The organism is Nocardia sp. NPDC052566, from assembly GCF_044547285.1.
GTDB lineage: Bacteria > Actinomycetota > Actinomycetes > Mycobacteriales > Mycobacteriaceae > Nocardia.
Map to the genome: position 1 here is coordinate 248,448 of NZ_JBIUAF010000005.1, position 57,671 is coordinate 306,118.

52 protein-coding genes (2 of these 52 cut by a window edge) are annotated in these 57,671 nt (G+C 67.5%); 38 read left to right on the forward strand and 14 right to left on the reverse strand.

Annotation, left to right across the window (positions count from 1 at the left end; genetic code table 11):
- The 8 genes from ACIG5A_RS26075 to ACIG5A_RS26110 all read left to right on the forward strand — a co-directional run.
- A protein-coding gene (locus ACIG5A_RS26075; RefSeq protein WP_397244443.1) for an ATP-binding protein crosses the window boundary here: on the forward strand, nt 1-539 show its 3' portion. It extends 904 nt beyond the left edge of the window; 539 of the gene's 1,443 nt are visible here — the last part of the coding sequence; the start codon falls outside the window, past its left edge; the stop codon is at nt 537-539.
- Nucleotides 539-949: a roadblock/LC7 domain-containing protein gene (locus tag ACIG5A_RS26080; RefSeq protein ID WP_397244446.1), complete on the forward strand. Its 411-nt coding sequence runs from the start codon at nt 539-541 to the stop codon at nt 947-949. Before ACIG5A_RS26075 ends, ACIG5A_RS26080 begins: the two co-directional genes overlap by 1 nt.
- Before the next feature lie 2 nt (nt 950-951).
- A complete protein-coding gene (locus tag ACIG5A_RS26085; protein WP_397244448.1) occupies nt 952-1,299 on the forward strand; it encodes a DUF742 domain-containing protein in 348 nt (115 codons plus the stop codon).
- Nucleotides 1,274-1,879 (forward strand): GTP-binding protein, encoded by a 606-nt coding sequence (locus ACIG5A_RS26090; protein WP_397244450.1) that lies wholly within the window; start codon nt 1,274-1,276, stop codon nt 1,877-1,879. Before ACIG5A_RS26085 ends, ACIG5A_RS26090 begins: the two co-directional genes overlap by 26 nt.
- The gene (locus ACIG5A_RS26095) at nt 1,876-3,120 is read left to right on the forward strand and encodes a cytochrome P450 (protein WP_397244453.1); all 1,245 of its coding nucleotides are present in this window, start codon (nt 1,876-1,878) and stop codon (nt 3,118-3,120) included. Before ACIG5A_RS26090 ends, ACIG5A_RS26095 begins: the two co-directional genes overlap by 4 nt.
- 10 nt (nt 3,121-3,130) lie before the next feature.
- Complete coding sequence (locus ACIG5A_RS26100) at nt 3,131-4,351, forward strand: cytochrome P450 (protein WP_397244455.1); 1,221 nt, start codon at nt 3,131-3,133, stop codon at nt 4,349-4,351.
- Between the two features lie 187 nt (nt 4,352-4,538).
- On the forward strand, nt 4,539-5,285 hold the full coding sequence (locus tag ACIG5A_RS26105; protein ID WP_397244457.1) for a serine/threonine-protein kinase: 747 nt from the start codon (nt 4,539-4,541) through the stop codon (nt 5,283-5,285).
- 11 nt (nt 5,286-5,296) lie between these two features.
- Nucleotides 5,297-5,965, forward strand: coding sequence for a hypothetical protein (locus ACIG5A_RS26110; protein ID WP_397244459.1), 669 nt, complete (start codon nt 5,297-5,299; stop codon nt 5,963-5,965).
- A 127-nt stretch (nt 5,966-6,092) separates the two neighbouring features.
- Here ACIG5A_RS26110 and ACIG5A_RS26115 read toward each other — a convergent pair whose 3' ends face one another.
- Nucleotides 6,093-7,268, reverse strand: coding sequence for a lipase family protein (locus ACIG5A_RS26115; protein WP_397244461.1), 1,176 nt, complete (start codon nt 7,266-7,268; stop codon nt 6,093-6,095).
- Between the two features lie 507 nt (nt 7,269-7,775).
- On the opposite strand from ACIG5A_RS26115, the gene ACIG5A_RS26120 reads away from it, so the two are divergent.
- Both ACIG5A_RS26120 and car read left to right on the forward strand, forming a co-directional pair.
- Nucleotides 7,776-8,276 carry an AAA family ATPase gene (locus ACIG5A_RS26120; RefSeq protein ID WP_397244464.1) on the forward strand — a complete coding sequence of 167 codons (501 nt, stop codon included), beginning with the start codon at nt 7,776-7,778 and terminating at the stop codon, nt 8,274-8,276.
- Nucleotides 8,277-8,383: 107 nt separating this feature from the next.
- Nucleotides 8,384-11,887 carry a carboxylic acid reductase gene (gene car / locus ACIG5A_RS26125; RefSeq protein ID WP_397245902.1) on the forward strand — a complete coding sequence of 1,168 codons (3,504 nt, stop codon included), beginning with the start codon at nt 8,384-8,386 and terminating at the stop codon, nt 11,885-11,887.
- A 16-nt stretch (nt 11,888-11,903) separates the two neighbouring features.
- Here the strand turns inward: car and ACIG5A_RS26130 are convergent, their stop codons facing one another.
- Both ACIG5A_RS26130 and ACIG5A_RS26135 read right to left on the reverse strand, forming a co-directional pair.
- On the reverse strand, nt 11,904-13,265 hold the full coding sequence (locus tag ACIG5A_RS26130; RefSeq protein ID WP_397244466.1) for a S41 family peptidase: 1,362 nt from the start codon (nt 13,263-13,265) through the stop codon (nt 11,904-11,906).
- Nucleotides 13,266-13,389: 124 nt separating this feature from the next.
- The gene (locus ACIG5A_RS26135) at nt 13,390-14,007 is read right to left on the reverse strand and encodes a VOC family protein (protein ID WP_397244468.1); all 618 of its coding nucleotides are present in this window, start codon (nt 14,005-14,007) and stop codon (nt 13,390-13,392) included.
- A gap of 134 nt (nt 14,008-14,141) precedes the next feature.
- Here ACIG5A_RS26135 and ACIG5A_RS26140 point away from each other — a divergent pair, with 134 nt between their 5' ends.
- The 6 genes from ACIG5A_RS26140 to ACIG5A_RS26165 all read left to right on the forward strand — a co-directional run bounded on the left by ACIG5A_RS26140 (nt 14,142) and on the right by ACIG5A_RS26165 (nt 20,366).
- Nucleotides 14,142-15,434, forward strand: coding sequence for a cytochrome P450 (locus ACIG5A_RS26140; protein WP_397244470.1), 1,293 nt, complete (start codon nt 14,142-14,144; stop codon nt 15,432-15,434).
- A 97-nt stretch (nt 15,435-15,531) separates the two neighbouring features.
- Nucleotides 15,532-17,067 carry a DHA2 family efflux MFS transporter permease subunit gene (locus tag ACIG5A_RS26145; protein WP_397244472.1) on the forward strand — a complete coding sequence of 512 codons (1,536 nt, stop codon included), beginning with the start codon at nt 15,532-15,534 and terminating at the stop codon, nt 17,065-17,067.
- A gap of 162 nt (nt 17,068-17,229) precedes the next feature.
- Nucleotides 17,230-17,958 (forward strand): DUF3592 domain-containing protein, encoded by a 729-nt coding sequence (locus ACIG5A_RS26150; RefSeq protein WP_397244474.1) that lies wholly within the window; start codon nt 17,230-17,232, stop codon nt 17,956-17,958.
- Nucleotides 17,959-18,040: 82 nt separating this feature from the next.
- A complete protein-coding gene (locus tag ACIG5A_RS26155; RefSeq protein WP_397244476.1) occupies nt 18,041-19,129 on the forward strand; it encodes an LLM class flavin-dependent oxidoreductase in 1,089 nt (362 codons plus the stop codon).
- Nucleotides 19,126-19,743, forward strand: coding sequence for an FMN reductase (locus tag ACIG5A_RS26160; protein WP_397244478.1), 618 nt, complete (start codon nt 19,126-19,128; stop codon nt 19,741-19,743). Before ACIG5A_RS26155 ends, ACIG5A_RS26160 begins: the two co-directional genes overlap by 4 nt.
- 74 nt (nt 19,744-19,817) lie before the next feature.
- Entirely contained in the window at nt 19,818-20,366 is a 549-nt protein-coding gene (locus ACIG5A_RS26165) for a YceI family protein (protein WP_397244480.1), read from the forward strand.
- Between the two features lie 153 nt (nt 20,367-20,519).
- Here ACIG5A_RS26165 and ACIG5A_RS26170 read toward each other — a convergent pair whose 3' ends face one another.
- A complete protein-coding gene (locus ACIG5A_RS26170; RefSeq protein WP_397244482.1) occupies nt 20,520-22,076 on the reverse strand; it encodes an MFS transporter in 1,557 nt (518 codons plus the stop codon).
- A gap of 86 nt (nt 22,077-22,162) precedes the next feature.
- Here ACIG5A_RS26170 and ACIG5A_RS26175 point away from each other — a divergent pair, with 86 nt between their 5' ends.
- On the forward strand, nt 22,163-22,594 hold the full coding sequence (locus ACIG5A_RS26175) for a MarR family winged helix-turn-helix transcriptional regulator (RefSeq protein WP_397244485.1): 432 nt from the start codon (nt 22,163-22,165) through the stop codon (nt 22,592-22,594).
- Between the two features lie 12 nt (nt 22,595-22,606).
- Here the strand turns inward: ACIG5A_RS26175 and ACIG5A_RS26180 are convergent, their stop codons facing one another.
- A complete protein-coding gene (locus tag ACIG5A_RS26180; protein ID WP_397244487.1) occupies nt 22,607-23,038 on the reverse strand; it encodes an SRPBCC family protein in 432 nt (143 codons plus the stop codon).
- Between the two features lie 153 nt (nt 23,039-23,191).
- Between ACIG5A_RS26180 and ACIG5A_RS26185 the strand changes: the two genes are divergently transcribed.
- Complete coding sequence (locus ACIG5A_RS26185) at nt 23,192-24,040, forward strand: alpha/beta fold hydrolase (protein WP_397244489.1); 849 nt, start codon at nt 23,192-23,194, stop codon at nt 24,038-24,040.
- Nucleotides 24,041-24,138: 98 nt separating this feature from the next.
- Here the strand turns inward: ACIG5A_RS26185 and ACIG5A_RS26190 are convergent, their stop codons facing one another.
- From ACIG5A_RS26190 to ACIG5A_RS26220, 7 genes are all read right to left on the reverse strand, one after another.
- Nucleotides 24,139-25,359, reverse strand: coding sequence for an MFS transporter (locus ACIG5A_RS26190; protein ID WP_397244491.1), 1,221 nt, complete (start codon nt 25,357-25,359; stop codon nt 24,139-24,141).
- Nucleotides 25,360-25,466: 107 nt separating this feature from the next.
- Entirely contained in the window at nt 25,467-26,975 is a 1,509-nt protein-coding gene (locus ACIG5A_RS26195; RefSeq protein ID WP_397244493.1) for a PucR family transcriptional regulator, read from the reverse strand.
- 134 nt (nt 26,976-27,109) lie between these two features.
- Nucleotides 27,110-27,928, reverse strand: coding sequence for a xanthine dehydrogenase accessory protein XdhC (xdhC, locus tag ACIG5A_RS26200; protein ID WP_397244495.1), 819 nt, complete (start codon nt 27,926-27,928; stop codon nt 27,110-27,112).
- Entirely contained in the window at nt 27,921-30,350 is a 2,430-nt protein-coding gene (gene xdhB, locus ACIG5A_RS26205; RefSeq protein WP_397244497.1) for a xanthine dehydrogenase molybdopterin binding subunit, read from the reverse strand. Before xdhB ends, xdhC begins: the two co-directional genes overlap by 8 nt.
- Nucleotides 30,347-31,822, reverse strand: coding sequence for a xanthine dehydrogenase small subunit (locus ACIG5A_RS26210; RefSeq protein ID WP_397244499.1), 1,476 nt, complete (start codon nt 31,820-31,822; stop codon nt 30,347-30,349). Before ACIG5A_RS26210 ends, xdhB begins: the two co-directional genes overlap by 4 nt.
- 442 nt (nt 31,823-32,264) lie before the next feature.
- Nucleotides 32,265-33,626, reverse strand: a complete 1,362-nt coding sequence (locus ACIG5A_RS26215; protein WP_397244501.1) for an aldehyde dehydrogenase family protein — start codon at nt 33,624-33,626, stop codon at nt 32,265-32,267.
- On the reverse strand, nt 33,626-34,714 hold the full coding sequence (locus ACIG5A_RS26220) for an AMP-binding protein (RefSeq protein ID WP_397244503.1): 1,089 nt from the start codon (nt 34,712-34,714) through the stop codon (nt 33,626-33,628). The genes ACIG5A_RS26215 and ACIG5A_RS26220 overlap by 1 nt, the downstream gene beginning before the upstream one ends.
- Before the next feature lie 265 nt (nt 34,715-34,979).
- Between ACIG5A_RS26220 and ACIG5A_RS26225 the strand changes: the two genes are divergently transcribed.
- The 18 genes from ACIG5A_RS26225 (at nt 34,980) to alc (ending at nt 53,119) form a co-directional block, all read left to right on the forward strand.
- Complete coding sequence (locus tag ACIG5A_RS26225; RefSeq protein ID WP_397244505.1) at nt 34,980-35,459, forward strand: SRPBCC family protein; 480 nt, start codon at nt 34,980-34,982, stop codon at nt 35,457-35,459.
- On the forward strand, nt 35,452-36,420 hold the full coding sequence (locus ACIG5A_RS26230; protein WP_397244507.1) for a hypothetical protein: 969 nt from the start codon (nt 35,452-35,454) through the stop codon (nt 36,418-36,420). The genes ACIG5A_RS26225 and ACIG5A_RS26230 overlap by 8 nt, the downstream gene beginning before the upstream one ends.
- Entirely contained in the window at nt 36,417-37,502 is a 1,086-nt protein-coding gene (locus tag ACIG5A_RS26235) for an NAD(P)/FAD-dependent oxidoreductase (RefSeq protein ID WP_397244509.1), read from the forward strand. Before ACIG5A_RS26230 ends, ACIG5A_RS26235 begins: the two co-directional genes overlap by 4 nt.
- Nucleotides 37,499-39,298, forward strand: coding sequence for a carbamoyltransferase (locus tag ACIG5A_RS26240; RefSeq protein ID WP_397244511.1), 1,800 nt, complete (start codon nt 37,499-37,501; stop codon nt 39,296-39,298). The genes ACIG5A_RS26235 and ACIG5A_RS26240 overlap by 4 nt, the downstream gene beginning before the upstream one ends.
- Nucleotides 39,295-39,942, forward strand: a complete 648-nt coding sequence (locus tag ACIG5A_RS26245) for a histidine phosphatase family protein (RefSeq protein WP_397244513.1) — start codon at nt 39,295-39,297, stop codon at nt 39,940-39,942. Before ACIG5A_RS26240 ends, ACIG5A_RS26245 begins: the two co-directional genes overlap by 4 nt.
- 179 nt (nt 39,943-40,121) lie before the next feature.
- The gene (locus ACIG5A_RS26250; protein ID WP_397244515.1) at nt 40,122-40,625 is read left to right on the forward strand and encodes a nucleoside deaminase; all 504 of its coding nucleotides are present in this window, start codon (nt 40,122-40,124) and stop codon (nt 40,623-40,625) included.
- Between the two features lie 142 nt (nt 40,626-40,767).
- Nucleotides 40,768-41,280 (forward strand): 2-oxo-4-hydroxy-4-carboxy-5-ureidoimidazoline decarboxylase, encoded by a 513-nt coding sequence (gene uraD, locus ACIG5A_RS26255; protein ID WP_397244518.1) that lies wholly within the window; start codon nt 40,768-40,770, stop codon nt 41,278-41,280.
- Entirely contained in the window at nt 41,277-41,576 is a 300-nt protein-coding gene (uraH, locus tag ACIG5A_RS26260) for a hydroxyisourate hydrolase (RefSeq protein WP_397244522.1), read from the forward strand. The genes uraD and uraH overlap by 4 nt, the downstream gene beginning before the upstream one ends.
- A 3-nt stretch (nt 41,577-41,579) precedes the next feature.
- The gene (gene pucL, locus ACIG5A_RS26265; protein WP_397244525.1) at nt 41,580-42,452 is read left to right on the forward strand and encodes a factor-independent urate hydroxylase; all 873 of its coding nucleotides are present in this window, start codon (nt 41,580-41,582) and stop codon (nt 42,450-42,452) included.
- 4 nt (nt 42,453-42,456) lie between these two features.
- Complete coding sequence (locus ACIG5A_RS26270) at nt 42,457-43,803, forward strand: 8-oxoguanine deaminase (RefSeq protein ID WP_397244527.1); 1,347 nt, start codon at nt 42,457-42,459, stop codon at nt 43,801-43,803.
- 288 nt (nt 43,804-44,091) lie between these two features.
- A complete protein-coding gene (locus tag ACIG5A_RS26275) occupies nt 44,092-45,534 on the forward strand; it encodes an NCS2 family permease (protein WP_397244529.1) in 1,443 nt (480 codons plus the stop codon).
- 237 nt (nt 45,535-45,771) lie between these two features.
- Nucleotides 45,772-46,152 (forward strand): gamma-glutamylcyclotransferase, encoded by a 381-nt coding sequence (locus ACIG5A_RS26280; RefSeq protein ID WP_397244531.1) that lies wholly within the window; start codon nt 45,772-45,774, stop codon nt 46,150-46,152.
- Entirely contained in the window at nt 46,149-46,925 is a 777-nt protein-coding gene (locus tag ACIG5A_RS26285; RefSeq protein WP_397244533.1) for a hydroxypyruvate isomerase family protein, read from the forward strand. Before ACIG5A_RS26280 ends, ACIG5A_RS26285 begins: the two co-directional genes overlap by 4 nt.
- Nucleotides 46,922-47,797, forward strand: coding sequence for an NAD(P)-dependent oxidoreductase (locus tag ACIG5A_RS26290; RefSeq protein WP_397244535.1), 876 nt, complete (start codon nt 46,922-46,924; stop codon nt 47,795-47,797). Before ACIG5A_RS26285 ends, ACIG5A_RS26290 begins: the two co-directional genes overlap by 4 nt.
- Nucleotides 47,794-49,584, forward strand: coding sequence for a glyoxylate carboligase (gene gcl / locus ACIG5A_RS26295; RefSeq protein ID WP_397244537.1), 1,791 nt, complete (start codon nt 47,794-47,796; stop codon nt 49,582-49,584). Before ACIG5A_RS26290 ends, gcl begins: the two co-directional genes overlap by 4 nt.
- On the forward strand, nt 49,581-50,777 hold the full coding sequence (locus tag ACIG5A_RS26300; protein ID WP_397244539.1) for a glycerate kinase: 1,197 nt from the start codon (nt 49,581-49,583) through the stop codon (nt 50,775-50,777). The genes gcl and ACIG5A_RS26300 overlap by 4 nt, the downstream gene beginning before the upstream one ends.
- Entirely contained in the window at nt 50,770-52,077 is a 1,308-nt protein-coding gene (allB, locus tag ACIG5A_RS26305; RefSeq protein ID WP_397244541.1) for an allantoinase AllB, read from the forward strand. The genes ACIG5A_RS26300 and allB overlap by 8 nt, the downstream gene beginning before the upstream one ends.
- A 10-nt stretch (nt 52,078-52,087) precedes the next feature.
- The gene (gene alc / locus ACIG5A_RS26310; protein ID WP_397244543.1) at nt 52,088-53,119 is read left to right on the forward strand and encodes an allantoicase; all 1,032 of its coding nucleotides are present in this window, start codon (nt 52,088-52,090) and stop codon (nt 53,117-53,119) included.
- 64 nt (nt 53,120-53,183) lie between these two features.
- On the opposite strand, the gene ACIG5A_RS26315 is transcribed toward alc, so the two are convergent.
- Nucleotides 53,184-55,097, reverse strand: a complete 1,914-nt coding sequence (locus ACIG5A_RS26315; protein ID WP_397244546.1) for a Xaa-Pro dipeptidyl-peptidase — start codon at nt 55,095-55,097, stop codon at nt 53,184-53,186.
- 197 nt (nt 55,098-55,294) lie between these two features.
- On the opposite strand from ACIG5A_RS26315, the gene ACIG5A_RS26320 reads away from it, so the two are divergent.
- The gene (locus ACIG5A_RS26320) at nt 55,295-56,845 is read left to right on the forward strand and encodes a M1 family metallopeptidase (protein ID WP_397244549.1); all 1,551 of its coding nucleotides are present in this window, start codon (nt 55,295-55,297) and stop codon (nt 56,843-56,845) included.
- Nucleotides 56,846-56,923: 78 nt separating this feature from the next.
- Nucleotides 56,924-57,055 carry a hypothetical protein gene (locus ACIG5A_RS26325; protein WP_397244552.1) on the forward strand — a complete coding sequence of 44 codons (132 nt, stop codon included), beginning with the start codon at nt 56,924-56,926 and terminating at the stop codon, nt 57,053-57,055.
- A 13-nt stretch (nt 57,056-57,068) separates the two neighbouring features.
- On the opposite strand, the gene ACIG5A_RS26330 is transcribed toward ACIG5A_RS26325, so the two are convergent.
- Nucleotides 57,069-57,671 carry the 3' portion of an alpha/beta fold hydrolase gene (locus ACIG5A_RS26330; RefSeq protein ID WP_397244554.1) on the reverse strand. The gene runs 234 nt beyond the window's last position, so 603 of the gene's 837 nt are visible here — the last part of the coding sequence; its start codon lies off the right edge, out of view; its stop codon occupies nt 57,069-57,071.

Consider the following 57,671-nt stretch of genomic DNA (forward strand, 5'->3'; position numbering starts at 1 on the left):
TGGAGGAGGCGCGGCAGGTGCTCGCCAACGAGCGCCCGGTCGACATCCACCAGCTCGGCCCGTCGCCCAAGGTCGGTTTTCCCGGCGTGGCCGCGCTGGCCCGCCGCTACGGGTTCACCGTCTACATCGATGGACCCAACGCCTACGGGGGTATGCGCGCGATGGTGTACATCCCGGAGGCACTGCTCGTCACGCCGCAGCCGAGCGCCGAGGTCGCCGCGCCCGCGGCACCCGCGGAACAGCCCGCGCCTGCCGCGCCGCCACCGGCGCCGGAACTGGTGCCGGTGCGCGCCGCGCGCGAAAACGTGGTCGAGGAAAAGGAATTCGCCCTCCACGAGATCACCGACGGCGGCCTGCCCAAGCGCCGCCGCAGGCCGGTGGCTCCGGTACCGGCCGCGAGGGCGCACGGCCCGGCGACCGAGCCGGGGCTGGCCCGCCCCGATATCGCGGCCGCCTGGCACACCGGCTCCAAGAGCGGCCGCGCTGCCGCCGACACAGCTACAACCGCATCCGACAATGGCGAAGGGATGAGCTCCTGATGGGCACACCGGTGACCGACAGCAGCAACAAGCTGGGCTGGCTACTAGAGGATCTCGAGATCCCCGGCGTCCGGTTCGCGGTGCTGCTGTCCGACGACGGCCTGCGGATCGCGCATTCGGCGGGCGTCGCCAAGGACGACGCCGAGCGCTTCGCCGCCGCCGCGTCCGGGCTGCGCTCGCTCGGCAAGGCACTCGGCGAATTCTGCGGCGGTGCGGGAAATACGGTGCGGCAGAACATGACCGAGTACGACGAGGGCATGATCCTGATCACCGCGGCCGGTGCGGGCGCGCTGCTCGGCGTCGCCACCCACAGCGATACCGATATCGGCCTGATCGCACATCGGATGAACGAGCTCGCGGCCCGGGTCGGGCACGAACTCGGCAGCCAGCCCCGCGTGCGAATCGACTAGCCGTGACCAGGCCCCGACGCGATCCGGATCTGGTCCGGGCGTATGTGCGCACCGGAGGACGTTCGCGTCCCACCCGCGAGCTCGACCTGGTCACCCTGGTCGTCGCCGCGAAAGACCCGGCACCGGGGGTGAGCCCGGACGCGCGCCGGGTCATCGAGGTGTGCCGCAAGGGCGCGCTGTCGATCGCGGAGATCGCGGCGTACCTCGACCTGCCGCCGTCGGTGGTGAAGATCGTCGTCGCCGACCTGCTCGACAGCGAAACCCTCACCACCCCAACGCCGGCCGAGACGCTGCCGGATATCGCCCTGCTGGAAGAGGTACTCAATGGGCTCCGTGCTCTCGCCGTCTGACCGCGCCGTCGAGTATGTGCCGGAGACCGTCACCCGCTCGGTGAAGCTGTTGGTGGCAGGCAATTTCGGAGTCGGCAAGACGACGTTCGTGCAGAGCATCTCCGAGATCAAGCCGCTGCGCACCGAGGAGACCATCACCGAGGCCAGCGTCGGCGTGGACGATATGGCCGGGCTGCCCGGCAAATCCACCACGACCGTCGCGATGGACTTCGGCCGCATCACGCTCAGCCCGAAACTCGCGCTGTACCTGTTCGGTACGCCGGGGCAGCGCCGGTTCGTGCCGCTGTGGGAGGAACTGGCCCGCGGCGCGCTCGGCGCGCTCGTGCTCGTCGACACCCGCCGCATCGAGAAGGCCGACGAGGTGCTGTCCGTGCTGGAGGAGCGCGGCGTGGCCTACTCGGTGGCGGTCAACCAGTTCGAAGGCGCCAAACAGTATCCGCTGGAAGAGGTTCGCGATGCGCTGGACCTCACCCAGGACACCCCGCTGACCGCATTGGATGCCCGCGATCGCGGCACCTGTCTGCGGTCGTTGATCACGCTCGTCGAATTCCTGTCCCACCGTCTGGAGGCTCGTCTTTGACCACGCCCGCGTCGTCCCGCTGCCCGGTCGCGCACGGTTCGCCGATCGACACCGATGGTCCACGCATCGCCCTGTATTCCGAGGAGTTCGCCGCCGATCCGCACCGGGCCTATCGCGAGATGCGTTCTCGCTACGGCGCATTGGTGCCGGTCGACCTCTCACCGGGAGTACCGGCCACCTTGGTGATCGGCTACCACGCCGCCGTCAAGATTCTCAACGATCCCGAGCACTTCCCGGCCGACCCGCGCACCTGGCAGAAGGGCGTCCCCGGTGAGTGCCCCATCCTGCCGATGCTGGAGTGGCGCCCGAACGCGTTGCGCAGCGCAGGCCTCGACCACACCCGCTACCGGCAGGCCAATACCGCGAGCATCGGTGAGATCGATCTGCACGCGCTGCACGCCACCGTCGAGCAGATCGCCATCCCGCTGATCAACGCCTTCTGCGCCGACGGTGCGGCGGATCTGATCAGCCAGTACGCCTTTCCCCTCACCTTCGCCGTGCTCAACGCCATGCTCGGCTGCCCGCCCGATATCGGCCAGCAGGTGGCCACCGGCATGGCGGCGATCTTCGAGGGGGTGAACGCGGACAAGGGCAACGCGATGCTCACCGACGCGCTGTTCGAGCTGGTCACGCTCAAGCGGGCGCAGCCCGGTGACGACATCACCTCACGACTGCTCGCACACTCCGCGCGGCTCGACGACGTGGAGATGATCCACCAGCTGGTCACCCTGTACGGCGCGGGCATCGAGCCGCAGCAGAACCTGATCGTCAACACACTGCTGCTGATGCTCACCGACGACCGGTTCGCCGGAAATGTGTTGGGCGGCAGCCTTTCCACTCGCGACGCGCTCGACGAGGTGCTGTTCACCGACCCGCCGATGGCGAACTACTGCGTCAGCTATCCCAAGCAGCCGATCCTGATCGACGATATCTGGCTGCCCGCCCATCAGCCGGTGGTCATCAGCATGGCCGGCTGCAACAACGATCCGGCGATCAATGCCGGGGAGTACACCGACAACCGCTCACACCTGGCCTGGAGTGTCGGGCCGCACGCCTGCCCCGCCAAGTCGGTGGCGTACCTGATCGTTCAGGACGCCATCGACCAATTGCTCGACGCGCTACCCGAACTCGCGCTCGGCGTCGTGCCCGACCAGCTGGACTGGCGGCCGGGTCCGTTCCACCGCGCATTGGTGGCCTTACCGGTCACATTTCCGAAATCACCACCGCTGAACGTGTATTAAGGAGAAACCGATGGACAGCCAGCCCCTGGTCCTCGACCTCACCGGTACCGACATTCAGGGCGAGTCCGCGCGTATTCGCGAGCGCGGACCGGTCACCCTGGTCGAACTGCCCGGTGGGGTGAAGGCCTGGTCCGTCACCGATGCCGAACTGCTGAAGAAGTTGCTCATCGATCCGCGGGTGTCCAAGTCCGCCAGTCAGCACTGGCCCGCGTTCATCAATGGTGAAGTGCCGCAGGATTGGCCGTTGTTCCTCTGGGTCGCGGTCAACAACATGTTCACCGCCTACGGCACCGAGCACCGGCGGCTGCGCAAACTGGTCGCCCCCGCGTTCACCCATCGCCGCACCGAGGCGATGCGGCCGATGATCGAGGCGATCACCGAGAACCTGCTCACCGAACTCGCCGCGGCGCCGGGCGACACCGTCGACCTGCGTGAGGGTTACGCGTATCCGCTGCCGATCCAGGTGATCTCCGAGCTGATGGGGGTGCCGGAATCGCTGAATCCCGGTCTGCGCCAATGCGTCGACGGGATCTTCGACACCTCGCTGAGCCCGGAGGAGTCGCAGGCCAACTACATGCGGATGTACGGCATCCTCGGTGAGCTCGTCGCGTTCCGGCGCGAGCAGCCGGGCGACGACATGACCAGCCTGCTGATCTCGCACCGCGACGAGGACGACGGCTCGCAGCTGACCGAGCAGGAACTCGTCGACACCCTGCTGCTGGTGATCAGCGCGGGCCACGAAACTACCGTGAACCTGTTGGATCAGGCCATCTTCGCGCTGCTGACCCGCCCCGAGCAGTTGGCCGCGATACTCGACGGCAAGGCGGGCTGGGCGGATCTGATCGAGGAGGCGCTGCGCTTCGAGGCGCCCGTCGCGCATCTGCCGCTGCGTTTCGCCGCCGACGATATCGAGCTGGACGGCATCCGGATCGCCAAGGGCGACCCGATTCTGGCGTCCTACGCCGCAGCCAACCGCGATCCGAAGCTGCACGGCGCGACCGCCGACGAATTCGACGTGACCCGAATCAGCAAGGAGCACTTGGCCTTCGGTCACGGCGTCCACCACTGCCTCGGCGCACCGCTTGCCCGCCTCGAGGCCGCGGTGGCACTGCCCGCCATCTTCAAGCGCTTCCCGAAGATGCGCCTGGCCGCCGACCCGTCGGAACTCGGCAGCGTGGTCAGCTTCATCTCCAACGGTCACGCGCGACTGCCCGTGCACCTGGGGGAGTAGACAGTTACGTGTGAACGCCCCGCTCATCGCGAGCGGGGCGTTCGGCGTTTTCGACCCGGCGATGCAGTTTGCTACCGGAAAGTGACCTCGGACCACCGCCGAGTCGGCCGCGGTAGTGGTAGCAATAGGGGGCTCGTGGCTTTACCGGCAGTGCTCGGTTCGCTGTGCCCGAAAGGCGGTGGCGGGGGTGCGCTTACAGCCAGGATCGGAATTCGAGGGCTACATCATCGAGCGACAGCTCGGTGCCGGTGGCATGGGGCGGGTATACCTGGCCCGCCATCCCAGACTGAAACGTTTGATCGCGCTGAAGGTTCTCGACGAGGCGTTGGCCGATGACCCGCGGGTGCGGTATCGATTCGAGCAGGAGGCCGAACTGGCGGCCCGGCTCGACCACCCGAACATCGTCACCGTCTACGACCGCAACGGTGCCGGCAGTCCAGGGTTGTGGCTGTCGATGAAGTACGTCGACGGCGGCGATATCGCGGCCCTGATCGCAAGCCGGGCAAACGGACTCGACGTCCATCACGCCGTCCAGATCATTACCGGTGCGGCTCGCGGCCTCGACCACGCTCATCGGCACGGCATCGTGCACCGCGACGTGAAACCGGCCAACCTGCTCATCGAACGAGATGTCGAGGGCGGCGAACACGTGCTGGTCACCGATTTCGGCATCGCCCGCGCGCTCGACGACAGCACGACCACGACGGGAGTGGTGGCGACGATCGCGTACACCGCCCCGAGCGCTTCCGTGGCGAGCCGCTCGACGCACGCGCCGACGTCTACTCTCTCGGCTGCACGTTCTACGAATTACTCACTGGCCGAAAACCTTTTCCGTACCGCGATCAAGCCGCGGTCATCGCGGCCCACCTCGGTGATCCCGCGCCGCGGCCATCCGCGATCCACCGCGAACTGCCCGGCCGGCTCGATGCCGTAGTCGCGACCGCCATGGCCAAGAAGCCCGCCGATCGCTACCCCAGCTGCACGGCCTTCGCCGAGGCCACCGCCGAGGTCCTCTTCGAGCATCAGCGAGCTACCCCTGTACCGGCGCCACCCGCTATTCAGGCCGCGCCGGTGCCCGAATCATCCGGCGCCGCCGAGGCCGAGGTCGTTGCGACCCGGGCGGTCCTGGGTACGGTCGTCCTCACCTTCGCGATAGCGGGGGGCATCGGCAGTGTGTTGTACAGCCTCAACAGAGTCGAGAACACCAACTCCAACGACCTTCGCGGACATGCGATCTGGACCTTCGTCGGCCTGATGCTGCTGGCATCGAGTGCGTTCGCGATCAGCTCTGCGCTCGCGCGCCGTCAGCTGGCGAAACAAGCTCTCGAGGCGTCCACGCGAGCGGCGCCGCTTCGACACTTACTGCTCTGGATGACCGCCATCGGCATGCTCGCCGCCCCGATCACCGGTCTGATCCTCGCCATCACCACGACACCCTATGCCGATATCTACCCCGAGAGTAATGTCCCGCTGCTACACGTAGCGAGTAACTATCTGCCGAAAGGGTTCTGGCCTCTGCTGGATCTCGCGATCGTCGCGATCGTCGCGGGCTGCGTCGCGACACCTCTGGTCATCACCACCCCGAATATTCGCCAAGACAGCACCCGGCCATGATCGGCATTGCTCTGGTCGTGGCCCCGTTCTCGAGACCAGCACCCGCGAGCGCAGTCGAATGGCCCTGCGACACGCCGTAGTTGAGGTCCATTCGACTGCGCTCGGCGGTATGGCGATCTCTTCGGCCCTAGCAAGTGTTCGGGGGTGGCTGGTTGTCGAGGCGGGCGGTGATGTAGGCCAGGGCGTCGGCGGCGAAGGGGGCGATGGCACCGGTGTGGTCGAGGCCGCTGTATTCGCGAAATTGGACGGTGAGGCCCCGGGCGCAGTAGTCGGCGGCGAGGGCGCGGACGTCGGCGGCGACCATGACGCCGTCGCCGATGCCGTCGCTGTTGCCGACGCCGAGCAGGAGCGGTCCGCGTGGAGTTCCGTTGGCGCCCATGCGTAGTCGCTCCAGAATTGTCATCAGTGGCGGGATGTCGCGGTAGCTCGGATTGGCGGGGCGGAGCATCTGCGCGACGGTGAGGCCCGGCTTCTCGACGTCGCCGAAGCAGGTGCCTGCCACCTCGCTGAGCACGGTGGCGCCGTAATCGGAGAGATACGGTGCGGGATCGAAATCGAAGCCGCGGCTCACGCCGACGAACGCGAACGGAATGACGCTGGCCCACTTCGCGCTTCCGTCGATATAGTCGAGGTTGTGCGGCAGGTACACCGGAGGTCCGCCCGCCGCCGCGCCGACGATATTCAGTTCCGGCGCGTAGCTCGGCGCGAGTTCGGCGGCGAATTCCGTGGCGATCGAGCCACCCGAGTAGCCGACCAGGCCGACCGGGGTCGTCGGTGGCGCCGCGAGTGAGTGGAGTGCGGCGCGGATACCGTCGATGGTCGCGTAGCCCGATTCCTGACCGGCCGCGAAAGCGAGCCCTTCGCCCTCGTAGTCGGGGAGTACGACGGTGAATCCGTTTGCGAGATAAGCCATGACGATGTTCGCCTCCAGCGCGGCGAGCGAGGTGGGCGAGCCACCGCCCTGGAGCGCGTACGACGGCTGGCACTGCGGGCCGAGAGCGTCGTAGGCCATCTGATACGAAACCATGCGCAGCGTCGGAGCGGGCGCCAGCGGCCGCGCGATAGTGGCGACGGTGGCGCTCGGCCTGCCCAATTCGTCGGTCGTCCGATACAGCACCTGTTCGGCCGCCGCAGGCACCGGCACGCCGTCCACGCGCAACGAGATCGCGCGCTGACGCAGTATCGTGCCGGGACCCGCGTCGGCGAGCTCGCCCGAATAGTCGTAGAACGGATCGGCGGTGGGAAATACCGGTTCTGCGGTGGCAGGTGATCCGCCGACCAGGGTGATCATCGATGCGATCACACCGACGAGAACTCCTCGGGACAATCCTCCGGTCGATCCGCCCGTCTTCCGGCGCACCCGTTCCACCCTTTCCGTCAGCACAGCACCGAATCCCCCGAACGACTCCGCGCCGAACCCTACCGACGCCACGCCACCGAGCCCCTCCGCGAACCCGGCGTGTCGACTGTCGTTCGCACAGCGTGCGTGCGCGGCTCCGCCTGCCGTTCCCTCAGTGGGCGGGACCGGCGGCGATCTCCCGCCGCACGGTCTCGGCGAGACGGGAGAGCGCGGTGCCGAGGTGGTGGCGTTGTGCGGCCGTGCGCGGGTCGACAACGAGGCGGCGCACCTGTGCGTTCGATCGACATCGGATCGCTACCGCCACTTGATCTTTGCTTGCCGACTTATTTTGTGACACACCGGAGTTCGCGCGGGTGGGAGTGTGCGGGAATTCGGTGCGGGGTGTGGGCGGATCGTGTACACAGTTGGCGTGTTGTGGAACCTGCTATCGGGGCGAGGGTGGGGCGCGCGGTGAGCACCGTGGTGGTGATCAGGGGGAATTCGGCGTCGGGGAAGTCGACGGTGGCCGCGGCGGTGCAGCGGCGCTTCCGGCGGGGGCGCTGCGTGGTGATTCCGCAGGATGTGGTGCGGCGGCAGATGATGCGGGAGTCGGACACGCCAGGGGGTTTCACCGTCGAGTTGATCGAACACATTGCTGCACTGTGTCTTTCGCGCGGGCTGGTGGTGATCGTCGAGGGCATCCTCGATGCCGACCGGTACGGCGCGATGCTGGAGCGGGTGGCCGCGGCGGCGCGCACGGCACTGTTCTACAGCTTCGATCTGACCTTCGAGGAGACGCTGCGGCGCCATGCCGGGCGGCCGCAGGCGGCGACCATCCCGGAGTCGCAGATGGCGCTGTGGTTCCACGGATGGCAGCCGCTGTCGTTCGCTGCGGAGACGCGCATCGATGAGAGCTGGGGTGCGGACGAGATCGTCGAGCGCATCCATCGCGATATCACCGCCGCTCGGTGACGTGACCATTGCCACGGCGCCACCGAGTGTGGAATATTTAGTCACGCTAACTTGTTACCTGTGACAGCGTGTCATCTGTACGGGTGTTCCCGATGTACCCACGGAGGCTGACCATGGCGATCGAAACGCGGAACGAGCGGCTCCAACGGCGTATCGCCGAGCTGTACGCCGACGATCGGCAGGTGCTCGACGCCAGACCACTGGACGCGGTGGTCGAGGCGGTGCGACAACCCGGTATGCGCCTGCCGCAGATCGTGCGGACCGTCATGGAGGGTTATGCCGGTCGGCCCGCGGTCGGCCAGCGGGCGTTCGAGCTGCGCACCGATGCGACGGGTCGGCGTGCGCGTCATCTGCTGCCGCATTTCGACACCATCACCTACGGCGAACTGTGGGAGCGCGTCCAGGCGGTCGCGGGCGCGTGGCATCACGATCGCGAGCGCCCGATCGACGCCGGGGACTTTATCGCTATCGTCGGGTTCACCAGCGCTGACTATCTCACCCTCGATCTGGCGTGTGTGCATCTCGGCGCGGTCATCGTCCCGCTGCAGGCGAGCGCGGGCGTGCCGCAGTGGCAGGCGATCATCGCGGAGACGGAACCGCGCGTCCTGGCCGCCAGCGCCGAAAACCTCGCCAGGGCCGTGGAAGCGATCCTGACCGGCCCGGCACCGGACAAGCTGCTTGTCTTCGACTACCACCCGGACGACGACGATCAGCGCGACGTGTTCGAGGCCGCGCGCCAACGCCTTTCGGACGCGGGCAGCCCGGTCGTCCTCGAAGCGCTCGACACCGTGATCGCTCGCGGGCGTGCGATGCCGCACGCTCCCCTGTTCGCCGCGGATCTGGATGACGATCCCCTCACGTTGCTCATGTACACCTCCGGCAGTACCGGAGCGCCCAAGGGCGCCATGTACACCGAGCGCCTCGTCCGCACGATCTGGCTCGCCGCGCCGCCGGTGGCCGGGATCAACCTGAACTACATGCCGCTCAGTCATGTCGCGGGCCGCATGTCGCTGACGGGTCTGCTCGCCCGCGGCGGCACCGCCTATTTCACGGCCGAGAGCGATATCTCCACGCTGTTCGACGATATGGGCCTGGTGCGCCCCACCGAGCTGTTCCTCGTACCGCGCGTGTGCGACATGGTATTCCAGCGCTATCAGACGGAGCTGGATCGACGGTCAGGGCCGGGCGTCGACCCGGTGGCGCTGGAAGCTGAGGTGAAAGCCGAACTGCGGCAGCACTTCTTCGGCGGCAGGCTGCTGACCGCCATCTGCGGCAGCGCGCCGATCGCGGCCGAGATGAAGGCCTTCGTCGAATCGGTCCTCGATCTCGACCTGCACGACGCCTACGGCTCGACCGAGGCGGGCGGCAGCGTGGTCATCGATACGCAGGTGCGGCGCCCGCCGGTGATCGATTACAAACTCGTCGACGTCCCTGAACTCGGCTACTTCCGCACCGATCAACCGCATCCGCGCGGCGAACTGCTGCTGAAGACCACCTCCATGATCCCCGGGTACTACAAACGGCCCGATATCACCGCCGAGATCCTCGATGCCGACGGCTTCTACAAGACCGGCGACATCGTGGCCGAGCTCGAGCCGGACCGGCTGGTGTACGTCGACCGGCGCAACAACGTCCTGAAGCTGTCCCAGGGCGAGTTCGTCGCCGTCGCGCACCTCGAGTCGGTCTTCGTCACCAGCCCGCTGATCCGGCAGATCTTCGTCTACGGCAGCAGCGAACGCGCCTATCTGCTCGCGGTGATCGTGCCCGCCGAGGAGGCACTCGCCGGTGATCCCGCCGCGCTGAAATCGGCGCTGAGCGAAGCGCTACAGCACATCGCGAAGGACGCGGGCCTGAACTCCTACGAGATTCCCCGCGACTTCCTGATCGAGACCGAGCCGTTCAGCATGGCCAACGGTCTGCTGTCCGGTATCGGAAAACACCTGCGGCCCAAGCTCACCGAGCGCTACGGCGAGCGGTTGCGGCAGCGCTACACCGAACTCGCCGAGGAACAGGCGAGCGAGCTGCTCGCGCTACGGCGCGAAGCCGCCGGGCTGCCGGTGCTCGAAACGGTGAGCAGGGCAGCGACCGCGCTGCTCGGCTGCGCGTCGACCGACGTCCGCGCCGACGCGCACTTCACCGATCTCGGCGGCGATTCCCTTTCGGCGCTGTCGTTTTCGACGCTGCTGCACGATCTGTTCGGCGTCGAGGTGCCGGTCTCGGTCGTCATCAGCCCGGCCAACGACCTCGCGCAGTTGGCGAATTATATTGAAGCGCAACGTGAATCCGGCGCCAAGCGCCCGACCGTCACCTCCGTGCACGGTAACGGCACGCACGTGCGCGCCGCCGATCTCACGCTGGACAAGTTCATCGACGCGCGCACCCTGGCCGGCGCGGCCGAGCTGCCCCGCGCGAGCGAGCCCGCCCGGACCGTCCTGCTGACCGGCGCGAACGGCTACCTCGGCCGGTTCCTCTGCCTGGCCTGGCTCGAGCGGCTCGACGCGATCGGCGGCACGCTGATCTGCCTGGTGCGCGGCAGCGACGCCGCCGGCGCGCGTGGCCGCCTCGCCGCGGCGTTCGACAGCGGCGATCCCGAACTCCTGCGGCGGTTCGAGGAGCTGTCCAGGAGCCTGGAGGTGCTGCCCGGTGATATCGGCGAGCCGAATCTCGGCCTCGACGACGCGACGTGGCATCGGCTGGCCGACACCGTCGATCAGATCGTGCATCCGGCCGCGCTGGTCAACCATGTGCTGCCGTACAGCCAGCTGTTCGGCCCGAATGTGGTCGGCACCGCCGAACTCGTCCAGCTGGCGCTCACCACGCGGCTCAAGCCGATCAACTATCTGTCCACCGTCGCGGTGGCCGCGCAGATCGAACCCTCGGTATTCGACGAGGACGGCGATATCCGCGACCTCAGCCCGGTGCGCGTCATCGACGAGAGCTACGCCAACGGCTACGGCACCAGCAAGTGGGCGGGCGAGGTACTGCTGCGCGAGGCGCACGACCTGTGCGGGCTGCCGGTCGCGGTGTTCCGCTCCGACATGATCCTGGCGCACAGTCGCTTCGCCGGGCAGTTCAACCTGCCGGATATGTTCACCCGCCTGCTGCTCAGCGTGGTCGCCACCGGGATCGCGCCGGGGTCGTTCTACGAGACCGACGCGGACGGCAACCGGCAGCGCGGCCACTATGACGGTCTCCCGGCCGATTTCACCGCCGAGGCGATCACCGTGCTCGGCGCGCGGGCCACCGCGGGATTCCAGACCTTCGACGTGCTCAATCCGCACGACGACGGGATCTCGCTCGACGTCTTCGTCGACTGGCTGATCGAGGCGGGGCATCCGGTGCGGCGCATCGACGACTATCGCGAATGGTTCGGCCGTTTCGAGACCGCCATTCGCGGGCTGCCGGAAAAGCAGCGCCAGCATTCCCTGCTGCCGCTGCTGCACGCCTATCGCGGGCCTGGCCCGGCGATTCCCGGATCCGCGCTGCCCGCCAAGCATTTTCAGGCAGCGGTACAGGCCGCGGGGATCGGTGACGACGGTGAGATCCCGCACCTGTCACCGGAACTCATCGAAAAGTACGTCACCGATCTGCGCTTGCGCGGCCTGCTCTGATCACCGCCGTAGCCGGTCATTGCTGGGCGAGCCAGCCCACCGCGCGGTCGAAGGCGGCATCGCGATCCTGCGCGAATTCCTCGTCGGTGAACACCGGTTCGGTCAGCTGCGGCGCGATGCCGGGCCCGTCGAAGCTGCGGCCATCCGAGGTCAGGAACACCTCGTTCGGCAGCCCGAACAGCCACTGCTCGCGCCCGGCGCCCGGCAATTTCCGCGACAGCACATCGGAGTACACGCCCTGAGTCGGCTGTCCGATCCGGATGGTCGGTGCGGGGCGCTCCATCATCGCCTGGGTGAACGTTTCCCCGGCGCTGATGGTCGAGCCGCTCGTCAGGATGGCGATCGGTCCCGCGTAGCCGGTGGCCGCGGGCCGGACGGTCTGCGGTTGCGGTTCGGTGCCGCGAGTTTTCTTGGCGTAGGCGAAGTACGGGCGGTCGGTGAGGCGTGCGGCCAGTTGCAGGCCGAGGCTGTCCCAGCCGCCACCGTTGACCCGCAGATCGAGGATCAGCCCGCGCAGCTTCCTGTCCGGCGTGAAGATGCTGTCGAGTGCGCGGTTCAGTTCGGCGCTGTTGGCGGCGAAGTCGCCGTCGGTGACGTAGCCGCTGAAGCCGGAGATCCGCAGATAGCCATAGTCGGAGCGATCGGGCAGTAGCGCGAAAGAGATACGGCCGTTGGCGTATTCGTCGAACGGCCGGTCTTTCAGGTCACGTCGTCGGATATGGCTCTTCGCCGGCTGGTCGAGCGCGCGGGGATCGGCGGTGCCCGGCCGCAGCGAGCCGGCGAATTCGTTTCCGTCGTAGAGCATTACGTGGGCGTCGTGCAGCGGGGTGACCATATCGCGCAGGGTGGCGAACAGCTCGGCGTTGTCTCCCTTCCGCTCGGCGGCGATGGCGCGTTCGCGGTAGCGATCCCGAACCTGGTTCCAGTCGATGCCTTTCGGACCGAAGAACGGGTAGTTCTCCTGGAACGTCTGCCAGAAGACATCGAAGGCGCTGGGCACGCTGCCGTCGGTGCAGATCGGCGGCAGTCCGGGGACGCGAATCAAGGTGCGGTCGTCGGGCGCGCCGTCGATGTGCATCCGGGCCCGGTCCGGGGCGCCGGTGGCCCGCACGGTGGCGACTTGCTTGTCCGGCAACGCATATCGGCCGGGCGCGCCCTCGCGTGTGCCGCTGTCCGCCCGCAGGCAACTGACCTCGGTGATCTCGTAGGTGTCGAGGCTGTCGCCGTGTATCGACACCACCGATCCGTAATCCTGTACCTGCCAGAACCCGGTCGGCTCGGTGTCGGCCCGTGGTCCGTCCGATCCGCAGGCCGAGGCGGTGAGGGCCGTCGCGAGTATCGCGATGCCGCTCCGGGTTATCGTGCGCCACAGGATCATTCATCACACATTTCGCGGCGGCAACCCGCTTGGCAACCATGCGTGCGCAATTCGCGACCAGGGTATGAGGCGGGGTGGGACCCCGGCACGATGCGAGCGCCGGGGGAGTAGTCCCCCGGAGGGATCAGAGCAGTAGCGCGGCGCCGGTCGGGCCTTCGATGGCGGCGATCAGGGCCGGACCGGTGCCCGGTTGGACGGGCTGGTCGACCAGAAGTGCTTGCAGGTCAGCGGAAGCCAGCGCGGGCTCCGGGTGCACGAGCGCCAGCGAGCGCAGTGTCACCCGCGGCAGGTTCGCGGACGGATGGGTGGTGTCGCCCCAGTCGATGAGGAAGGGCACGACCTCCGAGTGGCCGCCGCGGGGGAACGTCAGCCGCCACTGCAGGATCAGACCGTCCGGTGTCGCCCGGCTCATCTCCGCGACCTCGCCGGGGTCGTAGCCCGCGGCACGCGCCTCGCTCACCACCGCATCGATGTCGGTGACCCGCACGGCCCAGGTCACGAGCCGCGGCGCGGTCAGCTGGTCGATGCCGAACGGCCTGGGCCGCTCCGGTTCCGGCTGCTCCGGATCAGGGCCGATGATCTCCAGATAGCCACCGTCGCCGAGTCCGAGCAGGTAGTTCCGCGTGCCGAGCCCGACGTGCCTGCCGCCTGCCACCGGCGCAACACCGACCAGTCGCGTCACCGTATCCACCATGCCCGGTAGATCGGGAGTGGCCAGCACCAGATGATCCAACCTGCTCATCCCGCGACCATAGACGAGTTCGGCCCGCCCGCTTCCTGCCAGGGTAGGAGGTGGGTTGCGACCACGGCACGATGCGCGAATATGCCCTCCGGCTCTAGGGTTCGGTGAACTCGGCGTCGAAGGCGGGGAAACGGATGAAGACCTGGATTCGGTGGGCGATATTGCACGGCACGCCAGGGGCATTGCTGCGCAGGGGCGCCAGGCGCGGGGATCCGCTCGCGCGGTTCATCGCCGATCCGAGTGTCGGTGTGGATCCGTATCCGCTCGGCGATGAGCTCAGGGCGCGCGGGCGCCTGGTGTACACCTCACGGGTGTGGGCGACCGCGGACTATGAGATCTGCCGAACCATCCTGCGTGACAAGAGTTTCGGGATCACGCCGCCGGAGATCGTCAGCCTGCCCGCCCCGATCCGATACCTGATCAGAGCGACCGATCCGAAATTGGCGAGTCCGGTGGAGCCGCCCGCGATGCTGATGGTCGACCCGCCCGCGCACACCCGCTATCGCAAACTCGTCGCGCAGGCGTTCACCCCGCGCGCGGTGGCCAGGCTGCACGACCGCATTGCCGAGGTCACCGAGGAGCTGCTGACCGGTCTGCGCTCGCGCGAACACGCCGATCTCATCGACGATTTCGCGCTGCAACTGCCGGTCGCGATCATCTGCGAGATCCTCGGCCTGCCCGCGGACAAACGCGCGCTGATGCTCGAATTGGGTGAGGCAGGCTCACCGCTGCTCGATATCGGCATCTCCTGGAAGACATTTCGCGACGCACTCGCCGCACTGCGGATGAGTCAGGCGGAGCTGACGGAGCATCTGGACACGCTGCGCGCCGCACCGGGCGACAACATTCTCAGCGACCTCGTCGCCGGTGGTGAGCTCAGTACGCGCGAGCTCCTGTCGACCGCGACCCTATTGGCGGGCGCCGGTTTCGAGACCACCGTGAACCTCATCGGCAACGGCATCATGCTGCTGCACCGGCATCCGGACCAGCTGGCATTGCTGCGCGCCGATCCGCAGCGCTGGCCGGGCGCGATCGAGGAAATCCTGCGCTACGACAGCCCGGTCCAGATGACCTCGCGCACCGCACTACGCGACGTCGAGATCGCCGGACATGCCATACCGGCGGGCTCGGTCTTCGCGCTGCTGCTCGGCCCGGCCAACCGCGACCCCCGGACCTTCACCGCCCCCAACGAATTCGACATCACCCGGGCCAACGCCAGAGACCACCTGTCGTTCAGCGGCGGCGTGCACTCCTGCCTCGGCGCCAGCCTGGCCCGCACGGAGGGCGCCATCGCCCTGCGCACCCTGCACGACCGCTACCCCGACCTCCATCTCACCGGCACCGCACAACGCCGCGAACTGGTGAATCTCCGCGGCTACCGCCACATCCCGGTAATCCCCGGCCTGCCTGCCACGGTCGGGGCGTGACCGTGGATATCGCCGCTGGTTACCGCGTCGAATGGTGCATGAATCGAATAACCGGAATTCCCTGGCACTCCGGGGCTTCGGGTGCGAGGCTTAAGCGGTGACACAACCTCCGGATATTCAGGCGGCAGGGCCTGATCCGACGACTGACAAACTGGACGCGGCGGTCTTCAAGGTGGCGGGCGTCGTCGTGCTCGGCGCCATCATGTCGATCCTCGATATCACCGTCGTCGTCATCGCGATTCCCAAATTCCAGAACGAGTTCGGCGCGACGTACCCGATGGCCGCATGGACCATGACCGGGTACACGTTGGCGTTGGCCACGGTCATCCCGCTGACCGGGTGGGCGGCGGACCGATTCGGCACCAAGCGTCTATACATGGCGGCGCTCACCTTCTTCGTCCTCGGCTCCCTGCTGTGCAGCATGGCGTGGAATATCGAGTCCCTCATCGGGTTCCGCGTGATCCAGGGAATCGGCGGCGGCATGCTGATGCCGCTCGGCATGACGATCATGACGCACGCGGCCGGTCCGCACCGCGTCGGCCGGGTGATGGCGGTGCTCGGTGTGCCGATGCTGCTCGGACCGATCTGCGGTCCGATCCTCGGCGGCTGGCTGATCGACAGCTACAGCTGGCGGTGGATCTTCCTGATCAACCTCCCGATCGGCATCATCGCACTGGCGCTGGCCTTCATCGTGTTCCCCTCGGACAAGCCGGAGCCGTCGCAGTCGTTCGACTTCCTCGGCATGCTGCTGGCCTCGCCCGGCCTGGCGCTGTTCCTGTACGGCGTGTCCTCGATTCCCGACGCGGGCACGATCGTGGCGGGCAAGGTGCTGATTCCCGCGATCATCGGTCTGGTACTGCTGGTGGCGTTCGTGTTCCACGCGCTGCGGGCCGAGCATCCGCTGATCGACCTGCATCTGTTCCGCAACCGGGCGCTGACCTTCGCGACGCTGACCATGGTGCTGTTCGCGATCGCCTTCTTCGGCGCCGGATTGCTGCTGCCGACCTATCTGCAGCAGGTCCGCGGGGAAACCGCGATGGCAGCGGGCCTGCTCATCGCGCCACAGGGACTCGGCGCGATGCTCACGATGCCGATCGCGGGCCGGTTGGTCGACAAGATCGGTCCCGGCAAGATCGTGCTGTTCGGCGTCGTGCTGATCAGCGTCGGCACGGCGTTCTTCATCCAGCTGAAGGCCGACACGTCGTATCCGATGATGCTCTCCGCCCTGTTCGTGATGGGTCTCGGTATGGGCTGCACGATGATGCCGATCATGACCGCCGCGATCCAGACGCTGACCCATTCGGAGGTCGCTCGCGGTTCGACGCTGATGAATATCGTCAACCAGACCGCCGGTTCGATCGGCACCGCGACGATGTCGGTGGTGCTGACCAACCTGATCAAGGATCAATCGCTGGCCGGTCCCGCGCTGGCGGCCACCAGCAATCCCGAGATCGCCGCGAAACTACCGCCCGGCGCCCTCGAAACCGGATTGAGCCAGGCGGCAACGGCATTCAGCCACACCTACATCGTGGCCCTGGTCTTGATCGTCGCGACCTTGGTCCCGGCGTTCTTCCTGCCACGAAGCAAGTCGGAAACCCCGGCCGACAGCGACGCCACGATCCTCGTCCACTAGGGCGTTCGTGAAATCGTCCGGCGCTCACCGTATTTCCCGCGGTGGGCGCCGGATTCGTTCGTGGCGCCGGTTGTCGGATGAATTTCGGCGATTCGGTAAACGCGGGCGCGTGCGCGGCCGATCAGATATGTGACAGTCGATGGGTAGTAGGTCGGGGGAGACGTGAAGGTTCTGGTGGTTTATCCGCACTTGAAGGCGACGGCGGTTGCGATCGGGATTTCGCTGGCGATACTCGGTGCCGGTATCGCGTGGTGGGTGCTCGGGACGGCGTCGTCGGGGCAGGGGGAGCGCACCGAACGGGCGGACGGGACGGTGGTCGCGGCCGATGCCAGGTCGGAGGGGCGGGTGGAGGTGAAATTCACCGCCAACGACGGCAAGGAGTACCGCGTCTCCGGGGAGAAGGAGGCGGCATGGCCGAACGACGAGGTCGGGGATCTGGTGACCGTGGCCTACAACCCGGACAATCCGGCCGATGCGCGGGTGGGCAAGCAGCGACGGGATGTGACCGGACCGCTGTTCGTCACCGGATTCGGCGGGCTGATTCTGGTGCTGAGCCTGGTGGCCTTGGTCTCCGCGCGGCACAAGGCGGCGTTGCGTCGGCAGTTGCGCGAGCACGGGCATCAGATCTGGGTGCCGGTGGCACACACCCAGGTGGTGCCGCGGACGAGCACGGATTTCGACACCGGTGAGGTCACCACGCTGTATTACACCGTGCGCGCCTTCTGGGTGTTCCCGCCGACCGGGCGGACGTGCACCGCCGACAGCGAGGACTTCAAGGTCGATCCGACCCCGGAACTGCGGCGGCGCACCCACGTCAAGGTGCTGTACGACTCGGTGAATCCGAGTCGCGGCGTGGTCGAGTTCGCCGAGGAGCCCGCCGTCGAGCTATGACGTGCGTCACGGCGGAATAGTGACGGCCGCCGTGTGGTTCATCTGGTTGCCACATCAACCAAGTGAGCCCGAGGAGGGTCTCGTGCAGTTCGGAATCTTCACCGTCGGTGATGTCACCACCGATCCGACGAACGGTCGCACCCCTTCCGAGGCCGAGCGCATCAAAGCCATGGTGGCCATCGCGCAGAAGGCCGAGGAAGTCGGCCTCGATGTGTTCGCCACCGGCGAGCACCACAATCCGCCGTTCGTGCCGTCCTCGCCGACCACCATGCTCGGCTACATCGCGGCACGTACCGAGCGCATCCAGCTGTCCACCTCGACCACGCTGATCACCACCAACGACCCGGTGAAGATCGCCGAGGACTTCGCCATGCTGCAGCACCTGGCCGACGGCCGGGTCGACCTGATGCTCGGGCGCGGCAACACCGGACCGGTATATCCCTGGTTCGGCAAGGACATTCGTGACGGTATCGCGCTCGCCATCGAGAACTACCATCTGCTGCACCGGCTCTGGCGCGAGGACGTCGTCGACTGGGAGGGCAAGTTCCGGACTCCCTTGCAGTCGTTCACCTCCACGCCGCGCCCGCTCGACGGCGTCGCGCCGTTCGTCTGGCACGGTTCGATCCGCAGTCCCGAAATCGCCGAGCAGGCCGCGTATTACGGTGACGGCTTCTTCGCCAACAACATCTTCTGGCCGAAGGAGCACTTCCAGCGGCTGATCGAGCTGTACCGGCGCCGTTACGAGCACTACGGCCACGGTGCGGCGGATCAGGCGATCGTCGGACTCGGCGGTCAGGTGTTCATGCGCCACAACTCCCAGGACGCCGTGCGCGAATTCCGCCCGTACTTCGACAACGCACCGGTCTACGGGCACGGCCCGTCGCTGGAGGATTTCACCGACCAGACGCCGCTCACCGTCGGCAGCCCGCAGCAGGTCATCGAGAAGACGCTGACGTTCCGCGAATCGTTCGGCGACTATCAGCGGCAGCTGTTCCTGATCGACCACGCGGGCCTGCCGCTGAAGACCGTGCTGGAGCAGCTGGATCTGCTCGGCGAGGAGGTAGTTCCCGTGTTGCGCAAGGAGTTCGACGCGTTGCGCCCCGCCGACGTGCCGGACGCGCCGACCCATGCGTCGCTGCTGGCCGCCCAGAAGGTCGAGGTCGCGTCGTGACCGCCGCGCGGATCGCCGTGATCTCGGCGGGGCTCTCGCAGCCGTCCTCGACACGGCTGCTGGCCGATCGCCTTGCCGCGGGCACCGTTTCGGCGCTGGCCGCGACCGGCCGGGTGGCCGAGATCGATGTTGTCGAATTGCGGGACCACGCAGGCGATTTGGCTAACAACCTGGTGACCGGATTCCCGTCGGCCGGGTTGCGTGCGGTGCTCGATCGAGTGGTCGCCGCCGACGGCATGATAACGGTGACGCCCATCTTCAACGCCTCCTACAGCGGACTGTTCAAGACATTCTTCGATGTGCTGGAACCGGATTCGCTGACCGGGATGCCGGTGCTGATCGGCGCCACCGGCGGCAGCGCGCGCCATTCGCTCGCGCTCGAGCACGCGGTGCGCCCGATGTTCACCTATCTGCGCTCGGTGGTGGTGCCGACCTCGGTCTACGCCGCCACCGAGGACTGGGCGTCCGCGGGTGACGGTCTCAACGGCCGAATCGCCCGCGCCGCGGAAGAATTCACCGAAGTTCTCGCCGGACGATCGACAGCTCGTCCCGCGGACCCGTACCGTGACGCTGTGCCCTTCGAGCAATTGCTCGGTGGTCTGCGCTCGGCCTGACCGTCAGGTGGTGTCGACACTGTCGCACCACTCTGCCGCAATAATTGAAAGTTTAACTACTAAGAGGAGATCTCATGTCCACCGAAACCAAGAACGCACTGACCGCAGGCACCTGGGTCATCGATCCCGCGCACTCCACGCTCGGGTTCTCGGTCCGGCACCTGATGGTCAGCAAGGTGCGCGGCCGCTTCACCGATTTCAGCGGCAAGCTCGTCATCAACGAGGATGGCAGCGCCTCGGCCGAGGCCGAGATCCGGGTCGCCTCGGTGACCACCGACAACGAGCAGCGCGATGCGCACCTGCGCACCGCCGACTTCTTCCACGCCGAGGACTTCCCGGTCGCCACGTTCAAGTCCACCGGATTCCGGGTCAACGGTGACGATTTCGTGGTCGACGGTGACTTCACCATCCGCGGCAACACCAAGCCGGTCTCGCTCGACGTCGAATTCCTCGGCGTCAACCCGGGTATGGGCCACGGCCCGGTCGCGGGCTTCGAGGCCAAGACCGTGATCAGCCGCCGTGATTTCGGCATCGACATCGAGATGCCGCTGCCCGACGGCGGCACCGTCATCGGCGACAAGATCACCCTGACCCTGGAGATCGAGGTCGGCCAGCAGGCCTGAGCCTCGGTCGTCCTGGACGGCGACAAGATCATCAGGAACTGCGGGACGCAACGTGCGAGTGGCGAAATACGTGAGTTCCTGATGATCTTGGACTCGACGCCACAGGGTCGGCCGGGCCGTGTACGGCCCGGCCTCCGTGTTGTCAGTTGGTGGTCATGATGCGGCCGGCTCCGGGACGTCGATCGGCTGCGATGCGATGGGAATTCGGTTGGGGCGCACGGCGATCGCCAGCACTGCGGCACCCGCAAGGGCGATCAGCATGGTCCAGACCGCGCCGACGTGCATGGCGTGGATGAACGCGTCATCGGCGGCGCCTGCCAGGTCGGGGCGATGGATGGCCGCGGCGGCATGGCGTGCTTGTTCCGCCGAGATCCTGGCCATGTCCTGAGTCGCGTCGGGCAGATCGTGTAGCGAGCCTTCGATTCCGCGTCGGTAGGCGATCGACATGATCGTGCCACCGACCGCGATGCCGAGCAGGCTTCCGGTCTGCCGCACGGTGTTGGTGACGGCCGAACCCGCGCCCGCCCGCTCCAACGGCAAGGTGCTCATCAGTGCCGCGGTGACCGAGCCCATCACGATGCCGATCGAGAGCCCTTGGATCGTCAGCACGATTTCGTTCCAGATGAGCGCGGTGTGCAGCCCGAAGAACGCGAAGCTGCCCATGGCCAGCGCCGAAACGGTCAGCGCGGTCACAGTGACCGGGCGCAGCGACCAGCGGCGCACCAGACGGATGCCGAGCGGGCCGCCGATGATCGCGCCGAATGCGGCGGGGGAGCTGGCCAATCCGGCTTCCAGCGGTGAAAAGCCGCGCGCGCCTTGCAGATAGAAGGCGCCGTAGAAGCCAGCGGCGGTCATGGCGAACAGCAGCAGCCCGATCGCGACATTGCCGCCGCCGAACGTCCGCTGGGCGAGCAGTCGTGGATCGAAACTGGGCTGATGGCTGCGCAATTCGACGATCACGAACACGGTCAGCAGCGCGATTCCGACGACGATCGGTGCCCAGACATCCACCGGGGTCCAAGTGGCGACCTGCCCGGCGCGGATCAATCCGTAGGCCAGCGCGGCGAGTCCACTGACCGACAGCAGGAGTCCGGCCGGATCCAGTGGGCGAGGCACCGGGCTGCGGAGATCGGGAATCAGCGCGGCGACCCCCGCCAGTCCGATCGCGACGGCGGGCACGTTGACGAGAAAGACCGAGCCCCACCAGAAATGGTCGAGCAGGAGTCCGGCGATGAGCGGACCGGCCGCGATGCCGACACCGGCGGAGGCCGAGGAGATGCCGATCGCGGTCGCCCGCGCCGGACCGGTGAAGGTCAGGGTGAGGATGGCCATGGTGGCGGGCATGATCAGCGCGCTGCCGACGCCCATCGCGGCGCGGGCGGCGATCAGCTGGCCCGCGTCGCCCGCGTATGCCGCCCACACCGAGGCGGCGGCGAATGTCGCCAAACCCGTTGCGAGCACGGCACGGTGGCCGAAGCGGTCGCCGAGTGCGCCCGCGGTGAACATCAAGGCGGCGAAGACCAGCGTGTAGGAGCCGGTGGCCCATTGCAGCTGGGCGGGGCTGGCGCCGAGCCCGCGGACCGGGTCGGTGAGCGTCTCGAAGACGGTGCTGAGGATGGTGTTGTCCATCCAGATCAGCAGGTTGGACAGCATGAGTACGGCGAGGATCAACCGCTGCCTGGATTTCGGCAGCGTCACGGACGAAGTCATGGACACCTTCGGTAAGATTGGCAGGAACCTGACGACTAAACTGTGCACAATCGTCAGGAACCTGTCAATCTCTAGGAGGCTGAGCTGTGGGTTCGACTGGGCGGGACGGTGGTTCGCTGACCTTCATGGTCCGCAAGGCCTGGCTGCAGATGCGGTCGGCGATCGGCGAGGAGCTCAAGGAATTCGGCCTGTCGACCTCGCAATACGCGACTTTGATGATGACCGCGTCGCACCCCGGCATGTCGGTCGCCGACATCGCCCGCGAGGTGGCGAGCACCCGCCAGGCCGCCAACGAAATGCTCGCGGGCCTCGAACGCGACGGCCTCATCGAACGCCACCCCCACCCCACCGACCGCCGCACCCACCAGATCCACGTCACCGAATCCGGCCGCCAACGCCTGGAAGAAGCACGCAGTGTCGTAGCCCGCCGCGAATCCGAACTGGAAGCCAACCTGGATCCCCCTCAGCGCCAAGCGATCCGCGCCTGGCTGGAGGGCATCGCCGAAGCCTGCGGCTGACCGGAGATCGGCTCAGGCGTACAGGGCGACGAACTTGTCCAGTGAGCGCTCGATGTCGCCCTTCACCGCGCGGGCGACGCCGTTGCCGATGGGGCCGAAGAGGGGGGCTCCGCCGAGTTCGATGTCGACGGTGACTTCGGAGCCGGAACCCTTGGGGGCCACCAGGAGTGCGAGGCCGAACTTGGTGCCGCCCTTGCCGGAGCCGCGCAGCTCCAGTCGCTTGGGCGCCTCGGCGGCCTTGACGGTCCAGGTGACTCGGTTGCGCAGGCCCTTCACTGTGGCGACGCCGACGAGTTGGGTGCCGACGGTGAGTTCGGCGGGGACCTCGCCGCGCCAGGCTTCGTGCATGGTGAGCCACTTGCCGAGGTCGGCGAGATTAGAGGTGTGTGTCCACGCGTCCTCGGGGGAGATGGGGACGTCGACGGAGACTTTCAGCTTTGCCACTCGCGCATGGTATCCGGTACCTACGGTTCTGCCTATCTGTGATGGTGCGGTGGCGCAGGGGAATTCGCGTGAGAGGTCTCGAGTAGATAACATTGCCGACCAACTACTCGGTGGAAGTGCCACACTCGTGCCAACCCCTGAGGAAGGAAGTCGATGAGTAAGGCCGCCGAGAACACCGCCGAGATCGTTGCGTTCAGCCTGCGTGGGGGCGCGGGCGCGCTGGCCGGGTGGGTGTCGGCCCCGCCGCCGGGGACCGCCACCCGCGGCACCGCCGTGCTCGTACCGGGATTCACCGGTTCGAAGGAAGACTTCGAGGCGATGCTGCCGCTGCTCGCACAGGCCGGATTCCGTTGCGTCGCTTACGATCAGCGCGGGCAGTGGCAGTCGGAAGGATCCGACGATCCGGCGGGTTACACGTTGACCGGCTTCGCGAGCGATCTGCTCGGTGTCGTCGATCAGGTCGCGGACGGCGAACCCGTTCACCTGGTTGGTCATTCGTTCGGCGGCTACGTCTCGCGCGCCGCCGTCGTGGCGGATTCGAGCAAGTTCCGCAGCCTCACCCTGCTCGCCTCGGGACCGTCCTCGGTGCGCGATATCAACTTCCCGCCACCGCAATTGGTCGCCCAGGTGATCGAAGCCGGTGGCCAGCAAGCCATCTGGGATCAGATGTCCAGCGCGATGAACGCACTGGCCGCGGTTCCTCCGGCGAAACTCGAATTCCTGCACAACCGAATCCTGGCCACCGAGAAGGCGAACCTCCTCGGCATCCTGCGCATCATGGAGACCCTCGTCGAAGACGCCGCCGCCCTGCGCGCCAGCGCCCTCCCGATCCTGATCGCCTACGGCGACACCGGCGACCTCTGGGCCCCGGCCATCCACGAACAATTCGCCCGAGACCTCAACGCCCGCACCGCCGTCTACCCCGGCGCGGGCCACCTCCCCAATGAGGAACGCCCCCACCAGGTCTGCACCGACCTCACCACCTTCTGGACCACCCCCTGACCCGAAGCCCGTCGAGCGCAGTCAAATGGCCTTTCGCTCCGGCGTGTCGCAGGGCCATTCGACTGCGCTCGACGGATGTGGGCAGTCCGGTGGCGCTGCTAGGTCGTGGTGGGCCCCGAGGAAGGGGATGTGCCCGAAGCCTTTGCACTAGAACGGGAATGCTCCCGATCCGGGGCGGGGGTGCGGACAGTGTTGGCGCAGGTGGCGGCCAGGACGAGGAAGAGGAGGGGGATGGTGAGGGCGAGGGTGAGGGTTTGGTGGTGGGCGGCGGCGCCGATGAGGACGGGGCCGGTGAAGAAGCCCAGGTAGCCGATGGCGGAGACGTTCGCGATGGCTCGGGCCGGGGGGATGCCGGGGACGGCGCCGGTCGCCGCGAAGGCGAGGGGGAGGGTGTAGGAGATGCCGAAACCGAAGAGGGCGAAGCCGATCAGCGCCGGGATGGTGCCGCCGATCAGGAGGGCGGCGCCCAGCCCGATGGCGGCGGTGAGGGTGCCGACGAGGAACGGCCGTACCGGGCCGAACCGGAGGATGAGCCGGTCGCCGAGTAGCCGGCCGGCGAACATGGATCCGGCGAAGAGCGCGAAACCTGCTGCGGCGGTGGAGGCGCTGGCGTGCGTCTCGTCGCGTAGGTAGACCGCGGTCCAGTCGTTGGCCGCGCCTTCGGCCAGTGCCACGCAGAAGGCGAGCAGGCCGAGCAGATACAGCTTTGTCGGCCAACGCCATCCACCGCGGCCGGTCCGCGTGTGCTCGCCGACGGTGCGGTCCACCGCCGACGGCAGCAATCGCCGGGTGCCGAGCAGGCCGACCGCCGCGGCGAGCACGCTGACGCCGAGAAAGTGTGCGGCGAGCGGGATCTGGGCGCGTTCGGCGGCCGCGCCGCCCAGCGAGCCGCCGATCATCCCGAGGCTGAAGCAGGCGTGCATGCCGGACAGCAGTGGCCGGTCGCTCGCCTTCTCGACCGCGACGCCGTGCGCGTTCATCGAAACGTCGACCACGCTGTTGAATATCGCGTAGCTGAACATCGCCACCGTCAGGCCGATCAGATCGCGCGCCAGCAGCAGCCCGAGCAGCATCACGCACAGCATCGGCATCGCGACCACCAGTGTGGCGCGACTGCCGAACCGCAGCGTGACGTACTTGCCGAGCTGAAGGCCGACGACCGCACCGATATTCATTCCGGCGAAGGCGATGGCCAGACCCGCTTCGTCGAGACCGAGCTGGTCCTTGATCGTCGGCGTACGCGCTGCCCAGGTCGCGAACCCGGCGCCGTTGAGGAAGAACATCAAGCGGACCGCCCACAGCGCCGCCCGGGCATCCATCCGCGAAACTGTCGAAATCAGCATGACGGCAAGTGATTTCGCGATCTGATCATGCCAAGACGATAGGCACAATCCGTGCCGGACGAAAACTCTGCCGCAGCGTTGACTCAGCGCAGGGCCAGCGCGAGGAAGAAGTCGACGCGGTCCTCGAGACGGGACAGATCGCGGCTGGTGAGCTCTTCGATGCGCTGGATGCGATAGCGCAGTGTGTTCACGTGAACATGCAGGAGCTCAGCGCATTTGGTCCAGGAGCCGGAGACCTGGAGAAAGGTTTCCAAGGTGTGCACCAGGTCCGCGCGGTTGTCCTGGTCGTAGTTGGTGAGCGGGTCGAGCAGGCGCAACCGGAACATCCGGCGGACCTCGTCGGGGACGCTCGCCAACAGCAGCATGTGCGTGGCGAGTTCGTCGTGGCCGACCACGCTGGCCGGTTGCGGCCGGGCGGCGGCCATCCTGCGGGCGTAGCGCGCCTCTTCGACGGCGCCGCGCAGTCCTTCGCCGTCGACAACGCCGCTGACGCCGACGGAGATCCGGCTGCCGCGCAGACCGGGCGCCAATGCCGCGACCGCACCGCGGATTTCATCGATGACGGTCCCGTCGGTACCCGCCGGGATGAGTGCGATGGCCTCCTCTTCGACCACGCCCGCGGCGGGCCGCCTGCCGAACAGGATCTCGCGCAACAACGTTCGCAGCTCGCCGGGGTGCAGCGTATCGGCTTCGGCGGCGACGGCGATATAGCTCTCGGCCGCACCGAGCCCGGTCACCTCGAGCCGCGAAAGGATTTCGGCGGGTTTGGCATCGGAGACGATCAGCTGGATCAGTTCCTGCGCCAGCCGCCCCTCGGCGCTCTGCCGATCGTCCTGGCGCACCTTCTCCAGCGAGACGACGGCGGCCAGTTCGCCGGCCAGTGCGCGCCGCTCCTCCGGCCAGTCCTTCCAGTCGCCGTCGAAGACGAGGAACCAGTCGGCCGCCCGCGCGGTGCTGTGCTCGTCGACGGCGAACAGCGATAGTCGCTTGGAGGGCTGCTCGGGATCGGTCAGCAGATGCGGTAGCCGCCGTGCGTCGAGGAAGGCGGCCGTCACCTCGGCGGGCAGCGTGGAGGGGCCCGCGACGACGCGGCCGGTCGAGGAGACGACCCAGCAGCGCATGCCGAGATTGCGTTCGATGAGTTCGAGCACCGACCCGAGCCCGCCGCCGGAAACGAGCTGGCGGTGGCGGTCGAGCACGGCGCTCAGATCGGCCGCGCGGCCGGTGGACAGCACCCGGTTGATGTTCTCGGTGACCGTCGCGAACGCGATGTCCTCCGGCACGCGGAACAGTGGCACACCGTGGCGTCGACAGGCCTCGACGACATCGTCGGGCACCCCGCCGTACAGTGCGTCGCCCGCGGCCAGTGCCGCGGCGCCCGCGCGGGAGAGCGCGGCGACGAACTTGTCGCTGTCGGCGGGTTCGTTGCGCCATTGCAGTCCGGTGAGCACCAGCTCGCCGCCGGACAGGTAGCGGGTCGGGTCGGGCAGGTCCGTCGTGACCACCCACCGGACGAACCTGTCGAGTTGGTCCTCGCCGGTGACCAGCTCGAGCTGCAGGTCAGGGATGGTGAGCAGGGATCGTAGACGCACGGTTGCGAAGGCTAACAGCAGGTGGCCGACAGGTGACCTGGACATACGCACAAAGCGGGCGGTGTGAACTGGCGCACAATTCGGATTTCTCGCTCCTTGGGTGGGGGAAGCACGCGGGTGTAGCTTCCTTTGGGTCAGTTACGGCTGTGTTCGAACGTGCGGAGCAGATCCGCCGCGACGCTCACCGCGATGATCGCGGGTTCCTTGCCGCTGATCTCGGCCAATCCGATCGGTGTCTTGATCCGGTCGATGGTCGCGTCGTCGTGCCCGCCCTCGGTGGCCAGGCGTTTGCGGAACCGCGCCCATTTGGCGGAGGAGCCGATCAGGCCGATCGAGCCCACGTCGGTCATCCGCAAGGCGGCATCGCACAGCGCGGCATCCTCGGCGTGATCGTGGGTCATGATCAGAATGTGGGTGCCCGGCGGTAGCTCCGCGAGCACCTCCTCCGGCAGCAGCGGCGTGTGGTGCACGTGGATCCGCGCTATCGCGTCCGCGAGCACGCCGAGCCGTTCGTCGGTGAGTTGCTCGGGGCGGGAATCGATCAGGTGCAGATCGAGGTCGTGGCGGGCCAGGATGCGGGCCAGCTCCAGCCCGACGTGCCCGACGCCGAAGATCGCCACGGCGGGCCCCACCGGCAGCGGCTCGAGCAGTACCGAGACGGCGCCGCCGCAGCACTGCACGCCGTGCCGGTTGGTGACCTTGTCGTTGAGGGCGAAATCCATCAGCTCCGCTTCCGGATCGGGCGCACCGATCAACTCGCGGGCCCGATCGATCGCGACGGCCTCGATATTGCCGCCGCCGATCGATCCCCAGGTCTCGGTCCGCCCCACCACGAGTTTGGCGCCCGCCTTGCGCGGCGCGTGGCCGCGCACGGTCGCGACGGTCACCAGCACGCCGGGTTCCCGGCGTGCTCGCAACCGCGCGACCGCGGCGATCCACGGTAGGTCAGGCACTGCTCAACGCGCTCTCGCCGGTACGGATCGCGCTGCCGTTGCCGTGGTAGCCGTTGCCGCCATTTCCGTTGGCGGCGTTGCCGTTCCGCTGCGCGGCGGCCGAACGGGCCGACTGCACCGCCCAGAACACCGCCTCCGGCGTCGCGGGCGAGGCCAGCTCGACGCTGACTCCGCTCGGGCCGAACGCGGCGGCCGCCTGCCGCAGCGCCTCGCGCACCGAGAACGCCAGCATCAGCGGCGGCTCGCCCACCGCCTTCGAGCCGAAGACCGCGCCCTCCTCGGTGGCGTTCTCCAGCAGCGTGACGTTGAAGACCTCGGGCATCTCCGAAAAGCTCGGCAGCTTATAGGTACTCGCCGCCTGCGTCAGCAGACGACCGCGGTGACGCCCGTCGCTGCCGTCCCAGCGCATGTCCTCGAGCGTCAGCCAGCCCGCACCCTGCACGAAACCGCCCTCGACCTGACCGATATCGATCAGCGGCGAGAGGCTGTTGCCGACGTCGTGCACGATGTCGACCCGCCGGATGCGGTACGCGCCGGTGAACCCGTCGACCTCCACCTCGGTCGCGGCGGAGCCATAGGCGAAGTACTTGAACGGCGAGCCGTGGAAGGTCTGCGCGTCCCAGTGCAGGCCCTCGGTCCGGTAGAAACCGGCCGCCGACAACTGAACTCGCTGGAAATAGGCGGTGCGCACCAGGTCGTCCCAGGCCAGTTCCTGGTCGCGGCCGAGCGCCTTGGCGACGCCGTCCACGATGCGCACGTCCGAGGAATTGGTGCCGAGCTGGCTCGCGGCCACCTGGAGCAGCCGTGCGCGCAACTGCTCGCAGGCGTTCTTCACCGCGGCGCCGTTGAGGTCCGCGCCGGAACTCGCGGCGGTGGCGGATGTGTTGGGCACCTTGTCGGTTCGGGTCGGCGCGAGCCGCACCTTGTGCAGTGGAATGCCCAGTGTGGTCGCGGCCACCTGCAGCATCTTGGTGTGCAGGCCCTGGCCCATCTCGGTGCCGCCGTGGGTGATCAGGACGGAGCCGTCCTTGTAGATCAGCACCAGGGCGCCGCCCTGGTTGAAGGCGGTGAGGTTGAACGAGATACCGAACTTGATGCCGGTGATCGCCAGCGCCCGTTTGGTATTCGGGTTTGCCGCGTTGAAGGCCTCGATTTCGGCGGTGCGCCGGGCGATCTCGCCGTTGTCGCTGACCTGCTGCCAGGTCGCGGCGATCCGATCGGTGTCCTTGACCGGCTGCCCGTACGGCGTCGACTGGCCGGCCTGATAGAAGTTGCGCCTGCGCAATTCGATCGGATCCAGGCCGAGCAGCGGTGCGCACCGGCCGAGGATGTCCTCCATGACCAGCATGCCCTGCGGTCCGCCGAAGCCGCGGAAGGCGGTGTTGGAAACCTTGTTGGTCTTGGCGATTCGACCGGCGACGTGCACGTGCGGCAGCCAGTAGATGTTGTCGATGTGGCACAGCGCGCGGGCGAGCACCGGCTCGGAGAGGTCGAGGCTCCAGCCGCCGTCCGCGGTGAGCGTCGCGTCGAGCGCCTGGATGTGGCCGTCGGCGTCGAAGCCGATCTTCCAGGTCGCGTGGAATCCGTGCCGCTTACCGGACATGGTCAGATCCTGAGTCCGGTTGAGCCGCAGGCGAACCGGCCTGCCGGTCAGCTTGGCGCCGAGCGCGGCGATCGCCGCGAAACCGTGCGGCTGCATCTCCTTGCCGCCGAAGCCGCCGCCCATCCGCAGGCACTGCACGGTGATCTCGTGGCTGTGCAGGCCGAGCACATGCGCGACGATTTCCTGTGTCTCCGAAGGGTGCTGGGTGCTGCTCTGGATGAAGATCTGCCCGGCCTCGTCGATCTGGGCCAGCGCGCAGTGCGTCTCCAGATAGAAGTGCTCCTGATCGGAGAACTGGAATTCGCCGGTGAACACATGCGCCGAATCGGCGAAGCCCGCGTCGATATCGCCGCGGCGCAGGACGGGCCTGGCGCCGTGGAAGCTCTCGGCCGCGATCGCGTCCTGCAGCGTGATGATCGAGGGCTGCTCGTCGACCTCCACCTCGACGGCCGCCGCGCCGAGCCTGGCCGCCTCCAGCGTCTCGCCGAGCACCCAGGCCACCGCGTGGCCGTAGAACATGACCTCGTCCGGGAACAGCGGCTCGTCGTGCTTCATGCCCGCGTCGTTGACGCCGGGCACGTCGGCGCCGGTCAGTACGCGCACCACACCGGGCACCGCGTAGGCGGGCTCGGCGCGCAGCGCGGTGATGCGCCCGTGGGCGACCATGGCCTGCACCGGGTAGGCGTGCAGCACGTGACTGGTGCGATACACCAGGTCATCGGTGTAGAGGGCGGTGCCGGTGACATGCAGCACGGCGCTCTCGTGCGGCATCGCGACGCCGACGCTGGGGCTCTCGGGTAGCTCCGACAGGTGGCTCATGATTGCACCTCGCTGGTAACGATGTTCTGCGCGTACAGCTTTCGCAGGCTCTGGCCGAGCATGGCGGAGCGGTAGTCGGCGCTCGCGCGATGGTCGCTCATCGGCGTGCCCTCGGACTGCAGCACCCGGGCGGCGGCCTCGATGGTCTCCTCGGACCAGGGCAGACCGGTGAGCACGGCTTCGGTGTCGCGGGCCCGGATCGGGGTCGCGGCAACGCCGCCGAGGCCGATGCGCGCCCTGTGCACGATGCCGTCCTCGATATCGATCGCGAAAGCCACTGCCACGCTGGAGATGTCGTCGAAGCGCCGCTTGGCGATCTTGTGGAAGGCCACCACCGGCGCCAGCGGCAGCGGGATGCGCACGGCGCGGATCAGTTCGTCCTGGCGGCGCACGCTCTGCCGATAGCCGGTGAAGTACTCGGCCAGCGCGACCTCGCGCTCACCGTCGGCGTCGGCCAGCACGACCGACGCGCCGAGCGCGAGCAGTACCGGCGGGCTGTCGCCGATGGGGGAGCCGGTGCCGAGGTTGCCGCCGAGAGTGGCGCTGTTGCGGATGAGCCGGGAAGCGAACTGCGGGAACAGCTCTGCCAGCAGCGGGACCCGGCCGTCGAGCTTGCGCTCGATCTCGGTGAGGGTCAGCGCCGCGCCGATCTCGATGTGGTCGGATTCGACGCGCAGCTCCCGCATTTCGGGGAACCGGTCGATGGCGATCACGCAATCGGCCCGGCGGGCACGGATGTTCACCTCGACGCCCCAGTCGGTGCAGCCCGCGACCACGACCGCGTCGGGCCGCTCGCGCAGCAGGCCGAGCGCCTCGGTGAGGGTGCCGGGCCGCAGGAAGGTGTGACCGTCCTGGGTGACCTCGGTGGTGACCGGCTCGGGCGGCGACTGCTCGCGGCGCTGCGCCAAGGCGTCCTCGGCGGTGGGTGCGCCGACCGCGAAGGCGGCGTCGCGGATCGGGCGATACCCGGTGCAGCGGCACAGGTTTCCGCTCAGCGCGTGCAGATCGAACCCGTTCGGGCCGTGCTCGGCGTCGCCGTCGTGGGCCGCCTCGTCTTCCGCGTGTGCGCAGCGATCGGGGCGGTAGTACTCCGCCGCCATGCTGCAGATGAACCCCGGTGTGCAGTAACCGCATTGGGAGCCGCCGCGCACCGCCATCTCCTGCTGGACCGGATGCAGGGCGGTGGGGGCGCCGGATTCGTCGACGGTCGCGAGCCCCTCGGAGGTGATGATCTCCTGACCGGCGAGCGCCGCGGCGGGTACCAGGCAGGCGTTGACCGCGACCCAATCGGTGGGCTTGTGCACGCCGGGACGGGCGACCAGGATCGAACACGCACCGCATTCGCCCTCGGCACAGCCTTCCTTGCCGCCGGTGAGGCCCCGCTCTCGCAGGAAATCCAGGACCGAGGTGTGGGGTGCGGCCGGGGAAATCGGGGTGACTTTCCCATTGACCGTGATTCGCGCCGCTACCATGGCACATCCTCATTTCGGTGCGCGGTCGATATGACTATCCTAGTCGCCATTTCAGGAGCTTTCTCTTTCGGTGGCGCAGCCCGAGAACTCGGAGCGCGAATCGGCACGCGATGAGGTGCCGCGGGCGGTAACGAAGAGCAGGGATGCCGGGGCCGCGGTGGGCACGCCGGGAAGAGGGTCGCTCAGAGGCCGTGCGCTACACGACCTGGAACCCAGGCGGACCGATGAGCGAGGCGGCGCAGGTCAGAGCTGGTTGTCATCCGACTTCGCCTCCCTTCGACAGCTCACGAGTCAGTGTGGTCGAAGTTACGTTGCCACCGACCGACGGTCAAGCCGACGTGTGCGGATGGGGCGCAGTTCGTAGGAATCGACGACGAAACGACGGCGGGCCGCCGAATGGCTCGGTTTATCCTACAAATGGATATGGGGCGTCGTTTATCGATCAGCGCACAATTGTCTTGGTGCGCATCAGGAATTCGGCGAGGTAGCCGTCGTGCGGGAGTCCCGGCGCCATCCACGGCGTCGGATGATCACCGATGTAGACATTGGCGATGGTCGGTTCGGCCACCAGATCCTCGATCAGATCCTCGTCGGTGGTGACGGCGGTGAGTACCAGCGTGTCGCGTAGGGGCCGCACCCCGGCGGCGCGGTCCCACGGCGCGACCCACACACAGGGGAAGGGCAGTTCAGCGCCGAGTTGTCCGGCAAAGGGGCTGTCGAGCTGATGGACGGCGGGGCGGAGCACGGCGCTGCCGTCGCCGAGGTCGTCGACGATGGTGTCACCGCCGAGCCAGGCCTTGGTACCCGCGGCACGCTGCCGCAGATGCCGATCCCATCGGCGGGCGGGGCCGATCGGCTGTACGGGCAGCACGGCGCGCTCGTCGGTCGCGGGCAGGCTGGGCAGCGCGGCGAGCCGTTCGGCGAGCGCCGCCGCCACGGGAGCGGGATCGCCCTCGACGAGGACGCCGGTCGCATTGACGCAGCCGGCGCCGCCACCGCCGCTGATCGACGCCACCATGGTGTCGATGACCGGCTCCCAGTCGGATTCGGCGGTGAGCAGGATCTTGGAGCGCCCGGGGCCCTGCGGCAGCACGCGCGGGTCGTCCGCGTACTTGCGCACGACATCCGCACCGCCGTAGACCATTCCGAGATCGGCGAGCCGGAGCATCTCGTCGGCCGCGTGGTGATCGCTGGGCAGCAGGACGATTCGATCGTCGCCGAACCCGGCCTCGCGCAGCGCGGTCACCAATCGGTACGGGGTGAACGGCTCGCGCCGGGAGGGACGCACGGCGACCCGGTAGCCGAGCGCGAGGGCATCGAGCCAACCCTGGTGTACCGCAGGATGATTGCCCGCCGCTAGCACGGCGAACACCTCGCCGCGCCGCGTCCATACGGCCCTGCCGGTCCGGGTCAGCGGATCGCGCCACGAGCCGACCGCGGCGGCGGGCCGTGCGTGGTGCACGCTGTGCTGGATGTGCTCGAGTGTCCGCGCGATCTCGTCGGTGGCGTTGCGCACCACCGTGATCGGTATTCCGGCGGCGCTGCTGACGGTGTGCTGATACTCCCGCGGCGTCAGTCCTGCGATCGGCTGGGTGGCGAAAGCCGTGGCCGCCCGTTCGAACGCCGCGACGCGTGCGTCGACGGGCAGCTCCGGCGCCCGATGTAGCGCCTTCATCGCCCGGGTGACGTACAGCGCGGGCGCGAGACTCAATGTCGCGACCGGATCTCCGCTGGGGCCGTCGATGGTCTCCTGCCGCTTGGACCGGTATGGGCCACCGGGACCGAGCACATCGAGCGACACCATCAGTACACCCCCTCGATCACCGTCGCACCGCTGAACGACGCCACGGGCGCGACGTCGGCGACGGAATCGCCGAGGCCGCCCGGGGGCGGTGCGATCCGCGTGGCGTAGTCCCGCTCGATGTTGTTGACCAGCAAGGCTCCCCGGCTCAGATGGTGTACGACGATCTGTCCTCGCTCGCCGTACGGGACGGCGTGTCCGCTGTCGGGGTCGATCACCCGGAACGTGGTGTACGGCGCGAAAGAGTCGAAGACGCACGGCTCGTCGTCGCCGAGGCCGGGGCGTTCCACCGACGTCCCCAGCATCATGGTGCTGCCGTACCCGCCGACCAGCTTGGCGTTCGGGAACACCTCGTCGCGCAGCAGATCACGGGTGTCGGCGTCCAAATGTGTTCCGCCCCAGATGATCGTGCGAATCTTGCGGTGGATCAGCTCGACCAGGTCGTCGTGCCGCGCGAGGCGCTCGAGCAGCGGCGGGGTGGCGAAGAGCACGCCGACATCCTGGCTCGCCAGGATATAGCCCAGCTGCTCGACGAGATGATCGGTGTAGGCGCTCGCCATCTCGGTCCTGCCCTCGGCGATCAGCTTCTTCACCCAGCGCGGGTCCAGATCGATGCCGAAGTTCAACCCACCCCTGGCCGCCGCGGTGTCGACCGCCATCGCGCCGACATTGTGCGGACCGTTGGGAACCACGCTGAGCCAGTCGACATTTCGCGCTACACCGTGTGCGTCCAGTCGCTCGCTGAACCATGCGACGCTGCGGTGTTGCCACTCCGCGGTGAACATCACGCGTTTGGGTTGCCCTGTGGTGCCGCCGCTTTCGTAGACGCTGGCCTCGTGCGCGTCGCCGAGGCCGCGGGGAATCAGGTCGCGCACAGGGACATCGCGCAGTTCGTCCACGAGATTGGGGAACAACCGCAGATCGTCGAAATCCCGGACATCGGTCAGCGGATCGAAGTCGAATGTCTCGGCGCGCCGCAGCCAGAATGGCGATCCGGTCTCCCGGCCGAAGTGCCATCGCATCATCTCCCGAACGAATTCCGCGCCATCGCGCTCGATCTCGAACTGCTCGGTCATGAAGTGCCCGGCCATGAACAATCCTCTCGAAGAACCTTCGAACGCTCACTCTGCCCGAACCGCCGAGACGTTTCAAGAACGTGCGATGAGTAACCATTTCTGCTGTGCCCCAATAACTTTGGGCATGCGGCGACTTCTTGGAGAAGTCTACGAAATTCCGCTCTCGGCCGGTGTGCGTTTTCATGTCATCCGCCTGTGGTGAATACCGCGCGGTTGGCTGTGTACTCGCTACGGAAGTCGCACCCAGGTGAGGGATTTCCTTGCCGGACAAGGAGTTTTCGTGGCTATCCAGCGCAAGCACACGATGTATCACTCGACAATCATCGACGCCGATCCGGACACCGTCTTCGGCGTGGTCCGCGATGCCTTGAAGGTGGTGGCAATCGTCTCCGGACCCGCGGCGCAGCACGTGCACTGGGTCGATGGCGGTGCGCCGGAACGAGTTCCGTCGCTCTACAACTTCACCCTGGCGTTCAGCGGCGGTCTCGTCCAACAAGAGGTCGCCGGACGCAACGAGCTGGAGCGCTCGCAAACCTATCGATCCATCGAACCGACAATGGGCGTGGATCGCTATATCGGGACTATTCGCGTCCGCCCGATCACCGACGATCCGGACCGCTGCTTCTTCGATTGGACGCGGGAGCTGACGATCGCCGAGGACGCCGACACCGAGGTCGTCGAGACGATCATCGCCATGATGGCGAAGCAAACCGACTCCATGCGTGACCATTTCGCGCGGAACGGGGGCGATCGTGGCTGAGACATCGTCCGTTCGGCGGCTCGAAATCGCCTGGCCCGATTTGGGTATCACGCTGACCGCGGAGCTCGACGGCCGCAACCCGGAGCTGGCCGACGCGCTGTGGGAGGCGCTGCCCTACCGGAGCCTGCAGGGACACGCGCTGGTGGCGGGACAGCATCTGTACCACGCGGCGCCGATCCCTTCGCTGCTGCATCTGCCCGCGGCCACGCGGATCCCGGATCGGCGTGCGGCGCCCGATGGCACGGTGTTCTGTTCCGCGCTACAGCATCTGGGCATCAAGTACGGCGCACTGACCGAGCCGATGCCCGCCTCCCCGGTGGGCCGGATTCGGCAGGAGGACATGCCCGGGCTGCTCGAGGCGGGGCAGGCGATCTGGGATTCGGTGTATTCGACGAAACAGCCTGTGCTGGTCGAGGTCCGCAGGGCGGGTACCGAGGGCGGCCACCGCATACCCCATCTGACCGCCGCCGATCCGGACGCGAACCGCCTGATCCACGACGTGCACGCCGAGACCGAGCGGATATGGCTGACCGAACCGCCGGAGCTCGCCGACCTGCACCAGGGCATAATCCCTTCTGGGGCAGGGAGTTTCGACACGGTGCTGCCGACCCTGTTGTTCGTCAACGGCGAGACCCGCCCGCTCGGGTACGCGACCTACGGTGGCCTGGTCCGCGCCGCGGTCACGGAGATGCCGATGGATTCGCTGCGCCAGATGGCGCGACTGCTGGTCGGCATTCCCGCCGAATTCCTCGGCTACTGCGGCCTGGAGAAGCTGTGGGACTTCACCCAGCGCCTCCTGGCCTGCCTCGACCACCTCGACCGCGACGACTTCCTGGCCGTGGTCAGCCAGATGGCCCTCTACGTCAACTGTCTCGGCGGCTGGAACCTGCACCTGTTCCCGTGGCATGCCGGAGACCATCTGCGCCAGCAGCGCCCGGCCGGAGTGGGTCATCAGGTATGAGCAAGCGCACCGACGCCCTGGTCATCGGCGGCGGAGTCATCGGCACCTCGATCGCGTGCCATCTCGCCGAGGCGGGCGTCGGTACCGTTCTGCTCGAGCGCGGCGCGCTCGGCTCCGGGTCGTCCGGGACCACCGCGGGCGTCATCCGCACCTACTTTCCCGGCAACGCGCTCATCGGCGCGCTCGCCGTCCGGAGTCTGCACTCCTACTACGCTTTTCGCGAGCGGACCGGCATCGATATCGGCCTGCGGCGCATCGGGTTCCTGGTGTTGTTCACCGACGAGAAGCAGGTGGCGGACTTCCGGCGCGAGCAGGCCGCGCAGCGGGCCGCCGGCGTCGACGTCGAGCTGGTGACCGCGTCCGAAGCCGTGCGGCTCAACCCGTTGCTCGACGCGAAAACCATTGTGGCGGCGGCCTGGTCGCCGCAGGCGTATGTCTGCGCTCCGGCCGCGATCGTGCGCGGATATGCCGCGGCGGCGCAGCAGGCCGGCGCGGTACTGCGCACCGAGATTCCGGTTACCGGCATCGATCCCGGCGGGCAGGTCCACACGCCCGCGGGCGGTATCCGCGCCGAGACCATCGTCTGCGCGGCCGGACCGTGGGCGGGGACGGTCGCCGCCATGGCCGGCGTGCGCCTGCCGCTGACGACCTACCCCGTCGACATGCTCCTCGCCGACGCACCCGCGGGCGCACCGCACACCCTCCCGATGACCCTGCACCCGTCCGGCCTGCGGATCCGACGCTGGGGCGACCGCATCCTCGTCGGCATGGGCCGACCGGGCCGGGACGAGTTCCGGGAGGACTGGCTGCGACGGGTATCCGGCCGGCTCGGCCACGCCTTCCCGGCCCTCGCGGGCCACCGCCTCGACCACGGATGGAGCGGCGACCTCGATGTCAGCCCGGACGGGATGGCCTTCATCGGCCGCGATCCCGCCCGGCCCTTTTTCTATGCGGCGGGATTCTCCGGCCAGGGGCTGTGCCAGGCGCCCGCCGCCGGTGAGATCGTCCGCGACCTCGTGCTCGGCAAGCAGCCATGGATCGACACGGCAGGCCTCACCATCGCCGGAAGGAAACTGTCATGATTGTCCTGGGGTGCAACGGATTCACCCGCGTCGCGGCATTCTTCGCCGAGAACTTCGGCGCGGTCGGCATCGATAAGCACTACCTGCTCGGCCACGATGCGGGTGCCGCGCTACTGGTGGACGGCGAGCTGGTCGCCGCCGTGGAGGAGGAGCGGCTCAACCGCGAGAAGAAGACCACCGACTTCCCGATCAACTCGGTGCGCTGGTGTCTCGAATCCGCGGGATTGCGGTTCTCCGATATCGATCTCCTTGCCATTCCCTGGAATTGGTCCGGCGCGGTGGTGGCCCAGGTGCTGGCCGACATCTCTTCCGCGCCGATGGAACCGGCGGCCGAGCAGTACTTGCTGAGCGGCATCGGCAGGCTGGCCGCCGAGGTCGTCGGCCCGGAGGCGATCCTGGCCGATTTCGCCGCGCGCACCGGCTTCACCCCCGACCCGGAGCGGGTGGTGTTCGTGCCGCACCACTTCGCGCACGCGATGACCGGCTACTACCTCGCCGGGATGAAGGACAGTGCGTTCCTCGTCAGCGATGGTCGCGCGGAACGGTTTTCGACGCTGATGGGGGAGATTCGCGACGGCCGGATCAGCGTCTTCGACGAGTCGACGATCGGTGCGGAATACTCGATCGGCATCCTGTTCAGCGCGATCACGCGTTTCCTCGGTTTCGTGCCGAACAACGACGAATACAAGGTGATGGGCCTGTCCGGATATGCCGGACCGCCCTCGCCCAACCCGTTCGTCGAGGATCTCGTCGTACTGCAGGCCGACGGGCGATATACCTTCCGCAGGCCGCTCGAGACGGACAACCCGCACAGCCTCGACCCACTGTTCGAGCAGTACTTCGGCCCCGCCGAGGACACACTCGAGTACAAGGCCCGCGTCGCTGCCGCGGCACAGGAGATGCTGGCGGTCGTCACCGGCCACCAGCTGCGCGCGCTCGAAGCCAAGACCGACCTGGATCACCTGCTGTTCGAGGGTGGCGTCGCGCTGAACTGCCTCAACAACACACCGCTTTTCGAGGGATCGCGGTTCGCGGATATGGCGGTGAGTTTCGGCGCCAGCGATACGGGCATCGTTGTCGGCGCCGCGGTCCATGCGTGGATCACCCACTCGGACAACGCCGATCGGGCGAGGTCCGTCCCGCCGGTCACGCCGTATCTGGGACCGGAATACGACGACGCGGCGATCGAGCACGCCCTGCGCGAGGTCCGCGATCGTGTCGGTTGGTCAAGGCTGAACGACGACGAGATCGTCGACCAGGTGGCGAAACTGCTCACCGAGAAGCTGGTCATCGGCTATTACGAGGGCCGGATCGAGCACGGCCCACGGGCATTGGGGCATCGCAGCATCCTGGCGAACCCGAAGTTCCCCGATATCAAGGACGTCATCAACACCAGGGTCAAACACCGCGAACCGTTCCGCCCGTTCGCACCGCTCGTGCTCGAGGCGGACGCACCGAAGATCTTCGAGATGGGCCGCAAAACCCGTTCGCCCTATATGACTTTCGTCTTTCCGGTGCGGCCGGAATTCCGCGACGTGATCCCGGGCGCGACCCATGTCGACGGCACCTCCAGGGTGCAGACGATCACCGATCGGGACACCCCGCGGCTCGCGGCGCTGCTGCGCCGGTTCACCGCGTTGACCGATGTGCCGTGCCTGATCAATACCTCGTTCAACGTGGCGGGCGAGCCGATCGTCTGCACCCCGGCCGATGCGCTGAACTGCTTCCTCGGCACGGAGATCGATCACCTCGTGCTCGGCAACTACCTCGTCACGAAGGCCGTACCCGCCGTATGACATTCGGGGCGAGCGCCGGTGCGCCCACGACGCTGGTGCTGCTGCGGCACGGCGAGACCGCGCTGACGCCGGAGAAACGGTTGTCCGGCAGCGGTGGCGCCGATCCGGCGCTGTCGGATACCGGGCGGCGGCAGGCCGAGTTCGCCGCCGGGAGGCTTGCGGGAGGGGAGTGGCGGCCCGACGCGGTGGTGTCCTCGCCGTTGCGGCGATGCCGGGAGACGGCGCAGGTCGCGGCAGAGCGGCTCGGCCTCGAGGTCCGGATCGACGAGGGGCTGCGCGAGGCGGATTTCGGCGCCTGGGAAGGGCTTACCTTCGCCGAGGTGCGCGAGCGCTTCCCGGGTGAGCTCGAGGTGTGGCTACAGTCGCCCGCGACGGTGCCGGGCGGCACGGGGGAGTCGCTCGACTCGGTGGCGCGCCGGGTCGCGCTGTCCCTGGACGTATTGCTGGCGCGAGAGGCCGGGCGGACGGTGCTGGTCGTCTCGCACGTCGCGCCGTTGCGGACGCTGGTGCGGCTGGCGCTCGGCGCACCGCCCGAGTCGTTGTTCCGTATGGAAATCGCCGCGGCTTCGCTGTCGGCAGTGGTTTATTACGCCGAGGGAAATGCGTCGTTGCGATTACTCAACGAGACGGCGCACCTCTTGTGAAAGTCTACGAAAAGCCGGTCTCGGCCCGCGGAGGTCTTCATGCCTTCCGCCCGTAGCTGACTCCGCTCGGTTGGCTGTGTACTCCTCACACAAGTTCTTTCAAAGCAAGGGATGAGTGCCGTGGAATTCCTCACAGGCAGTGCATCCGGGGAATCCCCACCGTATTCAAAGGAGCGACCATGACCGCGCACACCAAGGAAACGTCCGTCCAGGAGCTGGAACGCGCCTGGATGGACGAGGTGATCAGGTTGGCCACCACCAGCGTGGCGAACGGCGGCGGTCCGTTCGGCGCCTTGATCGCCAAGGGCGGCGAAGTAGTCGCGATCGGGAACAACCAGGTCACCGCGACCCTGGACCCGACGGCGCACGCCGAGGTGAGCGCGATGCGCGCCGCATGCAAGGAACTGAACACCTTCTCGCTCGAGGGCTGCGTCCTGATCACCTCGTGCGAGCCGTGTCCGATGTGCCTGTCCTCGGCGCTGTGGGCGCGCATCGATCGGATCGTCTACGCCGCCGACCGGCACGACGCCGCGGTGGCCGGTTTCGACGACCGCAAGTTCTACGACCTGTTCGAGAAGAAGCCCAAGTCGATGTGGCCGACCCACGTCGAGCAGTTGGAGCTGCACAACCGGACCGCGCCGTTCGACGCGTGGCTCGCCAAAACCGACCGCATCGACTACTGAAAATGCGCGGTCAGCAGGCTTGGACATACGCACAAAGAGATCGATGTGAACTGGCCCACAATTCGGATCTCTCGCTTCTGGTCGCGTCGATGTCGAGCCGGTGTACTTGGTCAACCGAGCAAGAACCCGAGCAGGAGGTTGGATGTCAAGCAAGATCGGATGGCTGAACGCGATGCCACCCGACCAGGCGGAGGCGGAGTTGCTGACTTGCTGCGCGTCCAAGCGGTGGGCACGCAAAGTGGCGACGGGCAGGCCCTACGTGGACGGCGCGACATTGATCGCGGCCGCGGTGTCCGGGGTGCGCGAGCTCGGCTGGCCCGATGTCGCCAAGGCGCTCGACGGCCACCCGCGCATCGGCGAACGCGGCAAAGCGGGCCTGAGCCAGCGTGAGACCAGCTGGTCGCGCGACGAGCAGTCCGGCGCCGCGACCGCCGACACCGCCGTCCTCGACGCGCTGCACGACGGAAATGTGGCCTACGAGAACCAATTCGGCCATGTCTTCCTGATCCGCGCGACCGGCCGCACCGCCGAGGAGATGCTCGCGGAGCTGACCAGGCGCCTGAGCAATTCGGTCGAGGACGAACGTATCGTCGTCCAAGCCGAACTCGCCGAGATCACTCGGCTGCGGGTGCGAAAGCTGTTGGAGGACAGGTGAGTCTGTCCACCCACGTGCTGAACGCGTCGACCGGGCGCCCGGCCGCGGGCCTGCTCGTCCGATTGACCACGGCCGACGGAACGGTGCTCGCCGAACAGCACACCGACGACGACGGCCGCATCAAGGACCTGCCCGCGCCCGCGCCCGGTGTCCACCGGCTGACCTTCGACACCGGCGCCATCAGCCCGTTCTACCCCTCGGTGACCATCGATTTCACCGTCACCGACGCGACGCAGCACTATCACGTGCCGCTGTTGCTCAGTCCGTATTCCTACTCCACCTATCGAGGTAGCTGAACAATGTCGATCAAGCTCGGTCCGAACCGATACGGTAAAGCGGAGAACCGCGTCGTCAAGGTGACCAAGACCGGTGGCGTGCACGAGATCCGCGACCTCAACGTCAGCTGCTCGCTGGCGGGCGACATGGAAGAGGTCCATCTCACCGGCGACAACGCGACGATCCTGGCGACCGACACCCAGAAGAACACCGTCTTCGCCTTCGCCAAGGAATACGGTATCGAGTCGCCGGAGCGATTCGCACTGCTGCTCGCCCGCCATTTCGTCGATTCCCAGCCGAGCATCCACCATGCGCGGATCTCGGTGGAGGAGTACGCGTGGGAGCGCATCCCCGTCGCGGGTGACCGGCAGCATTCCTTCGTACGCTCCGGGCAGGAGACCAGGACAGCGCGTATCCACTACAACGGCGAAAATGCCTGGGTGGTATCGGGTTTGAGCGGCCTGGTGGTGCTGAACTCGACCGGTTCGGAATTCCACGGCTTCGTGCGCGACAAGTACACCACCCTGCAGGAGACCACCGATCGCGTGCTGGCCACCGAGGTCAACGCGGAGTGGCGGCATATCGGCGATCCCGGTGACTGGGACAAGTCCTACCGCGAGGCACGGCGCTGCCTGCTCGAGGCATTCGCCGAGACGCACAGCCTGTCGCTGCAGCAGACCCTCTACGCCATGGGCGAGCGGGTGCTGGAGACGCTGCCCGAGGTCGGCGAGGTACGGCTGTCGCTGCCGAACAAGCACCACTTCACCGTCGACCTGTCCGCCTTCGGACTGGAGAACGACAACGAGGTGTTCTTCGCCGCCGATCGCCCGTACGGCCTGATCGAGGGCACCGTGCTGCGTGAGGACGCCGCCGACGCCGGACCCGCCTGGGAGTGATCGGGTGAGCGCCACCGTCATCGAGAACGCGTACATCGCACCGGTTACCGGACCCGAAATCCCTTCCGGTTACCTGATTGTCGACAACGGCCGCGTCGCATCGCTCGGCGCGGGTCCCGCGCCGCGCATGCCGGGCGCCGAGCGTATCGATGGCGGCGGCTGCCTGGTCACCCCGGGCCTGGTGAACACACACCACCACCTGTACCAGTGGGCGACCCAGGGCCTGTTCCAGGACTCGACGCTGTTCGAGTGGCTGACCGGGCTGTACCGGATCTGGGCCGGTATCGACGCGGAGGTCGTATACGGCGCTGCCACAGCGGGATTGGGCTGGCTCGCACTGACCGGCACCACCACGAGCAGCGATCACCACTACATCTTCCCGCAGGGCCGCGGCGACCTGTTCGAGGCCGAGGTGCGCGCGGCGCGCGAGATCGGCCTGCGCTTCCACCCGTGCCGCGGTTCGATGGACCGCGGCCGCTCCGACGGCGGCCTGCCGCCGGACGAGGTGGTCGAGGATCGCGACGCGATCCTGGCGCACACCGCCGAAACCATCGACAAATACCACGATCCCTCGTTCGACTCGATGCTGCGCGTCGCGGTCGCGCCGTGCTCGCCGTTCTCGGTGAGCGAGGGCCTGATGATCGACGCGGCAGACCTGGCGCGGCGCAAGGGCGTCCGGCTGCACACCCATCTGGCCGAGACGCTCGACGAAGAAGAGCACTGCCTCGCCCAAATGGGCTTGACGCCAGCGGAATACATGGACAAGCTGGGCTGGCTCGGCGAGGACGTGTGGTTCGCGCACGCCGTGCACCTCAACGATGCCGATATCCGCCGATTCGCCGAAACCGGTAGCGGCACCGCGCATTGCCCGAGCTCCAACGCCAGGCTCGGCGCGGGTATCGCCCGGGTGACGCAACTGATGGCGGCGGGCGCGCCGGTCGGCCTCGGCGTCGACGGCGCCGCCTCCAGCGAGCTGACCTCGATGGCGGGCGAGATGCGCCAGGCGCTGCTGTTCCAGCGAGCTGTGCACGGCCCCAAGGCATTCACCGCGCCGCAGGCGCTGGAACTGGCCACCCTCGGCGGTGCGCGCACGCTCGGCCGCCAAGACGAGATCGGCTCACTGGAGCCGGGCAAGCTCGCCGACATCGCCATCTGGCGGGTCGACGGCTTCCGTGCTGCGGTCGAGGATCCGTTGTGCGCGTTGGTCTTCGGGCCGACGCCGCCGCTGGCCAGGCTGCTCGTCGGCGGGCGGACCGTTGTCGAGAACGGCGAACTGCGCACCGTCGCACACGACGGAGTCGGCCGGGCAGGCGTCGCCGCCCGGAATCGATTGCTGGGGAAGGAGTTGTGAACCCGTCCGTCATCGGACCACCTGATCCCGACCCGCACGCCCCATACGGGCGGCGGGGCGCCGGAGAGCCATCCATCCTCTCCGCAATTCCCGTCGCACACACGGCGGAACCGCACACCACCCGGAGGCCGGCCGTGCCGGAACACACCATCCGGGAGCAGTTGATCAACAGGGGCACCCCGCGTTTCCACACCGGCGCGCGGTAGATCCCACAACCGCATAACCGAACCACCGGTCCGGCCAGCTCGCCGGTCCGTAGGTCGGCTACGCCCCGAGGAGGGCACGCCAATGACCCGAATTGAAGCCGAACCCGTTGCCCCGGCACCGGTAACCGGCCGTAATCCGCTCGACCGCCTGTTCAAACTGAGCGAGCGCCGGACCACCCTGTCCCGCGAAGTCCGCGGCGGCATCACCACTTTCGTGGCGATGGCCTACGTTATCCTGCTCGTTCCGCTGATCATCGGCGGGGTCACCGACGTCAACGGGGACAAGCTGAGCATCGCACAGCTGACCACCGCCACGGCCTTCTCCGCCGGGCTCAGCACCATCCTGATGGGCCTGGTCGGCAATGTGCCGCTGGCCCTGGCCGCGGGCCTCGGCCTGGTGCCGGTGGTCGCCTTCCAGGCGGCGCCGCACATGACCTGGCCGCAGACCATGGGCATGGTCGTGCTGATGGGCGTGATCATCGTGATCCTGGCCGCCACCGGCCTGCGGACCATGATCATCAACGCCATTCCGCTGGCACTGAAGAACGCCATCGGCGTCGGCATCGGTATGTTCATCGCGCTGATCGGCCTGGTGTCCGCCGGTGTCGTCGGCCACGGCTCGCAGACCGGCCCGCCGGTCACGCTCGGCGTCGGCGGTCACCTCAGCGGTTGGCCTGTGGTGGTTTTCGCGGTCGGCTTGCTGCTCATGCTCGCGCTGTACCTGCGCAAGGTGCCCGGCGCGATCTTGATCAGCATCGCGGTGTCCACGGTGCTCGCCATCGTGATCAACGCGAACGCGACCATCGATCCGAAGCAGTGGGGGACCGTTGTCCCGGAGACACCGGACGCGTTGTTCGCCGCACCCGATTTCGGCCTGATGTTCAATGTCGACGTATTCGGCGGCTTCGCCCAGGCGGGCGCGCTTGTGACCGGCGTCGTGCTGTTCACGCTGGTGCTGACCGGGTTCTTCGACGCCATGGGCACCATCTTCGGTGTCTGCGACGAAGCAGGGCTGCTGGACGAGAAGGGCACCATGCCCGGTCTCGGCAAGGTGCTGACGGTCGACGGTGTCGGCCAGATCATCGGCGGGTTCAGCGGCGGCGCGGGCGCGACGGTGTACGTCGAGTCGGCGACGGGCGTCGGTGAGGGTGCTCGTACCGGCCTGACCAGCGTGGTGACCGGTGGATTGTTCTGTCTCGCAGTGTTTTTCACGCCGCTGGCCGGCGTGGTGCCGATCCAGGCCGCGGCACCGGCCCTGGTGCTCGTCGGTGCGCTGATGATGACCCAGGCGCGCAAGATCGACTGGAGCGATCTCGAGGTCGCGGTGCCCGCGTTCCTCACCATCGCGCTGATGCCGTTCACCTACTCGATCACCAACGGTGTCGGCGCAGGCCTCATCGCCTACGCGGTGATCAAGGCCGCGCGCGGCAAGTTCCGTGAGGTGCACTGGCTGCTGTGGCTGGTGAGCCTGGTGTTCGTGGCCTACTTCGGCATCTCGGGCATCGAGCTGGTGCTCGGCGGCTGACCGATGCGCGACCTCGCGGCAGGGCTCGGCGAGTCCTGCCGCGAGGCGCTGCCGCAATGGGCGTCGGGCCCATGCGGAAGTGCTGGAGCATCGTACGAATCGAACTCCGAAATGACGGGCCAGCTTGGGTTCAATCGCTTCTAGCCGTTTGTATGACGTTGGCGAATAATCGAATTCAGCTGGCTCCCTTATTGCCGAAATATCATGCCATTCCATTCTCGAGGGAAGGATCCGTCGATGCCGTTGATTTTTCTGAACGGTTCCGCCATGCGCGGCGGCTCACTCAATCACCTGCTGGACGGCGCGCCGTTCGCCGGCGAGGTCCAGACCGCGCCGCGCTACCGCTTCTACTCGGTGGGCGACCGGTTCCCCGGGCTGTCGCCCGCCGCCGACGGTGGCGAATCCATCTCCGGCGAGATCTTCGATGTTCCGCTGAATGTGCTGCGGGAGAGGCTACTTCCGGCCGAGCCGCCCGAACTCGAACTCGGCGCGATCGAGCTGGAGGACGGGCGATCCGTGCTCTCCATGCTGCTGCGCCGTCCCCCCGTCTCGTACCCGCAGCTGATTGATATCACCGAGATCGGCAGTTGGAAGAAATATCGTGAAGGAGTGAAGTGAGTCGTAAATTCGACGTCAATTGTTCGATACTGTTCACCGACCTACCGCTGCTCGAACGCCCGGCCGCGGCCAAGCGCGCCGGATTCGACGCCGTCGAATTCTGGTGGCCGTTCGGCGAGGAGGCGACACCGGATGAGAAGGATATCGACGCATTCGTGCGCGCGATCTCCGATGCCGGTGTCGAACTGGTCGGATTGAATTTCATCGATCTGATTCCGGCCGGTCGCGGACTCGTTTCGCTGCCCGGTGAGGTGTCCCGGTTCCGCGACAATATCGACGTCGCGGTCGGCATCGCGGAGCGCACCGGCTGCCGCGCGCTCAACGCGCTCTACGGCAACCGGATCGCGGGCGAGGACCCCGTCAAGCAGGACGAGCTGGCGCTGGAGAACCTGCGCCTCGCCGCACAGGCCGCGGGCCGGATCGGCGCCACCGTGCTGGTCGAGGCGCTGAATTCCTATGAGTCGCCGGATTATCCGATCGTGAGCGCCGCGCACGCCGCGCAGATCATCGAGCGTACCGGCGAGCCCAACGTGAAGTTCCTGTGCGACCTCTACCACCTGTCGCGCATGGATGAGGACCTGCACCAGGTGATCCGCACCTACGCGCCGGTGATCGGCCACGTGCAGATCGCCGACGATCCGGGCCGTGGCAGGCCGGGCAGCGGCTCCCTCGACTTCGCCGCGCTGTTCGCCACCCTCGACGAGACCGGCTACGACGGCTGGATCGGCCTGGAATACAAAGACCCCGAGCTGGATTGGACCTGGATCGCATGAGTAAGATCGCATTTATCGGCCTGGGCATCATGGGTGGCCCGATGGCGGGCCACCTGGTCGCCGCGGGACACGATGTCACCGGATACGACGTCGTCCCCGCCGGGCTGGACAAGCTGAAGGCCGCGGGCGGCGCGACCGCGGGCTCCGTCGCGGAGGCCGTGCGCGACAAGGACATCGTCATCACGATGCTCCCGCAGGACGAGCACGTCGAGGCGGTCTTCACCGAAATTCTGGAGCACGCCGCGAAAGGCACGCTCTACATCGACTTTTCGACCATCGCGCCGAAGACCTCGCAGTGGACCGCTGCCGAGGGCGCGAAGAAGGGCCTGCGCGTGCTCGACGCGCCGGTCAGCGGCGGCGAGACCGGCGCGGTGAACGCGGCACTGTCGATCATGGTCGGCGGGTCCGAGGAAGACTTCCAGGCAGCGGCTCCCGTCTTCGCGGCTGTCGGGAAGACGTTCGAGCTGGTTGGCGGTAATGGTTCTGGGCAATGCGTCAAAGCCGCCAACCAGCTTGTCGTCGGCGGGACGTACGCGCTTGTCGCCGAGGCGATCCTGCTGATGGAGAACCTGGGCGCCGACGCGAAGAAGGGGCTCGACGTGCTCGCGGGCGGACTCGCGGGCAGCCGGATCCTCGAACTCAAGCGGGAATCCATGCTGGCACGCAACTTCGTGCCCGGATTCCGGATCGACCTGCACCACAAGGATATGGGCATCATCCTGGCGGCCGCCCGCCAAGCCGAGGTCGCCATCCCGATGGGCGCGCTCACCGCGCAGCTCATCCAGTCGGCCCGCGCCATGGGCTATGGCTCGCTGGATCATTCGGGTCTGCTGCGGGTGCTCGAGGTGCTGTCGGGGAAGGACGAGGCATGAGAATGCGCGCCGTGGACGCGGCGGTCCTGATCCTGGAAAAGGAAAGGGCGACTCAGGCTTTCGGTTTGCCTGGTGCTGCGATCAATCCGTTCTACAGTGCGATGAAGGCGCATGGTGGGATCAAGCATGTGCTGGCTCGTCATGTGGAGGCTGCTTCGCATATGGCCGAGGGGTTCACCCGTGCGGCCGCGGGGAATATCGGTATCTGCATCGGTACGTCCGGTCCCGCCGGTACCGACATGATCACCGGGTTGTACTCCGCCAGTGCGGATTCCATCCCGATCCTGTGCATCACCGGTCAGGCGCCGGTGTCGAAGTTGCACAAGGAAGACTTTCAGGCCGTAGATATCGCCTCCATCGCCGCACCGGTGAGTAAGTGGGCGGTCACCGTTTTGGAGCCTGCTCAGGTGCCGGGAACGTTCCAGAAGGCGTTCCAGTTGATGCGGGAAGGCCGACCGGGTCCGGTGTTGATCGATCTGCCGATTGATGTGCAGCTCGCGGAGATCGAGTTCGATATCGACACCTACGAGCCGCTGGAAGTGCATCGCCCGGCCGCCTCGCGTGCCCAGGCCGAGAAGGTCTTGGACATGCTCAACGCCGCCCGCAAGCCGTTGATCGTGGCCGGTGGCGGCATCGTCAACGCCGATGCCGCCGCGCTGCTGGTCGAATTCGCGGAGCTGACCGGCGTTCCGGTGGTGCCGACCCTGATGGGCTGGGGCACGATTGCCGACGATCATCCGCTGCACGCGGGCATGGTCGGATTGCAGACCTCGCACCGCTACGGCAACGCGACGATGCTGGAATCCGATTTCGTGCTCGGCATCGGCAACCGGTGGGCCAACCGCCACACCGGTGGCGTCGAAACGTACACGAAGGACCGCACTTTCGTGCACGTCGACATCGAGCCGACACAGATCGGCCGGGTGTTCGCACCGGACTTCGGCATCACCTCCGACGCCGGTGCGGCGCTGAAGGTGTTCCTGGAGGTCGCCCGCGAGCGGGCGGCGCTGGGTACCCTGGCCGATCGGCTCGAGTGGGCCGAGCAGGTTCGTGCGCGAAAGCAGCAGGGGCAGCGCAAGACTCACTTCGACAATGTGCCGATCAAGCCGCAGCGGGTGTACGAGGAGATGAACCGGGCCTTCGGACCCGATATTCGCTACGTCAGCACCATCGGCCTGTCCCAGATCCAGGCGGCGCAGCTGCTGCACGTGTACAAGCCGCGGCACTGGATCAACGCGGGCCAGGCCGGGCCGCTCGGCTGGACGCTGCCCGCGGCGCTCGGCGTCGCCACCGCGGACCCCGACGCCACGGTCGTCGCGCTGTCCGGTGACTACGACTTCCAGTTCCTCATCGAGGAATTGGCCGTCGGCGCGCAGTTCAACATCCCGTACATCCACGTCGTCGTGAACAACTCCTACCTGGGCCTGATCCGTCAGGCACAGCGGAACTTCTCGATGGACTACTACGTGCAGCTCGACTTCGACAACATCAACAGCCCCGAGGTCGGCGGCTACGGTGTCGATCACCTGAAGGTGGCGGAAGGCCTGGGCTGCAAAGCGATTCGCGTCACCGAGCCGGATCGGCTCGGGCAGGCGCTGGAGGATGCCAAGAAGCTGATCGTCGAACACCGGGTGCCGGTGGTCGTCGAGGTGATCCTCGAGCGGGTGACGAACGTGTCGATGGGCCTGGAGATCGACAACATCAACGAGTTCGAGGAACTGGCCACCTCCGCCGAGGACGCGCCGACCGCGACGGTGGCGATGGAGCCGGTCGGAGGCGGCAGGTGATCTCGCCGCGCGGAGGACGGGCTGCGCGGCGCGGCTGGCGCGAGGGCCACTGCGTCATCGCGCCGGACAAATTCAAGGGGTCGTTGACCGCGCCGGAGGTCGCCGCGCATCTGGCGGCGGGCCTGCGGCGAGTCCGCCAGGACGTCCCGGTGGTGACCCTGCCGGTGGCCGACGGCGGCGACGGCACCGTCGACGCGGTGGTGGCGGCCGGGTTCGCCCGGTTCCAGCTCGGCGTCACGGGGCCGTTGGGGGAGCGGGTGGCCGCCTCGTTCGCGATGAGGGGCGAGACGGCCGTCGTCGAGCTGGCCGAGGCATCCGGTCTACGCCGGATGTCCGGTCGGCCGACCGCCGAGAACGCGCTCGCCGCATCGAGTTTCGGCACCGGTGAACTGATCAGGGCGGCCGCCCAGCGCGGTGCGCGGCGGGTCGTGCTCGGCCTCGGTGGCAGCGCGTGCACCGACGGCGGCGCGGGCATGCTGACCGCGCTCGGCGCCCGCCTGCTCGACGAGCAGGGCTGGCCGTTGCCGCGTGGCGGTGCGGAACTGCGCAGGCTCGCGCGCATCGATGTCGGTGAGATGGTGCGCATTCCGGTGACCGTCGCCTCCGATGTCGACAATCCGCTGCTAGGCGTGCGCGGCGCCGCCAATGTCTACGCCATGCAGAAGGGGGCGGGGCGGGCCGAGATCGACGAGCTGGAGCGAGGTCTGGTGCATTTCGCCTCGATCGTGCGGCGCGATCTCGGCGTCGATGTCGTCGACAGGCCCGGTGCGGGGGCGGCGGGCGGTGTCGGCTACGCCGCGCTCGCGTTCTTCGGCGCCGAGGTGCGGCCCGGCATCGAAATCATCTTGGAGCAGCTGGGTTTCGCCGATCAGGTGCAGGGCGCGCGACTGGTGATCACCGGCGAGGGGTCGCTGGATCAGCAGACGCTGCACGGCAAGGCGCCGGTGGGCGTGGCGCGGGTCGCCGCGGGCGCGGGTGCGCCGGTGATCGCGGTGGCCGGTCAGCGCACGCTCACCGGTGAGCAGTTGCGGGGAGCGCGCATCGAGGAGGCGTACGCGCTCACCGATATCGAACCCGATCCCGAGGTCTGCATGGCGCAGGCGGGACCGCTGCTCGAACGACTCGCGGCGCAGATCGCCGGTGTCTGGTTGGGGGACAGGGTATTTCGTGACGAGGCAGGTGCGCATGCATGATCTGGTCATTCGGTCCCGGCGGGTAGTGCTGCCCGACGGCATCCAGCCGGCGGCCATCGCGGTGAGCGACGGGCGGATCGCCGAGGTGGCGTTCTATTTCGCCACGCTGCCCGCGACCACCATCGTCGATCTCGCCGATATGGTGGTGCTGCCCGGCCTCGTCGATTCGCATGTGCACGTGAACGAGCCCGGGCGCACCGAGTGGGAGGGTTTCGCCACCGCGACCAGGGCGGCCGCGGCGGGCGGTGTGACGACCATCGTCGACATGCCGCTGAACTCGTTGCCGCCCACCGTCTCCGTGGCCGATCTGGCCACCAAACAGGCGGTCGCGGACGGGCAGTGCCATGTGGACGTGGCGTACTGGGGTGGCGCCATCCCCGGGAACCTGGCCGCGCTGCGGCCGCTGCACGAGGCGGGCGTCGCCGGTTTCAAATGCTTCCTCTCGCCCTCGGGCGTCGACGAATTCCCGCCGCTCTCGCTCGACGAGATCGCCGCGGCGATGCGGGAGATCGCGGCGTTCGACGGCCTGCTCATCGTGCACGCGGAGGATCCGGACCGGCTGCACGAGCCCGCCGACGGTACCTACCGCGCGTTCCTGGATTCGCGGCCGGGCGAAGCGGAAAGCACTGCGGTGCAACAGGTTATCGCGCTCGCCGAGGAGACGGGCGCGCGCACGCACATCCTGCACGTCTCCTCGGCGGACTGCCTGAAGCCGCTGGCCGAGGCGCAGGCGCGCGGAGTGCGGATCACCGCCGAGACCTGCCCGCACTACCTCACGCTGTCCGCGGCGGACGCGGTGTCCACCGCGTACAAGTGCTGCCCGCCGATTCGCGACGCCGCCAACCAGGACGCGCTGTGGCAGGGGCTGGCCGACGGTGTGCTCTCGTGCGTGGTCTCCGACCATTCGCCGTGCACGCCCGCGCTGAAGGAGGGCGATTTCGCCACCGCGTGGGGCGGTATCTCGTCGCTGCAGATCGGCCTGCCCGCGGTGTGGTCCGCCGCGCGCGCACGGGGTTTCGGCCTGACCGACGTGGTGAAGTGGATGGCGTCGGCGCCCGCCGAGCTCGCGGGTCTGACGAACAAGGGACGCATCGCCGTCGGCTACGACGCGGACCTGGTCGCCTTCGACCCGGCGGGCACGTTCACCGTCGAGCCGATTGCCTTGGCGCACAAGAATCCGATCACCCCGTACGGCGGACGTGAACTGTCCGGCGTCGTCCACTCCACCTGGCTGCGCGGTCGCGTGGTCGGTGCGGGCCATCCGCCGACCGGCCGTCACCTGCTCACCCAGAATCGTTGAGGGAGAACCTATGTCAGATTTCACATCGCTACCCGACCTGGCGCTGCGCAGTAACCGCGCGAGCGTGATCGCCGCGAGCGACGAATCCTTCGAGGAGCGCGAGAATCTCATCAACCCGTGGGAGCCGCGTTTCTCGCCGGAGACCTTCGGGCCCAAGGGACAGGAGTACGACGGCTGGGAGACCCGCCGCCACCGCGGCCCCGGACACGACTGGGCCATCATCCGATTGGGCATGCCCGGTGTGATCCGCGGCGTCGTCGTCGACACCGCGTGGTTCAAAGGCAACTACCCGCCGCATATTTCGGTCGAAGCCTGCCGCGTGCACGGTCATCCGTCGGTCGCCGATCTCGAGGCCGCCGAATGGGTGGATGTGGTGCCGCAGAGCGCGATCGGTGGCGACGCCAAGCACGAATTCCCGGTCTCCGACGAGCGGATCTTCACCCATGTCCGGCTGAACATGCTGCCCGACGGCGGTATCGCCCGGCTGCGGGTGCACGGCGACGTGGTGCCCGATCCGGCACTGCTCACCGGGCTCACCGTCGACCTGGCCGCACTGGACAACGGCGCGCGAACGGTGGCCTGCTCCAACTGGTTCTACTCCGCCCCGGACAACATGCTGAGCCCGGGCCTGGCGCGCAACCAGGCCGAAGGCTGGGAGACCGCCCGCCGCCGCGACGGCGGAAACGACTGGGCCACAGTCCGACTGGCCGCGCAGGGCTTTCCGGACCTGATCGAGCTCGACACCACCAACCTGCTGTTCAACGCCCCCGGCGCGACCCGCGTCCTCGGCATCGATCATCAGGGCGACGAGCCGCTGCCGCCGATCGATGACCCGGCCTGGTTCGAACTGCTCCCCAGGACCACGCTGCAACCCGATACCCCGCACCGGTTCCGGCTCTCGGGTGCGCGCCGCCCCATCACCCACGTCCATGCCGATATCTACCCGGACGGCGGCATCGCCCGCCTGCGGATCCTCGGCGCACTCACCCCCGCCGCCGAAACCGCGCTGAGCAGCCGCTGGTCGGAACGGCCTGCCTCCTAGCGCGCGGCGATCCGGCCGGCCACGAGGTGGCCGACCGGATCGTTTCGTCCGCGGATCGGGCGGTTCAGCCGATCGCGGCGTTCAGGGCGGGCTGGCCGCCGACCACTGGGAAGGTGACCTTGGTGCCTGCGAGCTCGATGCTGAAGCCCGGCCCCGGCTTGGGTCGCAAGGTGAATTCGTTGTCGCTGGACAGCACCACCACGCCCAGCTGATGTCCCTTCTGCAGCAGATAGTCGTGCGGCAGCATGGACAGCTTGATCTCGTACCGCTCGCCCGGGGTGATCGGCGAGGTCTTGTCGAGCGAGCCACGGTTCTGCGGGTCCGTCCAGCCCCTGGTGACGATCCGCGAACTGCCGTCCGGCGACCGATCGACCAGCAGCGCAGTGACATTGGCCGCCGGGCGCTTGAACGTCATCCGGAAGGCGACGTCGACCGCACCGCTGATCCGCAACGGCGTCGCGGTGGGCTTGGACAGGTAGGCCAGCCGGTTCGGTGACTCCGGTGCGGCGACGAGATCGGCGGCGAGCTTGGTCGCGTCGTCGTCGAGCGACTCGGTGATCGGCTTGTCGATGCTCGGAATCCCTGCCGCCGTAGCGAGACCGCCGGTGGCGTTGCCGCCGGGTGTGAAGACCGCGCCCGCGGGGGCGGTGCCGGGAGCGGGCCAGTCGGCCTCGTCCACCCAGGAGTTGTCCTCCCGCTGGATGGTGGCCTTCGGCTCCCAGTCGATGCCGTTGTTCGTGCCGATCACATACTTGCTGAACCAGCGGTTCACCGTGCGCAGCCACTCGTCCTTGCGCAGGCGGATCGGGTCGGTGTGACCGGACTGGTGCAGCCAGATCTTGTGCGGCACACCGGCTTTCTTCAACGCCTCGTACCACTGCGCGACGTGTTCGGTCTTGACGTTGAAGTCGTTGAGGCCGTGTACCGCAAGCACCGCGGCGCGCACCTTGCCGACGTCGTTGCGGTAATTGCGTTCGCCCCAGAAGGGATTGAAGTCACCGGTGATCCGGTCCTGTTCGCGCTCGAGCCGGTCGAGCACCGGCTCGCAGACCTGCCGATCGGCCCTGGTGTAGACGTACCTGGCGAGCACGTCGGTGTCTTCACCCTGATAGGTGCCCGGCGCGACGACCGCGCCCGCGCCCCGGTAGTACTCGTACCAGTTGCTGATCGCGGCGATGGGCACGATGGCCTCCAGGCCCTGCACGCCGGTCGAGGCGACGGCGTTGGGCAGCGTGCCGTTGTAGGACACGCCCATCATGCCGACCTTGCCGCTCGCCCACTTGGCCGCGACGGGTTTGCCCGCCGCGTCCCGCGCCTTGGCGCGGCCGTTGAGCCAGTCGATCGGCGCACGCGCGCCGATGGTCTCGTTGCGACCGCCCGAGGTCGGGCAGCCGGTGGAGGTGCCGGTGCCGAGCGATTCGCCGTACATCACGGCGTATCCGCGGGCCAGGAAGTAGTCCTCGTACGCCCAGGTGATCTTGCCTGCGGACAGGGTGATGCCCGCCGCCTCCAGCTCCTGGCTCGCCCGCTCGCGCTGCTCGCCCGGCGGGAGTGCCAGCTTGGTTTCCGCGCCGTTCGGCACGTAGAGCTCCACATCCACCGGGTGGTTGGCGACATCGTTTCCGCCCGAGAAGTACGGGCTCGCTTGATATATCACCGGAACCTTGCCGACGGCCTGCGCCGAGCGGACGACCTGGACGTGCACCTCGTCGTCCTTGCCGTCGCCGTCGCTGTCGATCGGCGCGCGCACCCAGAGGTCCTCGCGGATGGGTGCGGCCGCGTCGAACGTCGGCTGCGCCTCGCCGTCGGCGATCGCCGGTCCCGCGGGTGGATCCGCGGGTGGATCCACCGCCATGGCGGGCACGGCGGACAAGAACAGTGCCGCGGCGGCGGTCCACAGCACGATGCGCATGATGAGCATCGTCCAGTCGACGGCGGAACGGACGGCGTGGCCGCGTTTGCGGTGTAACAAGGCCATGGCGGAGCTCCTGGAAGTGTGAATTGACAACCAAGGAACCACATTCGGAAGGTTATCTCGACTGGAGAAACAACTGGGGATTTCCGAAGCGGGGGTCCGCATCGGTTTCCCCAGTTGTGCGCCAGTCGTGAAGATCATCGCGATGTGCTTGTCTGATCTCGAAAGTTCCCCCGTGTCTGACACATTGGAGTTCGTTCATGACGAGACGTTTTCCCCTGTTGCACACCGCATCGGCGCGAGCATTTCCGCTTTTGGTGGTCGCGGCACTCGCCTCGAATGTGGGTACGGCATCCGCTACCACCCCGACCGGGATCGGCGATCCCAATTTCCCCAATATCGGCAGCGCCGCATACGATGTGTCGAACTACAGCATCGATCTGAAGTTCGATCCCGCGTCGGGACGATTGAACGGGACGACGACGATCACCGCACGCGCCAAGCAGGAACTGGCGGCAGGCTCGTCGATCGGGTTCGACTTCCTCTTGCAGACCCAGTCGGTTCTCGTCGACAACAAGGCGGCCAAATACAAGCTGGGCGACGACAAGTTGACGGTGACGCTGCCCGTCCGCCTCGCGGTCGGTGACGAGTTCACCACCGTCGTCGCCTACAACGACATCCCGTCGAAGGTGGCCAACAAAGCGGGCCAGCGCAATTGGGTGGAGAACGCGGGCGGCGCCCTGATCTCCAACGAGCCCTTCTCGGCCGAGTGGTGGTACCCGAGCAACGATCACCCGACGGACAAGGCGACCTACGCGGTCTCGGTGCTGGCGCCCGAGGACAGGGACGTGCTGTCCAACGGCGTGGAAACCGGTGTGACCCAGAACATTCCGGGCTGGAAGCGGCACAACTGGCTCAGCAAGTCACCACAGATGACCTACGCCACCTTCCTCGCGGTCGGTAAATACGAGCGCGGCGGCCAGAGCGGTGGCACCCCGGCCAGGCCGAATCTGACCGCGTACGCGACCGATCTGAATCCGACCGTGCGCGCCAACGCCAAATCGAGTATCGAGCGGACACCGGAGATCGTGGACTGGCTGGCGAGTACGCTCACGCCGTACCCGTTCGAATCCACCGGCGGCATCGTCGATGCGCGCATGGGCGGCTTCGCGCTGGAAACCCAGACGACGCCCACCTACACCGATGGATTCTTCAAACGCGGCAAGAACGATTCGGTCGTCGTACACGAAAACGCCCATCAGTGGTTCGGCGACTCTACCTCGGTGGCCACCTGGAAGGACGGCTGGTTGAACGAGGGCTTCGCCAGTTATATGGAATATCTGTGGTCGGAGAAGAACGGCACCGGCACCGCGGCGGAAATCGCCGACTATGCCTACGCGACGTCGACCAGGATCGATTGGAATGTCGTACTGACCGATCCCGGCGCCGCCGATGTGCTGCCCCGCGAGTTGTATTCACGCGGTGCGCTCGCGATCCAGGCATTGCGCAGCGCGCTCGGCGACGACGAGGTGTTCTTCCAGATTCTGCGGGAATGGCTGACGAAATACCAATACGGTAATGCCAAGATCACCGACTTCATCGACCACGCCAACGCGGTCTCCGGCCGCAGCACCAACGCCCTGTTCAAAACCTGGCTGACCGACAAGGGCAAGCCGTCCTACAAGCCGACCGACGCGACACTCGACGACTCCGTCGACGCCCAAGCCGCGCCCCGGTCCGTCGCCCCCACGACCCCGGCCAAGCCGCAGGTATGGGATGACCTGTACGCGGTCGTGACCGACAAGCAGTAGATCGAACCGCGTACCCGAGCCGGCTCCGTGCACGCCACGGGGCCGGTTTGGCGAGCGGCCCGCGGAATGGAGACGACGATGCATGATCCCGTACAAGAGGCCGTGGCGATGATCCGGGAGATCGGTGCGCTGATCCGGACGATGGCCCGTGGCTCGATGCGGACGCACTCGACGGTTGCCCTCGCCTACCACCGGCGACTCTGGCGATGAGGTGATCCGTTGTTCAGGAAAGGAATTCGAGCACGTGCCCGGCGAAGAGCTCCGCGTGCTGGAAGAGGAACGCATGACCGGAGCGTGGGTAGAGGGCCAGTTGGGCGTCGGGGAGGTGTTTCGCCATCACATAGGCCTCGTGAGCGGGGACCATGACATCGTGGAATCCGTTGGCCACGAAGGTCGGAGCGGTGATCTCGGCGAGCCGTGGGTAGAGGGCGTCCGCGCCGGCGCTGAACGAGCGAAGGGCGGTGAGTTGGGCCGTGACGGCGTCCGGGCCGACGGTCGATCGCGACGCGGTCAGCCTTGCGTCGAGCCGCCGCAGTGAGGCGAGGCCCGCCGCCCGGCCGACCGCGTTGCCGGGGAAGAACAGGTAGAGGAAGTCCTCGTCGTCGTTGACCGGTTTGGTCGCGGTCGGCCAGACCTGCGCCGCCGTGGGCGGTGTGTCCGGCACGCCGCCGGGGCCGGTCGCGCCGAGTACCAGCCTGCGCACCAGCTCCGGATGCAGTACCGCAAGCCACTGGGCGACCGCGCCACCCAGGGACCAGCCGAGCACGTCGACCCGTCGGAATCCGAGGGCGTTGAGGAAAACGGCTGCGCCGAAGGCCATTCCGGG

Bases quoted from the DNA above. Each gene is read 5' to 3' on its own strand.
- ACIG5A_RS26220 (WP_397244503.1), bottom strand. From the start codon at position 34,714: ATGGCCGGGCACTTCATGACCGAGCAGTTCGAGATCGAGCGCGATGGC.
- xdhB (WP_397244497.1), bottom strand. From the start codon at position 30,350: ATGAGCCACCTGTCGGAGCTACCCGAGAGCCCCAGCGTCGGCGTCGCG.
- ACIG5A_RS26210 (WP_397244499.1), bottom strand. From the start codon at position 31,822: ATGGTAGCGGCGCGAATCACGGTCAATGGGAAAGTCACCCCGATTTCC.
- ACIG5A_RS26090 (WP_397244450.1), top strand. From the start codon at position 1,274: ATGGGCTCCGTGCTCTCGCCGTCTGACCGCGCCGTCGAGTATGTGCCG.
- ACIG5A_RS26080 (WP_397244446.1), top strand. From the start codon at position 539: ATGGGCACACCGGTGACCGACAGCAGCAACAAGCTGGGCTGGCTACTA.
- ACIG5A_RS26100 (WP_397244455.1), top strand. From the start codon at position 3,131: ATGGACAGCCAGCCCCTGGTCCTCGACCTCACCGGTACCGACATTCAG.
- ACIG5A_RS26130 (WP_397244466.1), bottom strand. From the start codon at position 13,265: ATGATCCTGTGGCGCACGATAACCCGGAGCGGCATCGCGATACTCGCG.
- ACIG5A_RS26275 (WP_397244529.1), top strand. From the start codon at position 44,092: ATGACCCGAATTGAAGCCGAACCCGTTGCCCCGGCACCGGTAACCGGC.
- ACIG5A_RS26320 (WP_397244549.1), top strand. From the start codon at position 55,295: ATGACGAGACGTTTTCCCCTGTTGCACACCGCATCGGCGCGAGCATTT.
- ACIG5A_RS26290 (WP_397244535.1), top strand. From the start codon at position 46,922: ATGAGTAAGATCGCATTTATCGGCCTGGGCATCATGGGTGGCCCGATG.
- ACIG5A_RS26135 (WP_397244468.1), bottom strand. From the start codon at position 14,007: ATGAGCAGGTTGGATCATCTGGTGCTGGCCACTCCCGATCTACCGGGC.
- pucL (WP_397244525.1), top strand. From the start codon at position 41,580: ATGTCGATCAAGCTCGGTCCGAACCGATACGGTAAAGCGGAGAACCGC.
- ACIG5A_RS26215 (WP_397244501.1), bottom strand. From the start codon at position 33,626: ATGGTGTCGCTCGATGTGCTCGGTCCCGGTGGCCCATACCGGTCCAAG.
- ACIG5A_RS26325 (WP_397244552.1), top strand. From the start codon at position 56,924: ATGCATGATCCCGTACAAGAGGCCGTGGCGATGATCCGGGAGATCGGT.
- uraD (WP_397244518.1), top strand. From the start codon at position 40,768: ATGTCAAGCAAGATCGGATGGCTGAACGCGATGCCACCCGACCAGGCG.
- ACIG5A_RS26240 (WP_397244511.1), top strand. From the start codon at position 37,499: ATGATTGTCCTGGGGTGCAACGGATTCACCCGCGTCGCGGCATTCTTC.
- ACIG5A_RS26280 (WP_397244531.1), top strand. From the start codon at position 45,772: ATGCCGTTGATTTTTCTGAACGGTTCCGCCATGCGCGGCGGCTCACTC.
- ACIG5A_RS26110 (WP_397244459.1), top strand. From the start codon at position 5,297: ATGGCCAAGAAGCCCGCCGATCGCTACCCCAGCTGCACGGCCTTCGCC.
- ACIG5A_RS26315 (WP_397244546.1), bottom strand. From the start codon at position 55,097: ATGGCCTTGTTACACCGCAAACGCGGCCACGCCGTCCGTTCCGCCGTC.
- ACIG5A_RS26250 (WP_397244515.1), top strand. From the start codon at position 40,122: ATGACCGCGCACACCAAGGAAACGTCCGTCCAGGAGCTGGAACGCGCC.
- alc (WP_397244543.1), top strand. From the start codon at position 52,088: ATGTCAGATTTCACATCGCTACCCGACCTGGCGCTGCGCAGTAACCGC.
- ACIG5A_RS26170 (WP_397244482.1), bottom strand. From the start codon at position 22,076: ATGACTTCGTCCGTGACGCTGCCGAAATCCAGGCAGCGGTTGATCCTC.
- ACIG5A_RS26185 (WP_397244489.1), top strand. From the start codon at position 23,192: ATGAGTAAGGCCGCCGAGAACACCGCCGAGATCGTTGCGTTCAGCCTG.
- ACIG5A_RS26235 (WP_397244509.1), top strand. From the start codon at position 36,417: ATGAGCAAGCGCACCGACGCCCTGGTCATCGGCGGCGGAGTCATCGGC.
- ACIG5A_RS26165 (WP_397244480.1), top strand. From the start codon at position 19,818: ATGTCCACCGAAACCAAGAACGCACTGACCGCAGGCACCTGGGTCATC.
- gcl (WP_397244537.1), top strand. From the start codon at position 47,794: ATGAGAATGCGCGCCGTGGACGCGGCGGTCCTGATCCTGGAAAAGGAA.
- ACIG5A_RS26140 (WP_397244470.1), top strand. From the start codon at position 14,142: ATGAAGACCTGGATTCGGTGGGCGATATTGCACGGCACGCCAGGGGCA.
- ACIG5A_RS26190 (WP_397244491.1), bottom strand. From the start codon at position 25,359: ATGGATGCCCGGGCGGCGCTGTGGGCGGTCCGCTTGATGTTCTTCCTC.
- allB (WP_397244541.1), top strand. From the start codon at position 50,770: ATGCATGATCTGGTCATTCGGTCCCGGCGGGTAGTGCTGCCCGACGGC.
- ACIG5A_RS26245 (WP_397244513.1), top strand. From the start codon at position 39,295: ATGACATTCGGGGCGAGCGCCGGTGCGCCCACGACGCTGGTGCTGCTG.